Source organism: Streptomyces sp. NPDC059002 (genome assembly GCF_042740435.1).
Lineage (GTDB): Bacteria > Actinomycetota > Actinomycetes > Streptomycetales > Streptomycetaceae > Streptomyces.
Map to the genome: position 1 here is coordinate 55,289 of NZ_JBHYJI010000025.1, position 44,576 is coordinate 99,864.

Below are 44,576 nucleotides of genomic sequence, written 5' to 3' on the forward strand. Positions count from 1 at the left end.
GTGGCATGGCGGTCGATGGTGGCCATGCCTTCAGTTTCGTACAAGCGTTCGAAGAAGGGAAGGGGGCGCGTCAGGGGCGGGCTCCGCAGGTGCGGTCCCGCCGGGAAGCGGGGGGTGCTCTTCGAGGGGGTGCCGGAACGCTTCACCGCGTGCGGCGCTTGGGTCCGGCCCTGGCCCGACCGGGGCTGACCGGGGCGAACGGGTCCGAGCCGGTGCGTTGGGGGCGTGAAGCGGGTTTATCGACATGTCCTCACGCTTGCGGGGGAATCGGGGCTTCCGGGGTGGTTCGCCGGGGATTCGGTGGGCAACTCTGGACTCGCGACGTCGTGCAGCACTCCAAGGTCGTCGGCCAACTGCCTTGGAATAAGCCGTACTTCTGGGTACTCCCGGCTCCGCCGGTGCGTACCTCCTGTTCTGGAGGAATAGACATGGCAAGCATCCGTACCGCCCGCGTCATCGCCGCGGCAGCGGCCCTGCCCCTGGCCGCCGCGCTCTTCTCGGGCGTCGCGATGGCCGACAACGGCTCTTTCGCGGACAACGGATCGAACGCGGGTGTGGCGACCGTCTCCGGTGGCGGCGTCGGCGGCGACAACAACGGGAACTCGAACACCACGCAGCAGCAGGCGGTCGGCAACGGCGCCTCGAACCAGAACAACAACGCTCAGGTGAACGGTTCCGGCTTCACGGCGATCGACCAGTCGAACGAGAACATCGCCGTCAGCTTCACCGAGCTCTGGTGAGCCGACGGGGCCTCCGGGAGCTTGGGACGGCTCCCCGGGGCTGACTCTGTGGGGTGTGACGGCCTGCGCGGCGGTACTTCGGTGCCGCCGCGCAGGCTTGTCCGCGTGCCGGGGCGCCCCGGCCGTGGAGGCGTCGGGCGGTACGGGGTGATCTCTTGACACCGGGACGGTTTCTGACGGACAGTCAGAAAAACTTGTCGGTACGAGACGGAGAGGCCGCCACGTGCACCTCGCCCCCACCGAACGCCAGCATCAGCTCCGCGCCGAACTGCGCGCGTACTTCCGGGACGTGATGCCCGCGGGACCGCCCGACAGCACCGATGCGACCGGACAGCGCAGGCTCCTGCGGAGGATCGGCGCCGACGGCATGCTCGGGATCGGGTGGCCCGTCGAGTACGGCGGCCAAGGGCGGGGCGCCGACGAGCAGTTCGTCTTCTTCGACGAGGCGTACCGCGCGGGCGCGCCCGTGTCGATGGTCACCCTGAACACCGTCGGGCCGACCCTCATGAAGTACGGCACCGAGGAGCAGAAGGCCGCCTTCCTGCCGCGCATCCTCAGCGGCGACACCGTCTTCGCGATCGGCTACAGCGAGCCGTCGGCGGGCACGGACCTGGCCTCGCTGCGGACCAGGGCGGTGCGCGACGGCGACGACTGGCTGATCGACGGACAGAAGATCTTCACCTCGAACGCGCAGCACGCCGACTGGATCTGGCTGGCCTGCCGCACCGCCCCCGAGGCCCCCAAGCACCGGGGCATCTCGATCATCCTCGTCCCCACCGGCGCCCCCGGGTTCTCGTGGACGCCGATCGAGACGGTCGGCGGCCTGACGACGACGGCGACGTACTACGACGGGATCCGGGTGCCCGCGGGAAACCTCGTCGGCGAGGAGAACGACGGCTGGGGCCTCATCACCAACCAGCTCAACCACGAGCGGGTGGCGCTCGCCGCGATCGGCATGCAGGCGGAGGACTTCTACGCGGCGGCGCTGGACTCGGCCCGCACTCCCGACCCGGTGACGGGCGAGCGCCGGATCGACGCTCCGTGGGTGCGGTCGAGGCTGGCCGAGGCGCAGGCGCGGCTCGCGGCGAACCGGCTGCTCAACTGGCGTCTGGTGGACGACGTGGGGGCGGGGCGGCTGGCACCGGGCGATGCGAGCGGCGTGAAGTTCATGGGAACCGAATCGGCCGTCGAGGTCTACCGGATCTGCCAGGAGGTCATGGGCGAGCCGGGCCTCGTGCGGGGCGGTTCGCCGGGTGCCGCCGGGGGCGGTGAGCTGGAGCGGATGAACCGGGCCGCGCAGATCAACACGTTCGGGGGCGGGGTGAGCGAGGTGCAGCGCGAGATCGTCGCGACCATGCGGCTCGGCATGCGGAGGGGACGTCGGTGAAGGACATCGCGTACGAGGAGCTGAAGGCCTTCGAGGGCAGGGCCGCGGAGGAGACGGGGCGCGGCAAGGACCCGGTCAACCGGCCGATGATCAGGCACTGGTGCGAGGCGATGGGCGACACCAACCCCGCGTACGGCGGCGCGGATCCGGTGGCCCCGCCGACGATGCTGCAGGCGTGGACCATGGGCGGACTCTCTGCGAACGGCGGGCGGTTCCTCGCCCACGACGAGCTGTTCGCGCTGCTGAACGGCGCGGGATACACCTCGGTGGTCGCGACCGACTGCGAGCAGGAGTATCTGCGGGCCCTGCGGCCAGGCGACGAGATCACCTTCGACGCGGTGATCGAGTCGGTGTCCGAACGCAAGACGACCAAGCTCGGCACGGGGCACTTCATCACGACCCGGATGGACGTCAGGGCCGACGGCGAGCTCGCGGGGACCCACCGCTTCCGCATCCTCAAGTACGCCCCCGCGCAACGGAAACCGAAGGGCAAGCGCCCCCGGCCCGTCGTCAACAGGGACAACGCGGGCTTCTGGGACGGCGTCGCCGCCCACCGCCTCCTGATCCAGCGCTGCGGCGGCTGCGGCACCCTGCGCTTCCCCTGGCTGCCGGGGTGCAACGCCTGCGGCTCCGCCGAGTGGGACACGGTCGGGGCGAGCGGCGAGGGCACGGTCTATTCCTACGTCGTGATGCACCACCCGCCCTTCCCCGCCTTCGACCCGCCCTATGCCGTCGGTCTGATCGAGCTGGCGGAAGGCGTGCGGATCGTCAGCAATGTGATCGGGGTGCCGTACGACAAGGTGCGCATCGGGATGCCCGTGCGGCTCGAATTCCAGCGGGTCGACGCGGAGTTGGAGCTGCCCGTGTTCCGGGCCGTGGACGGTGCGGTGGGGGGCGAGGGCTGACATGGACTTCACGCCCACGGAGGAGCAGGCGGCCGCGCGCGACCTCGCGGGACAGATCTTCGGCGATCTGGCCACGCCCGAGCGGCTCGCGGCGGCGGGCACCGGGGCGGACGCCGAACTGTGGAAGGAGCTGTGCGCGGCGGGACTGCCCGGCGCGGTGGCGGACGTCGGACTGCTCGGGCTCGTGCTGCTCCTTGAGGAACAGGGGCGGGTGACGGCCCAGGTGCCCTTCGCGGCGAGCTGCGTCTACGGCCTGCTCGCGGTGGCCGCGCACGGCACGGACGAGCAGCGCGCCCGGCTGCTGCCCGCGCTGCGGGAGGGCGCGGCGGTCGCCACGGGGGCCTTCCCCGCGCGGAGTGGGGTGACGGCGGACGGGGACGGGGTGCTCGGCGGCGCGGTGCCCTGGGTGCCGTGGCTGCGGGACGCCACCCACGTCCTGGTGGCCACCGCCGACGAGAGCCTGTGGCTGGTGCGGGTGGCCGATGCGCGCGTGGAGCCGGTCGAGTTGACGGCGCCCTGGGCGGCCGGGCGGCTCGTCCTCGACGGGACGCCGGGCGAGCGGATCGGCGGCGCCGCTGCCTACGAGGACGTACGGGCGAGTGCGCGCACGGCCTTCGCGGGGCTGCAGGCCGGGGTGTGCGCGGGATCCCTCGCCAGGGCCGTGGACCACACGAACGAGCGCGAGCAGTTCGGGCGTCCCCTGGCCGCCAAGCAGGGCGTCCAACTCCGCGCCGCCGACGCGTACATGGACACCGAGGCGATCCGGGTCACCGCCTACGAAGCGGCCTGGCGGCGCGACGCGGGCCTGGCGTACGCCACTCACGCGCTGACCGCAGCCTGGTGGGCGTCGGAGGCGGGCAAGCGCGTCGTGCACGCGGGCCAGCATCTGCACGGCGGCATGGGCGCCGACCTCGACCACCCGGTGCATCGGCACTTCCTGTGGGGGCGGCAACTGGACGCGTATCTGGGCTGCGGGAGCGAAGTCCTGGAGGAACTGGGCGAGTTGCTGGCGCGGCCGGACGCTCAAGAGGGCGAGCCGACGCGCGGAGGACCGAAGGAGGGGACGGCATGAAGGCCGGTGACGCGCTGCCGCCGCTGGAGATTCCGATCACCCGCACCCTGATCGTCGCCGGGGCCGTGGCGTCCCGCGACTACCAGGACGTGCATCACGACGCGGAGCTGGCGAAGGCCAAGGGCTCCCCCGACATCTTCATGAACATCCTCACCACGAACGGCCTGGTGGGCCGGTACATCACCGACCACTTCGGCCCCGCGGCGGTCCTCCGGAAGGTGGCCATCAGGCTCGGGGCGCCCAACTATCCGGGGGACACGATGGTGTTGACGGGCGAGGTGGAGCGCGTCGACGCCGCACCCGAGGGGCGGACGGCCACGGTCAAGGTGGTGGGGGCCAATGGCATCGGCAAGCACGTGACCGGCACGGTGACCGTGTCCGTCCCCGGGGGAGGCGCCGCATGAGTGTCCGTACGCGCGACAGCCTCGGGGGGCGGGCCGCGATCGTCGGCATCGGGGCGACGGAGTTCTCCAAGGACTCGGGGCGCAGCGAACTCAAGCTCGCGGTGGAGGCCGTGCACGCCGCGCTCGACGACGCCGGGCTCGCCCCCGCCGACGTCGACGGCATGGTCACCTTCTCCATGGACACCAGCCCGGAGATCACGGTCGCGCAGGCGGCCGGCATCGGGGAGCTGTCCTTCTTCTCCCGCGTGCACTACGGCGGCGGCGCGGCCTGTGCCACCGTCCAGCAGGCGGCGCTCGCGGTGGCGTCCGGAGTGGCCGAAGTCGTGGTCTGCTACCGGGCGTTCAACGAGCGCTCGGGCCGCAGGTTCGGCTCGGGGGTGCAGCAGCGCGAGCCGTCGGCGGAGGGTGCCGCGCTCGGCTGGTCGCTGCCGTTCGGCCTGCTGACGCCCGCCTCCTGGGTGGCGATGGCGGCGCAGCGCTATCTCCATGCGTACGGACTCACTCCCGACGCCTTCGGTCATGTCGCCGTCACCGACCGGAAGTACGCGGCCACGAACCCCGCCGCGTACTTCCACGGCAAGCCGATCACGCTCGCGGACCACGCCGCCTCGCGCTGGATCGTCGAGCCCCTGCGGCTCCTGGACTGCTGCCAGGAGACGGACGGCGGTCAGGCGATCGTCGTCACCGGCGCGGAGCGGGCCAGTGATCTGCCGCAGCGGCCCGCCGTGATCGCGGCGGCGGCGCAGGGCGCGGGACGGGCGCAGGAGCAGATGACCAGCTTCTACCGCGACGACCTGAGCGGGCTGCCCGAAATGAGCGTGGTGGCACGGCAGTTGTGGCGCACGTCGGGGCTCGCCCCGGCCGACATCGACGTCGGCATCCTCTACGACCACTTCACGCCGTTCGTGCTGATGCAGCTGGAGGAGTTCGGCTTCTGCGGTCCCGGCGAGGCCGCGGACTTCGTCGCCGAGGAGCGGCTGCCGCTGAACACGCACGGCGGGCAGCTCGGAGAGGCGTATCTGCACGGGATGAACGGGATAGCGGAAGCGGTCAGGCAGCTGCGCGGCACGTCCGTGAACCAGCTGCCCGGTGCCTCGCGGGCCCTGGTCACCGCGGGCACGGGTGTCCCCACATCGGGGCTGATTCTGGGGTCGGACGGCTGAACGCGGCGCGTGTCCCGGGTCCGTGAAGGACCCGGGGACCGTTCACTCGCCCTATGTGTCTCCGAAAGATGATCATTGGACTTGCCCTGGCACTGGCGGCGCTGACCACCCTGACCCTGGAACCGGCCGTGTCCCCCTCGCGCGCCGCGACCGGGTCCGCCGGATCCGCCGGTGCCGAGTCCGGGGCGGCCACTCCCACGGCCGCCAAGGTGTCGACGTTCCGCGGCTGGGCCTTCGACACCTGTGTCGCCCAGTCCCTCGACACCATGAAGCGCTGGCGGCAGTCCCACTACCGCGCGGTCGGCATCTACTACGCGGGCCGCGGCCGGGCCTGCAAGAAGCAGCCGTACCTCGACCGCGGCTGGACGCGCGCGGTCAAGCGGATGGGCTGGCGGGTGCTTCCCGTGTACGTCGGCTCGCAGGCGCCGTGCGTGACCGCGAAGCACAAGAAGGACGTACGGATCGGACGGAACCCCCGCAGCCAGGGGCGGCGTGAGGGTCACGACGCGGTGCGCAAGGCGAAGCGGGTCGGCATCAAGCGGCGCAGCCCGCTCTACCTGGACATGGAGGCGTACACCTACCGCGAGAAGGCGTGCGCGCGCACCACGCTCTCCTTCGTCCGGGCCTGGGACCGCGAGGTGCGCAGGCACGGATACGTCCCCGGGTTCTACAGCAGCGCCGACTCGGGCGTACGGCACATGGAGGCGGCGCGGCAGGCGGGCGTGCGGGACCTGCCGACGGTGATGTGGTTCGCGCGCTGGCACACCCGGCCCCATCTGTACCGGGAGCCCGGGCTCGCACGGCACGCGTGGCACCCCGCTCGGCGCATCCACCAGTACGCGGGGAACGTGAAGGAACGGCACGGCGGGCGCACCCTGGTGATCGACCGCAATCTGGTGCACGCCCCGGTGGCCCGCATCCGCTGACGGGTCCGGGGGCAGGGGCGTGCGACGGGGGCGTGCGACGGGGGCGTGCGGCGGGGGTGTGCGACGGGGGTGTGCGACGGGGGTGTGCGGTGCCGGCGGGCGGTACGGGGGTACGGGTCTCGGGGGTGAACCCTCAGGGATGTGCTCCGCCCCCTCCACCTGAAGGAGGTGGAGCCAGCACCACTCGTACAACCTGAGGCGGACACGGCTTCGGGACCTGCGGCCGATCCGCCGAAGTAGGGGGCGCTTCTAGCGTGGAGCCATGACCGCATCCATGGTGTCCGTGTGCACCAGCGCATCGAAGGCCGCGACGCGGGGCACGGGCCCCGCGCGGGCCGCGGGGCCCTCGGCGTATCCGTCGTTCGCCTCCTACGTCCGGGCCCGCCAGCCCGTACTGCTGCGCACCGCCCGCTCGCTGACCGCGAATCCGAGCGATGCCGAGGACCTGCTGCAGACCGCGCTCACGAAGACGTACGTCGCGTGGGACCGGATCGAGGACCACCGTGCCCTCGACGGCTATGTGCGCCGCGCGCTGCTCAACACGCGTACGTCGCAGTGGCGCAAGCGCAAGGTCGACGAGTTCGCGTGCGACGAGCTGCCGGAGCCCGACGTGGTGCCGGCCGGGGACCCGGCCGAGCAGCAGGTGCTCCGCGACGCGATGTGGCGCGCGATCATGAAGCTGCCCGCGCGGCAGCGGGCGATGGTCGTCCTGAGGTATTACGAGGACCTCAGCGAGGTCCAGACCGCCGAGGTGCTCGGGGTCTCGGTCGGCACGGTCAAGAGCGCGGTGTCGCGGGCGCTCGGCAAGCTCCGCGAGGACCCGGAGCTCACCCCGGTCCGCTGAGCGGGACCCGACATGATCGATCATCCTCTGGAGTAGTGACATACCAAGCGGTATGCGCGCAGAATCAGCGCAACCCCTACCGCCGCGCAGGCGATGCTGCCCCAGGAGGACGCCGTGCTGAGCACGATGCAGGACGTACCGCTGACCGTCACCCGCATCCTCCGGCACGGGACGACCGTGCACGGGACGTCCCAGGTCATCACCTGGACCGGCGAAGCGGCCCCGCAGCGCCGCAGCTTCCACGAACTCGGCGAGCGCACGGCCCAACTGGCCCACGCGCTGCGCGACGACCTCGGGGTCACCGACGACGAGCGGGTGGCCACCTTCATGTGGAACAACGCCGAACACGTCGAGGCGTACTTCGCGGTGCCCTGCATGGGCGCCATCCTGCACACCCTCAATCTGCGGCTGCCCGCGGACCAGCTGACGTGGATCGTCAACCACGCCGCCGACCGCGTCATCATCGTCAACGGCTCCCTCATCGGCCTCCTCGCGCCGCTCCTGCCCCGGCTCACGACCGTCGAGCACATCGTGGTCACAGGACCCGGCGACCGCTCGCCCCTGGCGGGCGCCCACGCGCAGGTGCACGAGTACGAGGAACTGCTCGCCGGGAAGCCCACCGCCTACGACTGGCCCGAGCTCGACGAACGCGCCGCGGCCGCCATGTGCTACACCTCCGGCACCACCGGCGAACCCAAGGGCGTCGTCTACTCCCACCGCTCCATCTACCTGCACTCCATGCAGGTCAACATGACGCAGTCGATGGGCCTCACGGACGCGGACACGAGCCTGGTCGTCGTACCGCAGTTCCACGTCAACGCCTGGGGCCTGCCGCACGCCACGCTGATGACCGGCGTGAACATGCTGATGCCGGACCGATTCCTGCAGCCCGCGCCGCTCGCCGAGATGATCGAGGCGGAGCGGCCCACGCACGCGGCCGCGGTCCCCACCATCTGGCAGGGCCTGCTCGCCGAACTCACCGCGAGGCCCCGTGACGTCGCCTCGCTCGGCCAGGTCACGATCGGCGGCTCGGCCTGCCCGCCCTCCCTGATGGCGGCGTTCGACGACCTCGGCATGCGGGTCTGCCACGCCTGGGGCATGACGGAGACGTCCCCGCTCGGCACGGTCTCCCGCCCGCCGGCCCACGCGATCGGCACCGACGAGGAGTTCGCCTACCGGCTCACGCAGGGCCGTTTCCCCGCCGGGGTCGAGGGCCGCCTGGTCGGGCCCGGCGGCGAACACCTGCCCTGGGACGGCGAGTCCGCGGGTGAGCTGGAGGTGCGCGGCCCCTGGATCGCGGGCGCCTACTACGGCGGCGCGGGCGGCGAGACCATCAGGCCCGACGACAAGTTCAGCGAGGACGGCTGGCTGAAGACCGGCGACGTCGGCGTGATCTCCCCCGACGGCTTCCTGACCCTCACCGACCGGGCGAAGGACGTCATCAAGTCGGGCGGCGAGTGGATCTCCTCGGTCGAGCTTGAGAACGCCCTGATGTCCCACCCGGACGTGGCCGAGGCCGCGGTCGTCGCCGTGCCCGACGAGAAGTGGGGCGAACGCCCGCTCGCCACGGTCGTCCTGCACAAGGACGCGACCGCCGACTACGCGTCGCTGCGCGACTTCCTCGCGGGCAGCATCGCCAAGTGGCAGCTCCCCGAGCGCTGGGCGGTCATCGACGCCGTCCCGAAGACCAGCGTCGGCAAGTTCGACAAGAAGGTGCTGCGCAGGCAGTACGCGGCCGGTGAGCTGGAGGTCACCGAGCTCTGACGCACCGAAGCCGACCCCTGTCCCGGCGCACCACGCGCCCGGCCAGGGGCCTCGGCCCTGGCGTCAGTTCGTGCCGATCTTCGCGAGCAGGTCCACGATCCGGCTCTGCACCTCGGTGCTCGTGGAGCGCTCCGCCAGGAAGAGCACCGTCTCCCCGGCCGCGAGGCGCGGCAGCTCGGTCTCGTCGACGGCCGCGGTGTAGACGACCAGCGGGGTGCGGTTCAACTGCCCGTTCGCGCGCAGCCAGTCGATGATCCCCGCCCTGCGGCGGCGCACCTGGAGCAGGTCCATGACGACCAGGTTCGGCCGCATCTGCGCCGCCAGCGTCACCGCGTCCGCGTCGCTCTCGGCCCGCGCGACCTGCATGCCGCGCCGCTCCAGCGTCGCGGTGAGCGCGAGCGCGATCTCCTCGTGCTCCTCGATCAGCAGGACCCGCGGCGGGTGCTGCTCGCTGTCGCGCGGCGCGAGAGCCTTCAGGAGTACGGCGGGGTCGGCGCCGTACGCCGCCTCGCGCGTCGCCTGGCCGAGCCCCGCCGTCACCAGAACGGGCACCTCGGCGGCCACCGCGGCCTGCCGCAGCGACTGCAGCGCCGTCCGCGTGATCGGCCCGGTCAGCGGGTCCACGAAGAGCGCCGCGGGGAACGCCGCGATCTGCGCGTCGACCTCCTCGCGGGAGTGCACGATCACGGGCCGGTAGCCGCGGTCGCTCAGCGCCTGCTGCGTGGTCACGTCGGGCGCGGGCCACACCAGGAGCCGCCGCGGGTTGTCCAGCGGCTCCGGCGGCAGCTCGTCGTCCATCGGCTGCGGCTGGGGCCGGTTCGCGACCTCGACGGCGCCGCCGGGTCCGTCCAGCGGCTCGGGCCCCTCGTCGGCGTCCTCGTCGGGGGCGCCTATCGCGTACGACCGTCCGGTGCCCTCGGTGACGGACGCGAGGCGCGACTGCGGGTGTGCGGGGGCGCCCGGCTGCGGCTGCGGATGCGGGCGCGCCGACGTCTCGGGGCGCTCGTCGGCCGTGGGCTCCGGGGGCGTGGCCAGCCTGCGCCGCCGCCCGGAACCGCCGAGCGTCTGCGAGGAGGACTGCGCGGGACCCGCCGCCTGGGCCTGCTGCGGATCGGCGGACGGCTGCGGCGTGCCCTGCGGCGGCGTCTGCGGCATCGGGCCCGCGGCGGCCGCCCGCGGATCCGCCTGCTCGGGCCGCGGGGCCCTGGGCGGCAGCGGAGGCTGCGGCGACTGCGGGATACGGGCGGTGCGCGGCGTCTCCTTGCCCTGCTGCTGCGCGCCCGGCTGCGGCTGTCCGCCCTGCTGGCGGCGCTGTTCCTCGGAGATCTGCTGCCCGAACGGCACGCCCTGCCCGAGCGTCCGCACGCTGATGGCGCGCCCCTGCGTCGAGTTGGGGTCGCCGGGCGCGGCCTCGGCGGGCAGCGGCTGGGCGGCCCGCGCCTGGCCCTGCGGACCGCGCTCGGGCGGCAGCGCGGCACCCCTGCCGGGCACGGGGACGCCCTGGGCCGGAGTGCCCGCGGAGTGCGGGCTGCCCTGGGCGGGCACACCGCCGGCCGGGGTCGGGCTCTCGGGCCACGGCTGCGGCGCGGGCAGCGGGCCCGGCTCCGCGTCGCCCGGAGCGGTCCGCGCGCCGGGCACCGAGGGGCCCTGCGCCGCCGGGGCCTCGTCGGGCGCGGGGCGCGAGCGGCGGCGGCCCGTCGGGGCCTGCGCCGGGTGGGGCTGCGGAGGCGTGTGGTCGTCGCCCGTGTCGTGCGCGGCGGCGGCGTGCTGGCCGGTGTCGTCCTGGCCGGTGCCGTCCGGGGCGGCCGGGTACTCCTGGTCCGGGGTGCGGTCGGCCGCGGCGGGCGGCAGCGCGAAGACGCGTCCGTTGTTGGCCTCTTCCGCGGCGGCCCGCTCCTTGGCGGCGGCCAGCGCACGCCGCGCGCGACGCCCGGTGCCGTTCGGGGCCTCCGCAGGCGCGGGACCCGAGGCCAGCGCGGGCAGCGCGGGCTGCTCGCCGCCCCGCCGTGCGCGACGGCCCGTCCCGTCGGCCGGTACGGGCACGCCCTGCGGCGGCACCGTCTCGCCCAACGCGGCGGATCCCGCGGCATGTTCGGCCGCCGTCAGCACGGCACCCTCGGCCGGGCTCGGCCGCCCGCGCCGACGCCCCGTACCGCCGGAGGTACCGCCACCGGACGTGTCACCGGACGACGCCGCGTCGGCGGGAGCGCCCGCCGCGTCCCCGGTCACCGCGCCGCCGAGGGTCTCCGGAGAGGCCGCCTCGGCAGCGCGCCGGCCCCTGCGCCGCCCCGTACCGGTCGATGCGACGGGCGCCTGCTCGTCAGGACCACCGGCTTCGTGGCCGCCCGGCACCGCGCTCTCCAGGAAGGAGTCGACGGAGGGCCGCCGGGCCCGCCGACGTCCACCTCCCGAAGTCCCCGCGGCCTGCCCGGGCACCACAACGTTCTCGCTGGAACCAGAACCAGAACCAGAACCAGAACTGGCACCGGCACCGGAGCCCGACGTCGAAGAAACACCAGCCTCCGTAGAGGGCGCCTTCGTAGACCCACTCTCCGTAGAGCCCGCCCCGATCGGCACCTCAAGTACGTACGCACTGCCGCTCATCCCCGGCACCTCGTGCGTCTGCAGCACGCCGCCGTGCGCCCGCACGATGCCGCGGACGATCGGCTCGTGCACCGGGTCGCCGCCGGAGTAGGGGCCCCGCACCTCGATGCGGACGACCTCACCGCGCTGGGCCGCGGCCACGACGATGGTGGAGTCGACATAGCCGCCGCCGGCAGCGCCGACGCCGGGCCGGGTGTTGCCCGTGGCGTCGATGCCCGCCACGTCGGCGACGAGGTGCGCGACCGCCGTGGCGAACCGCTCCGCGTCCACCGCGAGCTCTATCGGCGGCGCGTGCACCGCGAACTGCGCGCGGCCCGGGCCGATCAGCTCGACCGCGCCCTCCACGCCCGCGGCGACGACCGCGTCGAGCATGACCGTCGTACGGGAAAGCTCTTCGTCTCCGGCGTCGAGGCGCTGGAAGCCGAGGACGTTGTCGACGAGGGTCGTCATGCGGGCGTACCCGGCGGACAGGTGGTGCAGGACCTGGTTGGCCTCGGGCCACAGCTGTCCCGCGTCGTCGGAGGCGAGCGCGGACAGCTCGCGGCGCAGCTCGTCGAGGGGCCCGCGCAGGGACGAGCCGAGGACGGCGAGCAGCTGCTCGTGCCGCGCGGCGAGCGCCTCGTACCGGGTCTTCTCGCGCTCGGCCAGTTCCTCGAAGCGGTCCTTCTCGCGCTCGGCGAGCGCCGCGTACCGCTCCTGCTCCGCGGCGAGTTCCTCGGCCCGCTGCTCTTCGGCGGCCTTGATCTCCTCGGCGCGCCGCTCGGCGGCGGCGGCCAGCTCCTCCGCGTGCCGCGCGACGGCCGCCTCGTGCTTCTCGGCCAGTTCGTCGTAGGGCCTGCGGTCGGTGAACGTCATCACCGCGCCGACCAGTTGGTCCCCGTCGCGCACCGGCGATGTCGTCAGGTCGACCGGCACCTTGGCGCCGCTCTTGGACCACAGGACCTGCCCGCGCACCCGGTGCTTGCGCCCGGAGCGCAGCGTGTCGGCGAGCGGGGACTCCTCGTAGGGGAAGGGCTCGCCGTCGGCGCGCGAGTGCAGGACCAGCGGGTGCAGTTCCTGCCCGCCGAGGTCGCTCGCCCGGAAGCCGAGTATCTGGGCGGCGGCCGGATTGACGAGGACGACCCGTCCTTCGGTGTCCGTGCCGACGACGCCCTCCGCCGCGGCGCGCAGGATCATCTCGGTCTGCCGCTGCGAACGGGCCAGTTCGGCCTCGGTGTCCAGGGTGCCCGAAAGATCCCGTACGACGAGCATCAGCAGCTCGTCGCCGGTGTAGCCGTGGCTGTCGTACGCGTCCCTGCCGTCCTCCAGCGGGGAGCTCGTGACCTCCACGGGGAACTCGAGGCCGTCCGTGCGCCGCGCGGTCATCCGCGTGGGCTTGGTGCGTCCGCGACCGTCGATGGAGTCCGGACGCCGCATGGATCCGGGGATGAGCCGGGAGTCGAACTCCGGAAGGAGATCGAGCAGTCCGCGCCCCACGAGCGCGGTGCCCGGTGCCTCGAACGCCTCGAGCGCGATCGCGTTGGCGTTCACGACGGTGCCGTTGGCGTTGACCAGGACCAGCGCGTCCGGGAGCGCGTCGAGTATCGCTGCGAGGCGAGCAGCGCCTCGGGATGGCCTGCTGCTCACGACGACGCTTCCTCCCTGATTACCGCTGCTTGCCGACCCGCTCAGGCCATCTTGCCCCTCGGCCCGTGGCGTGTCACGGGAGGGAGTCTACGGGGAGTGGTTGCGCGCGCGACGCCGGATGAGAGGGAGGTCGCACGCAGAAGATGTGAGTTTTCGGTACCGCCTGGTCACGCGGAGGTCGCGGGCAGCACCGGCTCCAGGGCGTGCCACCGCGCGATCTCACAGCCGTTGTGGAGGTCGTACGCGGCGTCCACGGGCCGTCCCTGCCAGGTTCCCGTGATGTGTGCGGTGGCGGGTCCGCCGTACACCATCGTGCACATGGTGTCGGGGGCGACGGGCGCGAACGGGTCGGTCCCGTAGACGGTGACTTCGTCGAGCCGCGCGCACGCGTCCGCGGCGTCCGGGTGCGTGCCGCCCGTCGGGTGGCATTCCAGTTCGTACGTTCCGTCGCCCTCGCTCCCCGCCTCGGTGAACGTGATCGTGAGCCGGTCGGTCGGGGCGACGATGTGCGCCCCGGCGTGCGCGGTGGTGGCGTGCGCGGTGGCGGGCACGGCGGACAGGGCGGCGGCGGAGGCGACGGCGGTGAGGGCGAGGCGGCGCAGCATTGCGGGCTCCATGGAGACGGGGGGCTGGAGAAGGGTGCTGGGGAAGGGGGCTGGGGAAGGGGAGGCCGGGACGGATGGCTCCGCCTCCACCGCGTCTAACGCCGTAAGCCGCGCGGCGTTGCGGGGCCGGGCGGTGCTTTGCCCTCGGGGCCGCGTGGCTAGTACCGTGGGGGCCGCGATTGGTGACACGCCGCCTGGCTGTGTCATCATCTGCACGCACCCCCGCGCTCGCGCAGGTGTGCAAGCTGGAGGCGTCGCCTAGTCCGGTCTATGGCGCCGCACTGCTAATGCGGTTTGGGACTTAAATCCCATCGAGGGTTCAAATCCCTCCGCCTCCGCTGCAAGATCCGAAGCCCCGGTCCCTCTGGACCGGGGCTTCGTTGCGTACGGCGTCGCACAGGGTGTTGCGCGGGGTGTTGCGCCCGGGGCCCCGGTGGCGCCCCGGGTGACGTTTCCGCAGGTCACAAGGGGTTCGACTAACGGATTTCACATGGCGGCGGCAGTCATGTAATGTTCTTCCTGTCGCCGCGAACGGGCCGAAGGGCCGGGGAGCGGAGACGGAAAACAAAATAAAACAAGCACTCGTAGCTTAACGGATAGAGCATCTGACTACGGATCAGAAGGTTGCAGGTTCGAATCCTGCCGAGTGCACAGCAGACCAGAGGCCCCGTGGAGAGATCCACGGGGCCTCTGGCTTTTGTTGTGACGGCAACGTCCGACGGCGTGCCTGGCGGCAACCACCCAGGCACATGCCGTCGGCTCTCGGCCTTCCTGAGGTTGTCTCAGGTCCGATGTTGCATGGGCGCGGTGATGGCGCCTCGCGAGCTGCCGCCCGGCAACCCTGGTTCCTTGAGAGATGTCCAAGGTGCATCAGCAACAAGGGAAACGTGTCTGTTCGGCCCCTGTCCGCCGTGGCCAATTACGACGCTAGGCACTGCGCGCCGCGTGTTGCGAGAGTGGGATGCCTGTAATCCGGCGGGAAAATCCGGCGGGAACATGAAATCCCGGAAGGGGGATTTATGCCGCGTCCTCTCAAGACGGCGACGTATTCCATCCAGGTGTTCAGCGACGACACCAATCTCGACGCCTACCAAGGCCAAGGGGTGTGGACTCGCGACCCGCAACTGGGCTACCAGGAGTGGCAGCTGGACCTGGTGAGCGAGACACCCGAAGGCACGGGGATCTACACGATCAAGACCACCGTGCCCCAGTACGAGGGCAAGTGCCTTGAGGCCACCGCTCAGGGTGGCGAAGTAGTGCTGCGCGACTACAACCCCGACAAGCTGTCCCAGCTCTGGGTTGTGGACCTGGGGCAGGAGCAGACCGCAATCGAGAGCCGCAAGTTCCGGGCGCTGGTCCTCACGGCCAATGGCGTGGACACCGCGGTGACGCTCAAGGAAAAGCAGGGCGAGTCGCCCGCTCAGACCTGGTCCTTCTACAACAAGGGATAGGTCAAGGGGAAAGCTGTTCGCTTCTCGCGCTTTCTTCTTTCGCCGCAGGCGGTTGATGAATAGTGCGTGCATTTCCCGCGGTTCCGCTGAAAAGGCGGAACCGTCGGGTGGACGACAGCGCGGGCGCACTCCTCGGGCCCGAGGAGGGCACGACAACTGGGCCGTGGTGCTGGCCGCCGCCGTGTGGCCGCGGCGGAGATGCGGCTCCTTCGGGGCCTCAGGTGCGGCCTGCCAGGCCTGATTCCCAGGCCCATGCTGCGATGCCTACGCGGTTGCGGGCCTTCAACTTGGCCTGGATGTTGGCGATGTGGGTCTTCGCCGTGCCGGGGGAGATGAAGAGGGCCGCGCCGATCTCGGTGTTGGTGAGGCCGTCGGCGACGAGGCGGGCGATCTCCTCCTCGCGGGCGGTGAGGGGGGAGGGGGCGCCCGGCACCGGTGGGGGGACGGGCGGCGTACGCAGGAGGCGCACCGTGATCTGCGGGCTGATCAGGAGGTCCCCGGCCATCGCGGCGCGCACGCCCTCGATGAGGAGGCCGGGGCCCGAGCGCTTGAGGAGGAAGCCGCAGGCGCCGTCGCGCAGGGCCGTGCGGACGTAGTCGTCGTGGTCGAAGGTCGTGACGACGAGGACGCGCGTCGGGTCCGTGACGTCGGGGCCCGCGAGGCGCCGGGTGACCTCGAGGCCGTCGAGGCCCGGCATGCGGATGTCCGCGATGACCAGGTCGGGGCGCAGCCGGTGCGCGAGGTCGACCGCGGCCAGGCCGTCGGGGGCCTCGCCGACGACCGTCATGTCCGGCTGGGAGTCGAGGATCAGGCGGAATCCGCTGCGGACGTCGTCCTGGTCGTCGGCGAGGACGATGCGGGTGTGCGGGGCGGTCACTTCGGCTCCTGGGAGGGTGCGCAGGCGGGTACGGGGTGCGGCCCGGCGGGGTCCGTGGCCGTTCTGGGCAGGACCGCCGTCAGGCGCCAGCCGTCCGTGCCGTGCGGGCCCGCGGTGAGCGTGCCGCCCAGGGCCTCGGCGTGTTCCGTGAGGGCGGGCAGGCCGAGGCCGCCGCGGGTGGCGCGGTTGCGGGGGGCCGGTGTGCGGCGGGCGGCCGGGGCGTCGTTGGACACGTGGAGCTCCACCGACGCGGGTGTGAGGGTCAGGGTGATCCGGGCCAGGGTGGCCGCGGGGGCGTGTCTGCGGATGTTCGTCAGGGCCTCGACGACGATGCGGTACGCGGCCGCGCCCGCCTCGCGGGAGAGGGCTCCGGCCGTCCCCGGCGGCATGCGGAGTTCTGCGCCGGTGGCTCCCGCCGCCGTGAACTCGTCGACGAGGGACGGGAGATGGTCGAGTCCCGGCAGGGCGGCCGTGGGGGAACGCTCGGGGCCGTGCAGCATCTCCACGGTGCGGTCCATCGACGCGAGGGCGCTCAGGCCCGCCTTCTCGATGCGCTCCAGGGCGAGTACCGCCTGCGCCGGGTCCGTGGCGGCGACGAAGCGGGCCGCCTGCGCCTGGACGACGATGCCGCTGATGTCGTGGGCCACGAAGTCGTGCAGATCGCGGGAGAGTTGGAGCCGCTGGGCGCGGCGTGCCTCGGTGACGGCGTCCCTGCGGCGCAGCTCCACGTGGCGCGGGTAGGCGCCTGCCGCGGCCGCGCCGACGGCGGGGAGCAGCCAGAACGCCGCGGCCCCCGTCCGTTCCAGGAACGATCCCTCGATCAGTGGATACGGCCATGCCGCGGCCGCCACCGCGGCGAGCGGGGCGGCGAACCAGGCCTCGGGCCACGGCGACCGGCGGACCACCGCGGCGAGCAGAAGCAGCAGGAGCGCGGCCTCCGACAGCTTCCAGCCGGAACCGACGTGCAGGCCGGCCGCCGGGTAGCCGAAGGTGGCCAGCAGGGAGAGGGCCGCGCAGACCGCGGTGGGCGTGGCGAGCCGGTCGCGGCGCCCGCGGACCAGGAGGAGGGCCGAGGCGCAGAGCGCGGCCGCGGTCGGCAGGCAGCCGAGTGCCAGTGCCTGGGCCGACGTCGTGCTCGCCGCGAGTGCCGTCGTCATGCTCTTCCCCCCGTCGCGCCCCTGGTGGGCCCGCTGGTCAGCGTACGAGAGGGGGGTCCGCGGGCGATCTCTGCCGAACGGCATAGGGGCCGGGGGCGCGGCGTGGATCTCTGTGCTGATCGGCGGATGGGCCGGGGCGGGGGGTGCGGGCGAGGCTGTTTCCCGTTCGGCAAAGCGCCGCAACGGGAGGGGAGTTCGTCATGGGATCCGGTTCTTCACGAGGCGTCCGCAGGGGTCGTGCCGTTGGTGTGGTGGGCGCTGCGGCGGCGCTCGCGGGAGTGGCGGCGGCGGGGCCCGCGCCCGCGGATTCCGCCGGTGGCGGCGCCCCGGACACGTCGTCCGCGGCCACCGCTTCGTACGACGTGAGGAGCACGGCGTACGACTCGAAGAGCACGTCGTACGACTCGAAGAGAGGCGCGTACGGCTCGAAGGGCAACGGCAAGGCCCGAGTTCAGGGTTCCGGGCGGATCTCGTACGCCTACTCGCCCGACGACACCATCAAGTTCAGCGTGGACGCGGAGGCCGTGCCGTTCACGCGGCCGATGCCCGGGCTCTCCCTGCCGGGGCTGCCCACGGACGCCCGCGGCACCGTGAAGTTCACGCACTACTCGCCGGGGGCCGAGAAGTTCGGCTGGTCAAAGGCGCGGGTGGACTGCATGGCCACCGGGGGCGGGACCGCGACGCTCACCGCGATCGTCACGAAGACGAATGTCGGCAAGGTGGGCAAGCGGATCGGGATCAGCATCCAGCAGGGGCGCGGCGGCGAGCCCGACCGGCTCGGGTTCGGATGGGACATCGTGAACTTCGAGCCGCGCAGGACCGACGGCAAGGGGGTGGCCGTGGAGTCGCCGGTCGGCACGTGCATGGCGCCCGCGCCGTTCGCGCCGGTCGTCAAGGGCGGGTTCGAGGTCGTGCACGCGGACCTGCCCGCGCTGCCCGGGGCGGTGCGCCGTGGCTGAGACACTCCTCGCACCCGTACCGGCATCCGTACCGGTACCCGTCCCGAGTGCGCCGCGCGTGCCCCGCTGGGTCCGCTGGGCCGCGCACGGTGCCGCGCTGAGCGTCGTCCCGTCGGGTCTGTGGCGGATCGCCATCGCCTTCGGGTGGGACTCCGGGTTCGGCGGGTTCCTCGATCCGTCGCACTTCCCGGGGAAGGGCTCCTTCTATCTGGTCGGCCTCAGCCTGTTCGCCGAGGCGCTCGGGCTGCTCACCCTGGGGCTCGTGCACCGCTGGGGCGAGGTGCTGCCCGACCGGGTGCCGCTGCTCGGCGGGCGGCGGATCCCGACGGCGGCGGCGGTGGTCCCGGCCGCGCTCGGGGCGGCCGTCGTCACCCTCGTCACGGTCACCGGTGCGTTCAGCTGGAACAACTCGGAGAACATGGGATCACCAGAGGCGCCCGACGGAGCCTTGTGGTGGGTCATGACGGGTTGCTACGCGCCGCTGCTCGCCTGGGGGCCGCTCCTCGCGGTCGTCACCGTGGCGTACTGGTGGCGGCGCAGGCACGGCGAAGCGGCGGGATGAGGGGAACAGCACGGTGGAGTGGCGTTGCGCGGGGCTCGGCTGGCCGGACGGGAGCCCCGTGCTGCGGTGGCAGGGCGGCAGACACAGCGCCCTCGCGTACGGGCAGGACATCGGTTTCCGGGCCGTCGGCGAGCGCCGCTGCGTGGGGGCGCGGGGAAACCCGTGCCCCCACCGGGCCGTGGTGCCGGGGCGGGCCACGCAGGCGCGCTGTCCGGAGTGCGCGCGGCTCGACCGGGCGTTCTCGGTCGCGGCGGACGGGGTGCCCGACGATCCGCGGCCGTACCGGGTGTATCTGGCGTGGTTCGGTCCCGGCCTGGTGAAGGTCGGCATCACGGCGGAGGAGCGGGGGGCCGTGCGGCTCCTGGAGCAGGGGGCGGTGGCGTTCTGCTGGCTGGGGCGGGGGCCGCTGATGGCGGCGCGGCGTACGGAGGAGCTGCTGCGGGCCGCGCTCGGGGTGCCGGACCGGGTGTCGTACGACAGGAAGCGGGCGGTGCGGGCGGCGCTGCCCGAACGGGCCGGGCGGGCCCGGGAGTTGGACGACCTGTACCGGCGGGCCGTGGGGCTCGACGGGTGGGCCGAGACGCTGGAGCCGCTGGGGTTCGAGGTCGGCGACCATGCGGAGGCGTTCGGTCTCGCGGGGCTGCGGGCGGCGACGGGGGTCGTGCGGGAGCTGGCCGACGGCGGGGCGGTCGCGGGGCGGCTCGTCGCGGCGGCCGGGCCGGATCTCCATCTGGCGGGCGACGGGGGCGTGTTCGTGGTGGACGTCCGGCTGCTCGTGGGGTGGGAGCTGGTGCGGGCCGACGCGGGGGCGGGGACGACGGTGCCGGTGCGGGCGGTGCAGGGCGGGGAGGGCGGGGGTTCGGCCGAGCAGGAAGGGCTGTTCTGAGGACTGCGGGGGGAAAGGCCCGGAGCCGGTAAGGGGTGGACAACATCGTTGCCGGGGACGGAGGGTGGGGCCCATGTGTGATCCGTCCGTGGTGACTGTCGACAGCGCGGGGGCCGAGGCCGAGGGCGTCCGGAGGTTCTGGGAGCGGCTCGGGGTTCCCGGACTCATCGATGTGCACACGCACTTCATGCCGGAACGCGTCCTGAACAAGGTGTGGGCGTACTTCGACGGGGTCGACTGGGCCATCACCTACCGGCACGAGGAGGAGCGCAGGGTCGCGCTGCTGCGGGAGTTCGGGGTGCGGGCCTTCACCTCGATGCTCTATCCGCACAAGGCGGGCATGGCGCAGTGGCTCAACGGCTGGTCGCGCGACTTCGCGGGGCGCACGCCCGACTGTCTGCACACCGCGACGTTCTTCCCCGAGCCGGGCGCGGAGGCGTATGTGCGGGAGGCCGTCGAGGCCGGGGCCCGCGTCTTCAAGTCGCACATACAGGTGGGTGGTTACGACCCGAACGACGCCCTCATCGACGGCGTGTGGGGCCTGCTCGCCGAGGCCGAGGTGCCCGTGGTCATCCACTGCGGCTCCGGACCCGACCCGGGCAAGCACACGGGCCCCGAGCCGATCGCCAGGCTGCTCGCGCGCCATCCCCGGCTGCGGCTGGTCGTGGCGCACATGGGCATGCCCGAGTACGCCGAGTTCTTCGCGCTCGCCGAGCGGTACGAGGAGGTGCGGCTCGACACGACGATGGCGTTCACGGACTTCAGCGAGCGGATCATGCCGTTCCCGCGCGGCGAGGCACGGCGGCTCGCGGACCTGGGCGACCGGGTGCTGCTCGGCTCCGACTTCCCCAACATCCCGTACACGTACGTCCATCAGCTGGAGTCGCTGGAGCGGCTGGGGCTGGGGGACGACTGGATGCGGCGGGTCCTGTACGGGAACGCGGCGGGAGTCTTCGGGCTGGGGTGAATCCCGCGGCCCTCCGCTTTCTCAGGGAATTCACAGGTTCAGAAAAGAGAGCTCTCAGAGCCGCCCAGCAGTCTTTCGGGCATGACCACGACCTCGCCCCAGGCGCGTACCGAACTGCTCAGGCCGGACGGGAGCCCCGTCCGTGTGCTCGTGGTGGACGACGAGGAGTCGCTCACCGAGCTCCTTTCGATGGCCCTGCGCTACGAGGGCCTGGAGATCCGCAGCGCCGGTGACGGCGCGGGCGCGGTGCGGGCCGCGCGCGCGTTCCGGCCCGACGCCGTGGTGCTCGACATGATGCTGCCCGACATGGACGGCCTCTCGCTGCTCGGCAGACTGCGCCGCGAGATGCCGGACGTGCCCGTGCTCTTCCTGACCGCGAAGGACGCGGTCGAGGACCGGATCGCCGGGCTCACGGCGGGCGGCGACGACTACGTCACCAAGCCCTTCAGCCTGGAGGAGGTCGTGGCACGGCTGCGCGGCCTGATCCGGCGCGCCGGGGCCGCCGCGGGCAAGCGCGGCGAGTCCACCCTGGCCGTCGGCGACCTGACCCTCGACGAGGACAGCCACGAGGTGACGCGGGGCGGCGACTCCATCCATCTGACCGCCACCGAGTTCGAGCTGCTTCGCTACCTCATGCGCAATCCGCGCCGGGTGCTGAGCAAGGCGCAGATCCTCGACCGGGTGTGGAACTACGACTTCGGGGGCCAGGCCAACGTCGTCGAGCTCTACATCTCGTACCTCCGCAGGAAGATCGACGCGGGGCGCGAGCCGATGATCCACACGCGTCGCGGGGCCGGATACCTGATCAAGCCCGCCGTGCCCGTGCCTTCGTGAGAGACGCCTCCGCGCGAAGTGCCTCCGCGCGAAGTGCCTCCGCGCGAAGTGCCTCCGCGCGAGGTGCCTCCGCGCGAGGTGCCTCCGCGCGAGGTGCCTCCGTGCGACGCGCCTCCGTGCGACGCCTCATCGGCGCCCGGCGGCGCGGCCCCCGCACGCTGCGCACACGGCTCGTCCTGTCCGCCGTCGCGCTGATCGCCGTGGTGTGCGCGGTGATCGGGACCGTCACCACCATCGCGCTCACGTCGCATCTGTACGAGCAGCTGGACAGCGCGCTCGACGGTGTGGCCAAGCGCGCATCGGGCCCGCCGGGACCCGGCGGGCAGCGCGATCCGCTGGAGTTCGTCTCGCGCGGCCCGCAGGAGATCGGCACCATCGGCGCCGAGGTGCACGACGGCTCGGTGGGCCGCGCCCTCATCAGCACCGAGGCCGAGAGCGGCAGCGCAAGCCCGCTGCCGGACGCCACACCGCTGGACGAGGACCAGGTCGCCGCGCTCTCCTCCGTGCCGAGGGACGCGCACCCGCACAACGTCGACATCCCGGGGCTCGGCGAGTACCGCGTGGCGTACACGCCCGGCATCACCGGCGACTTCCTCGTCGGCATCCCGACCACCAAGGTCCAGAACACCCTCAGCACGCTGGTCGTCGTCGAGATCAGCGTCACCGCGGCGGGCCTCGCCGCCGCCTCGCTGGCCGGTGCCGCGATGGTCGGCGTCGCGCTGCGCCCGCTGCGCAGGATCGCCACCACCGCGACCCGTGTCGCCGAACTCCCGCTGCACAGCGGCGAGGTGGCCCTGCACGAGCGCGCCCCCGACGCCGACCCGCGCACCGAGGCCGGCCAGGTGGGCGCCGCGCTCAACCGCATGCTCGACCACGTCCACTCCGCGCTCGACGCACGCCAGCGCAGCGAGACGCGGGTGCGCCAGTTCGTCGCGGACGCCAGCCACGAGCTGCGCACCCCGCTGGCCTCCATCCGCGGCTACGCCGAACTGACCCGCCGCGGCCACGAGTCCACGGGCCCCGACACGCGGCACGCGCTCGGCCGGATCGAGTCCGAGGCCGAGCGGATGACCGGTCTCGTCGGGGACCTGCTGCTGCTCGCGCGGCTCGACGCGGAGCAGCCGCTCGCGTACCAGGACAGCGATCTCGCGCCCCTGGTCGTCGACGCGGTCAGCGACGCCCGCGCCGCGGGCCCCGGCCACCACTGGCGCCTCGAACTGCCCGACGAACCGGCCTCGGTGCACGCCGACCGGGCCCGGCTGCACCAGGTCGTCGTCAACCTCCTCGCCAACGCCCGCACCCACACCCCGCCGGGCACGAAGGTCACGGCCCGGGTGTGCCGCGAGGGACCCCACGTACGTCTGGACGTCGAGGACGACGGCCCCGGCATCCCGCAGGAGCTGCTGCCCGCCGTCTTCGAACGTTTCGCCCGCGGCGACGCCTCGCGCTCGCGCCAGGCGGGCTCCACCGGGCTCGGGCTCGCGCTCGTGCGCGCCATCGTGACGGCGCACCACGGCACGGTGACCGTCGAGAGCGCGCCGGGCCGCACGGTCTTCACGGTCCTCCTCCCGGCCGTCGGCACTGCCCCGTCCCTCCCCTCACAGGCGGGCCACAGCCTCACCACACAGCCCTGACAGACCCCTTGGCGAGTGTCGTTTCCATGCGAACCGACACTTCCCCGGGCGTCCTCCCGCTGCGGGAACACCTTCCCGCCGCATGGCGCGAAGTGCCCGTCCTGGACGTCGTGATCCCGGTCCACGACGAGGAGAAGGACCTGCGGCCGTGCGTCCTGCGGCTGCACGACCACCTCGCCCGCACCTTCCCCTACCCCTTCCGCGTCACGGTCGCCGACAACGCGTCCACGGACCGCACCCCCGAGATCGCCGCCGAACTGGCCGCGTCCGTACGGGAGGTACGACATGTCAGGCTCGACCGGAAGGGCCGCGGCCGGGCGCTGCGCGCCGTCTGGTCCGCGTCCGACGCGCCGGTCCTCGCGTACATGGACGTCGACCTCTCCACCGACCTCAACGCGCTGCTTCCGCTGGTCGCCCCGCTGATCTCGGGCCACTCGGACCTGGCCATCGGTTCGCGCCTGACGCGCAGTTCACGGGTGGTGCGCGGCCCCAAGCGGGAGTTCATCTCGCGTACGTACAACCTCATCCTGCGCGGCTCGCTGCACGCCCGGTTCTCCGACGCCCAGTGCGGCTTCAAGGCGATCCGCGGCGATGTGGCACGCGTCCTGCTGCCGCTGGTCGAGGACACCGGATGGTTCTTCGACACCGAGATGCTGGTCCTCGCCGAGCGCGCCGGGCTGCGCATCCACGAAGTGCCGGTCGACTGGGTCGACGACCCCGACTCCACCGTCCACCTGGTCAGGACGGCCACGGACGACCTCAAGGGCGTATGGCGGGTGGGCCGCGCGCTCGCGGTCGGCGCGCTGCCGCTCGGCCGGCTCGCCCGCCCCTTCGGCGACGACCCGCGCGACAGGGAACTCACCGGCGTCCCCGGCGGCCTGGCCCGCCAGCTCGTCGGCTTCTGCGCGGTCGGCGCGCTCTCGACCCTCTGCTACCTCCTCCTCTACAGCGGATTCCGTACGTTCACGGGCTCGCAGGCGGCCAACGCGCTCGCCCTCCTGGTCTCCGCCGTCGCCAACACCGCAGCCAACCGGAGACTCACCTTCGGGGTACGCGGCCGTGACCGCGCGATGCGCCACCAGGCACAGGGACTCGTGGTCCTCGGCATCGGCCTCGTCCTCACCAGCGGCTCGCTCGCCGCACTCGGCGCGGCATCCGGCGACCCGGCGCACGCCACGGAACTCGCGGTCCTGATCGCGGCGAACCTCGCGGCGACGGTCCTGCGCTTCCTGCTCCTGCGGGCCTGGGTGTTCCCGGACCGCGCGGCGCGGACCACACCGCCCACCTCGTCGTACGGGTACGAGACGACCCCCCACGCCCCCGACCAGCCGGTGCCCCACGCCGCCGATCCGAGGAACGCCCGATGACGACAACTCCCGCCGCCCCCGCAGCACTTCACCCACCCCGGGCGGAAGGGGCGCACGGGCGCCCGGCGGCGCCGCTCGCCCGGCTGTGGCGCGGCCGCCCCGACGACCCGCGCCGGGCGCGCCCCGCGCTCCTCGGCCTGCTGCTCGCGACCGCGGTCCTCTACCTCTGGAACCTCGACGCGTCCGGCTACGCCAACTCCTTCTACTCCGCGGCCGTCCAGGCGGGCAGCCAGAGCTGGAAAGCCCTCTTCTTCGGCTCGCTCGACGCGGGCAACGCGATCACCGTCGACAAGCCCCCGGCGTCGCTCTGGCCGATGGCACTCTCCGTACGCCTCTTCGGCCTCACCTCGTGGGCGATCCTCGTGCCGCAGGTCCTGATGGGCGTGGCGACGGTCGGCGTGCTGTACGCCGCGGTGCGCCGCCGGTTCGGCGCGGCCGCGGGCCTGATCGCGGGCGCGGTCCTCGCGCTGACGCCCGTCGCCGCGCTGATGTTCCGCTTCAACAACCCCGACGCGCTGCTCGCCCTCCTGATGACCGTCACCGTCCACTGCGTCCTGCGCGCCCTGGAGCACGGCCGCACCAAGTGGCTGGTGTGGGCGGGCGTCGCGGTCGGCATCGCCTTCCTCGCCAAGACGCTGCAGGCGTTCCTGATCCTGCCGCCGCTCGCGGTCCTGTACGCGGTGTGCGCACCGGTGCGGCCGCGCAGGCGCCTCGGTCAACTCGCGCTTGCCGCGGGCGCGATGGTCGTCGCGGGCGGCTGGTGGGTCGCGATCGTGGAGCTGTGGCCCGCGTCCTCCCGCCCCTACATCGGCGGTTCGCAGAACAACTCCTTCCTTGAACTGACCTTCGGCTACAACGGCCTCGGCCGCATCAACGGCGAGGAGACCGGCAGCGTCGGCGGCGGTGGCGGCCCGGGCGGCGGCCCCGGCGGCGGACGGTGGGGCGAGACGGGCCTCGGCCGGATGTTCGGCTCCGAGGTCGGCGGCCAGATCTCCTGGCTGCTGCCCGCCGCGCTGATCCTCCTGCTGGCGGGTCTCGTCCTGACCCGCGGGGCACGCCGCACGGACATCGCGCGGGCCGCGTTCGTGGCGTGGGGCGGCGCGCTCCTGATGACCGCGGCGGTCTTCAGCTTCATGGCGGGGATCTTCCACCAGTACTACACGGTGGCCCTCGCCCCCTACATCGCGGCGCTCATCGGCATGGGCGCCACGGTCCTGTGGGAGGAACGCGCCAAGTGGTGGGCGTGCGCGGTGCTCGGCGCGACCGTCGCGGGCACAGCGGTCTGGGCGTACGTCCTGCTCGGCCGCACCCCCGACCACCTGCCGTGGCTGCGCTGGGCGGTACTCGTCGGCGGCCTCGCCGCGTCCCTCGGCCTGCTCCTCGCGGGCCGCGCCGGACGCCACCTCGCCCTGGCGGCGGTGGGCCTCGGCTGCGCGGCGTCCGTGGCGGGCCCGGTGGCGTACACCCTGTCGACGGTGGACAGCGCGCACACCGGCTCGATCGTGACGGCGGGCCCGGCGTCGGCGGGGCGGATGGGCGGTCCCGGCGGAGGCTTCGCCGGGATGCGCCCGCCGGGCCAGAACGGCAAGCCGGGCGGCATGGCCAAGCCCCCCACGGGCGGCGGCTTCCCCGGCACCGGGCCGGGTGCAGGCACCGGCACCCTCCGCGAAAGCGGCATACGCGGCGGCGGCATGGGCGGCCTGCTCGACGGCGCGCAGGTTTCCGCCAAGGCGAAGAAGCTCCTGGAGACGGACGCCGATGAGTACACCTGGGCGGCCGCGGCCATCGGCTCGCAGAACGCGGCGAGCTACCAACTGGCCACCGGCGACCCGGTGATGGCCATCGGCGGCTTCAACGGAAGCGACCCGTCCCCGACGCTCGCGCAGTTCAAGCAGTACGTGGCGGACGGCGAGATCCACTACTTCATCGCGGGTGGCATGGGCGGCGCGGGCGGCTCGTCCGCGATCACGTCGTGGGTCGAGAAGAGCTTCGAGAAGGTGACGGTGGGGAGCGCGACCCTCTACGACCTGACGCAGCCCAGGACGTAGCGGAGGACCCGGCAGCCATAAATCGTCTTGTACGCCGTACGAGACCTGTTCTACGGTGTACGTCGCACCAGCCTCGTACACCGTAGAAGCAGATCTCAGAAGTTGAAGGAGCGTGCATGACGGCGCCGACCGCCGAGACCCCGACCGCCTCACCGAGGCACCCGCAGCGCTGGCTGATCCTCGGCGTCATCTGCCTCGCCCAGCTCACCGTGCTGCTCGACAACACCGTCCTGAGCGTCGCGATCCCGTCCCTCACCAAGGAACTGGACGCGTCCACCTCCGACATCCAGTGGATGATCAACGCGTACTCGCTCGTGCAGTCGGGCCTGCTGCTCACCGCGGGCAGCGCCTCCGACCGCTACGGCCGCAAGAAGATGCTCGTGGCGGGCCTCGCCCTCTTCGGCATCGGCTCGCTCTCCGCGGGCCTCGCGGGGACCTCCGGACAGCTCATCGCCGCCCGCGCGGGCATGGGCATCGGCGGCGCCCTCCTGATGACCACGACGCTCGCCGTCGTCGTGCAGATCTTCGACGACACCGAGCGCGTGAAGGCCATCGGCCTCTGGGCGACCATCAACTCGCTCGGCTTCGCGGCCGGTCCGCTGCTCGGCGGCTTCATGCTGAACCACTTCTGGTGGGGATCGATCTTCCTGATCAACATCCCGGTGGCGCTGCTCGGCCTGGCCGCGGTCATCAAGCTGGTCCCCGAGTCCAAGAACCCGCAGGGAGACCGCCCCGACCTGCTCGGCGCGCTGCTCTCGACGATCGGCATGGCCTCGGTGGTCTACGCGATCATCGTCGGCCCCGAGCACGGCTGGACGTCGTCGCACGTCCTGGTCTCCGCGGCGGTCGGCGTGCTCGTCCTCGGCGTGTTCGCGTTCTGGGAGCTGCGCATCCCGTACCCGATGCTGGACATGCACTTCTTCCGCAACCAGCGCTTCATCGGGGCGGTCGCGGGCGCGATCCTCGTCGCCTTCGGCCTCTCGGGCTCGCTCTTCCTGCTGACCCAGCACCTCCAATTCGTGCTCGGGTACGAGCCGTTGGAGGCGGGCCTGCGGACGGCGCCGCTCGCGGTGACCATCGTCGCCCTGAACCTCGCGGGCGTCGGCGCGAAGCTGCACGCCAAGATGGGCACGCCCGTGACGATCGCGTCCGGCATGACCCTGCTCTCCCTGGGCCTCGGTGCCATCGCGGTGCTCGGCGGAGACAACTACAACGGCCTGCTGTTCGGCCTGATCGTCATGGGCGCGGGCATCGCCCTCGCCATGCCGGCCATGGCCAACGCCATCATGAGCGCGATACCGCCGGAGAAGGCGGGCGTGGGCGCGGGCATCAACGGCACGCTCGCGGAGTTCGGCAACGGCCTGGGCGTCGCCGTGCTCGGCGCGGTCCTCAACTCCCGCTTCGCCTCGCTCATCGCGGTCTCCGCGGCGTCGTTCCCCGCGGCGATCGCCGCGGCGAAGTCGACGGACGAGCGCGAGCGGATCGCCGACGCGTTCTCCTCGGGCCTCGAGACGAGCCAGCTGGTCGGTGCCGCGGCGGTGTTCGTCGGCGGCCTGCTGGCGGCCGCGTTGCTGCGCAGGGCGGAGAGGGCAGACTCCGTGCAGCAGAAGGCGGCATAGCATCGGAGGCGGGCGGACGAGCACATTCCACAACGCTCACCCGCCCGCCCCCTGCTCCCCCAGGACCTACGAGGAAGGTGCGCCATGGCGAAGGCGGCGGCCGAGCGCACGAAGCGCCCGGAGAGGACGAGTGTCTGGCTGCAGGAGAAGGCACCACGCGGCCGCGGCCGCAAGGGCGACCAGCCGAACGGCCTCGACCGCGACCGCATCACCGAGGCCACGATCCGGCTCCTGGACGCGGAGGGCCTCGCCAAGTTCTCCATGCGCAGGCTCGCCGGGGAGCTGAACGTCACGGCGATGTCCGTGTACTGGTACGTCGACACCAAGGACGACCTGCTCGAACTCGCCCTCGACTCGGCCTGCGGCGAGATGGACCTGCCCGACACGGAGACGTTCCCCGAGGCCTGGCGCAACCAACTCCGCGCCCTCGCCGACGAGTACCGCGCCCTGCTGATCCGCCACCCCTGGGTGTCGCCGCTGATCGGCCGGTTCCTCAACATCGGCCCGGACTGGCTCGCGTTCTCCCTCGCGGTGCAGCGCGCGGTACGCAACACCGGGCTCGCCACGCACACGCAGAACGGGGCGATCTCCGCGGTCTTCCAGTTCGTCTACGGCTTCGGCACCATCGAAGGCCACTTCATCGCGCGGAGCAACGAGGCGGGCCTCACCCAGGAGGAGTACTACCAGGCGGCCCTCGGCACCGTCCAGGAAGGCCTCGGCCGCCACGAGGTCCTGGAGAGCGCCAACGAGCTCATGAAGGCGAGGGGCGGGGACACCGTCGCAGAAATGTGGGAACGCGACTTCACGATCGCCCTGGACCTCTTGATCGCCGGCATCGAATCCCTCCTCCCCAAACCTTGACCCCCTGCCCCGGCCCTGCGCCTCCGTGAGCGGCACAGCGGAGCAACCCCCACCGGTCCGCAGGCGCAAACGCGCGCGAGGGGACGTGGGGGTATGTGCGCACGGAGCACGGTGCCCCACGCTGGCGGCAAACACTGACGGAGGCACAAGCCACGGGATAGCGAGTACGCACATACCCCCGCGGCCCCGCCCCACAGACAAAGCGAAGGCGAGACCGAGCCAAGGCCAAGCCCAAGCCCAAGCCCAAGCCCAAGCCCAAGCCCAAGCCCAAGCCCAAGCCCAAGGCCAAGCCCAAGGCCAAGGCCAAGCTCAGCCCTGCGGCACCCCCTCCCCCTGCACCGCCTGAATGTCCAGCTCCACCCGCAACGTCGTCCCGATGGCCGAAATCCCCGCCTGCACCACCTGGTTGTAGTTCATGGCGAAGTCCTCCCGCCGCAACTCGGCCGTGGCCCGGAACGCCGCCCGTGTCCCACCCCACGGATCCGCCCCGGTCCCGAGATAGCTGAGCTCGAGGTCCACGGGCCGCACCACCCCGTGCATCCCCAGCTCCCCCTGCACCACCCACCGATCGGCCCCCGCAGGCACAAGCCCGCTCGACCGATACGTGATCTCCGGGTACCGGTCGACATCCAGGAAGTCGGGCGACTTCAGATGCCCGTCCCGCATCCCGTTCCCCGTATCGATCGACCCCGACCGAATCACCGCCTCGACCCGCGACTTCTCCACGTCCTCGGCGATCTCCACCCGCCCCCCGAACTCCGTGAACCGCCCGTGCACGCTGGTGATCCCGAGGTGCTGCGCGACGGCGGCCACCGTGGAGTGCGCGGGGTCGATCGTCCACGGCCCGGGCGGCGGCAGCTCCGTACCGCCCTGCCGGGCGAGGACGACGTTGCCGACCTCCGCCCGCCCGCTCGCGGTGACCAGCGCGGTCGAGGCGACCGGCGCGTACCCGACGGCGGTGACGATCACCGTGTACGGCCCGGACGGGAGCGCCGTGGCGTCCCGCACGGCACCCTCCTCGTCCGCCGCCGCACGCAGCACCTGCGCCCCCGTCATGTCGGTCACGGTGACGACGGCGTGCGGCACGGCCCAGCCGTCACGCGTGCGGATCCGAGCGTTGAGTCCCATCCCGTTTACTCCTTGCAAGCTTCAAAAGACAAAACAGACGACCCCCGGGCGGCGATGACCGGCCGTCCCCTGCCGTGAACGCCACCGCCCGCCCGGGGGCCCTTTCCGCAACCGGCCCGTGGCCCCGCCTCCGCTCGGGGCGCGACCACGGACCGGGGCCGGTCACTCGCCCGGGTGGGCGAGCTGGATGTCGTGGTCGTCGACACCGCTTCCGGTGACCGTGAGACCGGTCGCCACCGGCGGGTACCCGGTCGCGATGACCGTGTACTCACCGCTGTCCAGGTCGGTGAAGGCATAGGCCCCGTCCGCCCCGGTGGTCGCGGTGGCGACGACGTTGCCCGCGGCGTCCACGAGCGTGACGCGGGCGTCGTTGAGCGCCGCACCGCCCGCCCGCACGGTGCCGAGCACCTGCGCACCGGAGTTGAGCTCGACCTCGACCCGGGTGACCCCGGCGCCGCCGACCTCGACGGGCAGGGCGATCGGCCGGTGACCGGCGGCGTTGACCGCGACGGTGACCGTGCCGGGGACCAGCTCGGCGAAGGTGAACTCGCCCTGCTCGCCGGAGAGTCCGGTGGCGAGGACGTCGCCGCGGACATCGGTCACGATGACCATGGCGGCGTGGACGGGCAGCTTGCTGTCGGCGTCGCGGACGACACCGCTGAGCCCGCTGGTGCCGCTCAGGAGGATGTCGTACGCGAGGGAGTCCTCACCCACGACGACGGTGGACGCCTGCGGCTGGAACCCGTCGGCGGAGGCGATGAGGACGTACGACCCGGCGCCGGGGGCGTCGACGGCGTAGGACCCGTCGCCCTGCGCGACGGCACGGCCCAACTGCCGTCCCCCGAGGGAGATCAGCGTGACGGCGGCCCGGGGAACCGGCACGCCCTCGGCACCACGGACGAAGCCGTGGACCGGGATGCCGCCCGTGACCTGCGCGGGGATGCCGTCGGCCGCGGACGCCGCACTCGCCACGGCGGCGAGCTGCTGCGTGCCGTCGGGCCCGGCCTCGGTGTGCGAGGCGACGGAGGCGAGGACGGGCTCGTCGGCGACGGCGGCCGGAGCGGCAGCAGCGGGAGCGGCAGCGGCCGGAGCCGCACTGTCGGCCGACTCCCCGGCGGCCTGGGCGAGGGCGCCCGACGTCCGCAGCGGAACTTCCTTGATGAAGATCGTGATCAGGAAGGCGAGGAACGCCATCGGCGCGGCGATCAGGAAGACATCGGCGATGCCGTGCCCGTACGCGCTCTCCATGACCGTGCGGAACGGCTCGGGGATCTTGTCGAGGTCCGGGATGCCGCCGCCGCCCGTGCCGCCGTGGCCGAACCCGGCCGCCTTGGGCCCGAGGTCGGTGAGGCCGTCCTTGACGTAGTCGGTGATGCGCGTGGCCATGATGGCGCCGAGCGCCGAGACGCCCATCGCACCGCCGAGGGAGCGGAAGAACGTGACGGTGGAGCTGGCGGAGCCGAGGTCCTCGGGGGCGACCTGGTTCTGCGTGCAGAGGACCAGGTTCTGCATCATCATGCCGATGCCGAGACCCATCAGGGCCATGAAGATCGCGATGTGCCAGTACTCGGTGTCGTAGCGGATGGTGCCGAGCAGACCGAGGCCCGCCGTCACCAGGAGACCGCCGCTGACCAGCCAGGCCTTCCACTTGCCCGTCTTGGTGATGACCTGGCCGGAGACCGTCGACGAGACGAACAGGCCGCCGATCATCGGGATCGTCATGACGCCGGACATCGTCGGGGACTCGCCCCGCGCCAGCTGGAAGTACTGGCTGAAGAAGACCGTGCCCGCGAACATCGCGACACCCACGAAGAGCGAGGCGAGCGAGGCGAGCGTGATGGTGCGGTTGCGGAAGAGCCGCAGCGGAATGATCGGCTCGCTCGCTCTGGACTCGACGAAGACGAAGATCAGCGCGAGCAGCACCGAGCCGCCGACCATGGCCCCGGTCTGCCAGGACAGCCAGTCGTACTTGTCACCGGCGAAGGTGACCCAGACGAGGAGCAGGCAGACGGCGGCGCTGATGAAGAAGGCACCGGCCCAGTCGACCTTGACGTCCCGCTTCACGACGGGGAGCTTCAGGGTCTTCTGCAGGACGATGAGCGCGATGATCGCGAAGGGCACACCGACGTAGAAGCACCAGCGCCAGCCGAGCCAGCTCGTGTCGGTGATGACACCGCCGAGCAGCGGACCGCCGACGGTCGCGACCGCGAACGTGGCGCCGAGGTAGCCGGAGTAACGCCCGCGCTCCCGCGGGGAGATCATCGCGGCCATCACGATCTGGGCGAGCGCCGAGAGCCCGCCGACGCCGATGCCCTGCACGACGCGGCAGGCGATCAGCATTCCGGCGCTCTGCGAGAGCCCGGCGACGACCGATCCGCCGACGTAGATGACCAGGGCTATCTGTACGAGCGCCTTCTTGCTGAAGAGGTCGGACAGCTTGCCCCACAGCGGGGTGGTCGCGGTCATCGCGAGCAGCGAGGCGGTGACGACCCAGGTGTAGGCGGACTGGCCGCCGCCGAGGTCGCCGATGATCTCGGGCAGGGCGTTGGAGACGATGGTCGACGACAGGATCGCGACGAACATGCCGAGCAGCAGCCCGGAGAGCGCTTCCATGATCTGCCGGTGCGTCATCGGGGCGTTCGCGTCGTGCTGCGCCCCGTGCTTGGCGTGGCTGCCCCGCACACCGGATGGTGTGGTTGTTGCCATGGGCTTCCTTTTCTTACGCGGGTGTACGGGTGGTCTCTGGGGTGGTCTGGGTGTCGTGGGGGGAGTGGGGCAGCCGGGCCGAAGCCGCGCGGCAGTCCCCGAAGCTGTCGCGCAGGCGCGCGAGCAGCGTGCTGAGCTGGACCACTTCGTCGTCGGTCCAGTCGTGCAAGTAGTGGGTGAGCGCCCGGATGGAGAGCTCGGAGAGCTCGTCCACCTTGGCCTTGCCGTCGGGCGTGAGACGCAGGATCCGGGAGCGCTTGTCCGCGGGGTCGGGATCCCGGTGGATCCACTGCCGCTCCGCGACATGGGCGACGTGCCTGCTGGTCACCGACATGTCGACGGCGAGCAGCTCCGCGAGCCTGCTCATCCGCATCGCGCCGTGCCGGTCGAGCAGGATGAGTACGGCGGCGGATCCGGCGGGGCAGTCGTGCGGCAGGGCCCGTCCCAGGCCACGCTTCACGGCGCCGATGGCGCTGAGCTGTCGGGCCAGCTCCTCGTACTGACGCTGCGCGGCCACGGCACCTCCTGTGAATTTAATTTGTTGCTTAGGGCAACGATAGAGACAGTTGGTTGCCGCAGGCAAACTAAAACGGGACCAAGGTCCTAAAGAGTCGGCAAAGGTCTGGGGCCGTGCTCGTAAAGTCCCTGGCCAGAGGGGGTTGGGCCCGGAGCGGTGGATTCGCTAGGGTCCTGCTCCATGGCACACAACCCCCAGGGTCCCCAGGGCAACCCCGACCCCGCCGGCAGCACGCAGATGTTCCGCGCCTTCGTGGACGAGGCCCCGCAGGGCCGACAGCAGGCCGCTGCCGCCAAGCCGGGGCCACGCATCGGTCTCGTCGTCGGCGTCGTTCTCGCGCTCGTGGTCGTCGCGGGTGTGGCCTGGCTGGCGTTGAAGTAAGGGCTCCGCTGCGCGTCCTGTGCGGGTGCTCCGTGGCGGGGCGCGCAGTTCCCCGCGCTCCTGAAGGGGCGCCTCTGTCCCCGACTCCCGCCCTACTTCCAGTCCACCGACACGTCCTGCGTCTCGATGTGCATGCCCAGCGGCACACGCCACGCGTCCACGGATACACCTTGCTATAGGTGCCGCGCCATCGGATCGTGGCGGCATGACTTCAGAGACCACGCTCCTGGGCCGTGAGTACCTGCGCGTTTCCAACGACCGGGACAAGCAACGCCGTTCGGTGACGGAGCAGCACGGCGAGAACGTTGCGGCGACCGCCGAGCATGGCATCACGCTGGGGGCGCCGTACGACGCCGACAACGACAAGTCCGCGTCCAAGTTCGCCACGAAGCGCCGCGCTGACTTCGAGCAGTTGATCAGCGACTTAAGAGACGGGTCGTTCGGGGCGCAAGTCCTGGTCCTGTGGGAGAACTCCCGGGGCAGCCGCAAGGTCAGCGAGTGGGCCGTCCTGATCGAGCTCCTTGAAGAGACGGGCGTCCTGGTGTTCATCACCACGGACGACCGGCTCTATGACCCGTCCCGGCCCGCAGACCGGAAGGTGTTGCAGTCCGGCGCCATCGACAGTGAGCAGGAAGCGCTGCGCACGTCGACCCGCACCCGCCGCACGGCCGCTGCAGAGGCCGCCAAGGGCCGCCCGCACGGACGCCCGCCCTACGGCTTCCAGCGTGAGTACGACGCCAAGACGGGCCGACTGATCACCTGGATACCGGACACGGCCACGGTGCCCGACAGCGACCACCCCGAGGGCATGATCCCGAAGTCAGAGGTTCCCGTGGAGCTGTTCAACCGGCTCAAGGGCGGGCACTCACTGACGGCCATCGCCCAGGACTGGAAGCGGCGCGGCATCGTCAACGGCTCCGGTGACCCCTTCGCCAGCCAGCACTTGCGGTCCATGGCGCTCAAGGTCGCGTACATCGGCAAACGCGTCCACCGAGGGACCGTCGTCAACGGGACGTGGAACGGCCTGCTCAAGGGGGCCAAGGGAGAGGCGACGTTCTACGCCGTCCAACGCATGCTGGCGGAGCCCGGCCGGGCGAAGTCCCGCAACGGCCGTGCCAAGCACGAGATCTCACGGATCATCAAGTGCTATGAGTGCGACGCCCCCATGAAGGCGATCATGCGCCCCGGCAAGGGCGGGGCGAAGCAGCCGCGCTATCAGTGCGCGGGGAAGGGCTGTACTCGGGTGGATAAGGCCGGAGTGGACGAGGTGGTCATCGGGGCGATGCTCGCCTATCTGGCCTCGGACAAGGTGTACGCCGACTTCACGGCGTCGCCGGACGACGCCGAACGGGCCGACTCGATCAGGGTTGAGGTCGCTGAACTGCGGCTGAAGCTGGATGAGATGGAGAACGCGACCCCTGAAGACCTCCACGAAGCGAAGGTGTTGGCTCGCTCCACCAGGGCCCTGACGGAGAAGATCCAAGGACTTGAGAGTGAGGAGCGGCAGTTGATGCTGCCCGACGCTCTACAGGACTTGATCGAGCCCGGCGCCGACGTCGCGAAGCGGTGGGACGCCGTGCCGATCACTGCGCGCCGCGCTGTGGCTCGACTGCTGCTCAGTCCAGGGGTGTTGGGTGAGGTGCGCATCCAGCGAGTGGGGAGCGGCGTGAAGGCGGACGCGGTTGATCGAATCGAGTGGAAGCGTGATCGCTGATCTGTGCTAACGGCCGTAGCAGGCGTACGCTGTTGGTATAGCTGAACATCGAGTTGCTAGTCCCCAGGTGTCTTGAGCGGCGCAATGCCGACAGGGCAAGCAAGGACGAACGGTGAATCGCACGGGCGCAACGCCCGTGGGGATGGCGCAACGCCGACCCGAGCGGAGACGGCCCATAGGACGGGTGTCTCTTCTTGGCTCGGCGTTCGTGTGTCTCAGGAGACTCACCGTGCCATCCCACCTCCATCACCGGGCCCGTGTCGCCGCGCTCAAGCGCCACCGGGGTGAAGACGCCCCCGAGGTTTCCGACGCGCGCCGCGACCTAAGGGCCGCCAAGCTCGAAGCGCACATTCGGCGCGTGGTCGATAGCGCGCCGCAGCTCACCGCAGACCAACTTGACCGCCTTCGCTCACTGTTGCCCCCGGCCGACGGCATGTCGGGAGGCGCCGCAGCATGAGTGCCAATGACAACGCCCCCGTTGAGGCGGGGGCGCGCGATGACCGGCTGGGCGGCGGGTCTGACTCCACGGTAGCGCGACAGATCGCGCTGGATGGGGCCTTGTGGCTCGTTGGGCGCAACTTTCCGGTGTTCCCTGCCGACCACCCCGGAACGGGCGCGTGCACTGGCATGCACCGGGTGTGCGACGGGAGCCGGGGCAAGCATCCGTGCGTTCCCTTCACCCGTGAGCACACCGTGGACGAGGCGCGGACGCGCCGTTGGTTCGGCGGGCAGCTGCGCAACGTCGCCGTTGCCCTGGGCGCGTGCTCCGGGCCCGACGAGGGCCGCCTTCTCGTCGTCGACTCCGACCGGCCGGGCGCCATCGAGGACACCGCCGCACTGCTCGGGCACCGGCACACGACGACCATGCGGGTACGCACCGCCAAGGGCCACCACGACTACTACTGGGCGCCCGCCAGCGCCCGCCTGGGCAACGGACTCGGGGCCCTGCGCGGGCACTTCGACGGGGATATCCGCAGCGGCAACGCTTACGTGATCGGCCCCGGCTCGCTGCACGTGACCGGAGTCCTCTACGCGCTGGAGGATCCCGGGCAGCCGCCCGTTCCGGCGCCCGCCTGGCTGCTGACGGCGCTCTTGCACAGCGCCGGGCGCCCGGCACCTGCCACAAGCCGCGTCGCGCCGCTCCAGGCCACGCAGAAGGGTCTGCGGAGCCTTGTGCGATTCGTGTTGCAGGCGGCTCCCGGGGAGCGGAACAACCGTCTGTTCTGGGCCGCGTGCCGGGCTGCCGAGGGCGGCGCGGCGAACGCCGACCGCGCCCTGGTGGAGGCGGCCGTGGCCGTCGGCCTGGACGAGGGCGCGGCGGCGGCCACGGTCCGCTCCGCCTACCACCGGGGCGGGGGCACCCAATGACCCACGACCAGGCGGACGAGATCCTGCGCAACGCGGGAGTGAAGACGGCCACGGTGCCTACCCCGGGCAATCCCATGGCGGTTGCCCGGGTGGTGCTGCCCACGTGGACCGATGAGGAGCAGCGGCCCACGCTGCTGCACTGGCGCGGCCAGTGGATGGAGTGGCAGTGCACGCACTGGACGGAGCTCGATGTGGCCGAGGTGCGTGCCGTGGCCTACGCGGAGTTGGAGCACGCCGAGTACGCGGTGACGGTGCAGCGGGGAGCCACCGAGGGCGAGGAACTGCGGCCGTGGGCGCCGAACAAGAAGAAGATCGCGGACCTGTTGGAGGCCATGGCAGCGATCCGGATTCTGTCCCCGTCCGTGGACGCGCCCGCGTGGACCGGCGGGCGTCCGGCCGGTGACGCGGAGCCCGTGGTCGCCTGCGCCAACGGCCTGCTGCATGTCCTGTCGCGCCGTCTGGACCCGCTCAACCCGCGCTACTTCAACCTGGTGTCGGTGCCGTTCGACTACGCCGCCAAGGCCCCCGCGCCCGCGCGGTGGCTGGACTTCCTGCGCCAGCTGTGGCCCGAGGACCCGGATCAGATAGACGTGTTGCAGGAGTTCTTCGGGTACGTCCTGTCCGGCCGCACGGACATGCACAAGATCCTGCTGATCGTCGGGCCGCCCCGGTCCGGCAAGGGCACCATCGCGCGCACCTTGGGGGCACTTGTCGGGCAGGGCAACATGGCCGGTCCCACCCTGGCCAGTCTCGCCACGAACTTCGGTCTGTCCCCGCTGCTGGGCAAGCCGCTGGCGATCATCTCGGACGCGCGCCTCGGGGGCCGGGACGGTCACCAGGTGGTGGAACGTCTGCTCACCGTCTCGGGTGAGGACACCATCGACGTGGACCGCAAGTACAAGGACCCGTGGACCGGCCGCCTGCCGACCCGCTTTCTGATCCTGTCCAATGAGCTGCCGAACTTCGGCGACGCGTCCGGCGCCATCGCGACCCGTTTCCTGGTGCTGAACATGACCGCCTCGTGGCTCGGGCGGGAGGACCGGGCCCTTGGTGCGGCCCTGCACGCGGAGCTGCCCGGCATCCTCAACTGGGCCCTGGACGGCCTGGCCCGGCTGCTGGCACAGGGCCGCTTCACCGAGCCTGAGTCCTCGCGTGAGGCGGTCACCGCCATGCAGGACCAAGCCTCGCCCATGTCGGCGTTCACCCGCGAGGTGTGCGAGGTGGGGCCGGGCCATGAGGTGCCCGTGGACGCGCTGTTCCAGGCCTGGAAGACGTGGTGCGAGGACAACGAACGCAAGCCCGGCCCCAAGCAGCTGTTCGGCCGCAATCTGCTGGCCGTCGTGCCGCAGGTCAAGACGTACCGGCCGCACGGCCAGCCGCGCCGCTACCAGGGCGTCGCCCTCAAGAGCTGTGCCCACAATGGCGCGGCGAGCGGTTCAAGCGGTTCAAGCGGCACGCACCCCCACGCTGAACCAGCGCGTGAACCGCTAGCCGGTATGCCCAGCGGTTCGTCCCCAAGGCCAGAGTCCGCAGGTCAGACGCCCAATCTGTCACCGGGCGCGGCGGCCGATCCGCTTGAACCGCTTCCCGGTGCATTGTCGGCACAACTCCCGCCCCTGAACCGCTCGGACACGGAGGCGAGCGGTTCAGGCCCCGCACCCCTGTGCGCCAAGTGCGGCCACCCCATGACCGTCCTGACCCAAGGACAGACCACCCACCCCACCTGCGGCACCGACGCCGCAGCATGACACCCAAAGGAGAAATCATGACCACCATCGACACCCGAGGCGACGCCGTGGCCCAGCTCCACACCGCCGCAGACAACTACCTCACCACCTGGCGGGCCGACATCGACGGCCCGCTCCCCGAGGCCAGCCGCAGCAGCATCGGCACCGCCACGGCCGCCATCGGCCGCACCACGGCCATCGCCCGGGAGGCCATCCGCCAGGCCCAGCGCACCGACGAGGACGACACGCTCTTCCCGGAGGGGCGCGACCGGCTCGTGAGGGAGACCCTCGACGCCGCGCGGGCAGCCGTGGCGGACGACATCGCCACCGCCGATGCCGCGACCACCGTCGCGGGCGCCGAACTGTACGAGGCGGCCAAGGTGCCCCTTGACCGCCGCGACGCGACCACCGCCCGCCAGGACGCGCTGATGATGCTCGGCAACGCCCAGAGCACCGGGAAGGAGTTCGAGGTTCTGCGCCGTCTGGCCGTGCGCCAGGATGCGATCGGCGCCCTGGTGAGCACCGGGTGGCTGCGCGACTACCTCACCGCCCAGGGGCGTGAGGAGGACACCATCGCCGCTGCCGAAGTCCTCGTCCGGGACGGGGTGCTCCGGGCCGCCACCGCACAGACCGCTGACCCGCAGCGGCGCGCGGCAGCACAGACCGCCCTGGCGCTGCCCAACCTCATCAAGGCCCGCATCACAGCCCAGCACTCCGCGCGGCTCACCCTCGACAGCTACACCACGAAGCAGCAGCGGCGAAGCGAGGCCATCATCAAGAGCCTGTCCGTCTGACCCATCGGGCCTGAACGCGCACGGGCCCCCGGGGGTGCACCCCTTCCCCTCGGGGGGCCCGAACGCCGGGGAGCGCTCCGGGAGGTCTGTCAGGTTCAAAAGGTCGCCCCCACGATCAGCACCGTGGCGTGGAGGGGGCGCCGGCCGTCGGCCCGCGGGCGCGGCCGGCGCCCGCACGCCACCGCGCGAACGGCCCCGGCCCTCTCGGGGAAAGGGCCGGGGCCGCACTGCGACGGGTGGAGCTGCCCGCCGCTTCCCCTGTCCAGGGAGCGCTACCCGGGGCGGCCGACCATGCCGCCGCGCTCACCGCACGGGCCAGGGGAGTTGAAAGGGGCGGGGGCCGCCGGGCTGTCCGTCACGGCAGCCCCTGCCCCAGTACTAGGCGGGCGGATACGTCCCCGTGCCGCCCGGCTGCTCGGGGCCTACGCGGACTGCGTGAGCGAAGCGCCGATCACGAAGTCGCACGAGGCGCTGATGGCGATGATCGGTAGGGGCCTGGCGCGGCTGGCGGCGAAGGCGGCCAACGTGCCTCATGCCGTCACCCGCTCCGCGTGAGCCGGTTCCAGTCCGGCGGGCAGGTTGTCCGGGGGCTGCATGACCGCGTAGTCGGCGAAGGTTCGCCGGTAGCGCAGGTGACCGGTCTCCTGGGTGTGCAGGCGCTGCCACTCCTCGACCGGCCCGGGATCGGCGTGGCGCCCGGAGGTGGCACCGCAGTCGGCGTCCTCCCCCACCACGCACAGGGCCTCGTACTCGGGGGCCGCGTAGGGGTCCTGTACCAGCGTGTAGGGCACGTAGCGAAAGAGTCGCTTCACCGTGAACCCCCAGGATTGCTACGGGCATTGGCCTGAGCGACGCGTTCGCCGAGCAGATCGGCCTGGGCGATGGGCTGGACGTACTCGGGCCTCGCGTCCCACTCACACCCGCCATGGACGGGGCGGAGCTGGAGGTAGGTGCCGAGGTGATCCATCACCACACCAACCCGGCCACGGACCGTGTCCCGGACCGTGTCGCCGATGGCGGGGGCAGGTTCGCTCATCACGCCATCACCTCCACGCCGTGAATCCAGCGAGGGCCGACATCGACGCCATGCAGCGCGAGCCACAACGCCCGCCGCCGCGCCCGCTGCTGACGCTCTTCCCGGCACCGCTCAAAGGCGACGAGATACGGGCGGACGAGACGGACGTCCTCACCTCGCAACACGGGGCACGGGGCGTGCAGCAGGCGGGAGGTCTGCGGCGCGACCGGGTACACATCGGCAGGAACGTCGTCGGGGTCTCTGTGACGCCCCGACGAGGGGAGCAAGAGTCGCAACAGCGGCTCGAAGATACGGGCGATACAGTGCGGCATGTCGACCTGCTTTCATCAGGTGGGCCACGCCCCCGGGCCACCCAACACGTGGTCGCGGGGGTCGGTCGTAGTCGTTTGACGACAGACCGTAGGACCCCTGAGTGCAGGCAACAGGTACGAGTTCTACCCCCTTGTGAAGGGGTACAAGTTGTACCCCTTCACGCCGCCGTGGGTACTCCGAGCTTGTTCTTGAGGTACCGCACGTCATCCCGGATCACGGCATTCTGTGCCTCGTCCAGCTCGGATACGGTCGAGCGCGCGAACAGGTTGAACCGTGCCGTCTCCGGCGAGATTTCGAGTGCCTTCTTCAGCAGGTGCACCACTGCGACTTGCTCGCCTTGCAGGCTGTACGCACGAGCGGACTCGATCATGTGGAAGGAGCGGCGCGTGGCCGATGGCATCGAGGTGAGGTCAACCCGGCTGGCCACGTCGACAGCTTCGCCGCCGCGCACGAGATCCGCATTCATGGTGATCGCGTAGGCGTCGACCATGCCCCGGCCGAAGATCAGATACGGGTGTGTGTAGTCCTCGCCGAGCCGCTTCGCGGCATCGTCGGCGTGGTCCCAGAACCGCTCTGCGTTCCCGCGCTGGCCGATCTTGGCGTACGACAGTGACGCGGCGAGGTGCAGCAGTCCCCACCGCGCGAGGTCTTCCGTGCTGTCATCGGGTCGCAGCAGGTGGGCCGCTTTCATCGCGAGGTCCACGCGCGCCTCGTGCCGCTCCCCGGCATCCCGGAAGACGTGGTTCATGTACCAGGCCGCCGCAGCGATGGCGTGTGGGCTGTCGGCATCCTGCGCCGCCGACATCGAGCGGTCGCCTGTGAGCATGACCAGTTCGGGCGCAGGCTGGAAGGACAGATACAGCTGTGCCAGGTGGTAGGTCTCGGCGAGGCCGACCAGGGCACGGCGGCGGTCTGTGCCGTCCAGTGTCCGAGCGGCGTGCTGCAAGTCGGAGAGCAAGTCGGGCAGCACTACCGCGATGCGCGTGCGATGCCCACCGTTGCCGTGCCACAACCGCCACGCCTCGCTGACGCGGGCAAGGAGGTCGGCGGCATCGTCTGGTTCCTCGTCCGAGTCATTGAGCCGGTACGTCGTGAGTGCTTCCCGTACCGCTGGCAGTGCTCCGTGTGCCGACTTGGTGTAGCTGGACGCCAACAAGCGTTCGTCACCGGTCAGTTCCGCGATGTCATCGACGCCGAGCACATCGGCGAGGCGGAGCAGCAAGGGCAGGCGGGGAGTCTGGAGGCGGCTGTTCTCGATTGCCTTGACCCACTCCGCAGAGCGGCCCACGAGTCCGCCGACGACGGCGCGTGTCTGGCCGTTGCGCTCACGGGCTCGGCGTACTCGTTGGCCGAAGGTCAGGGTGTGGTCATCTGTAGTGATGTCAGCGTGTGCAGGCATACTGAACTCCGTTCTGACTCGACACCAGAACGGTACCCCCGTGAAATTGCGGGGGAACGGTGAACGGCCCTCGCCGCTGGCGAGGGCCGTGGGCATGTCGGCGTGCTGTATCGCTGCCAACGGCCAGTGATGCGAGAAGTGGGCTGACCGCGACGAGGCACCCTCGGCCGGTCTCGGGTCGATAACGGGAGAGTCACGATCGAGGGATGAAAATGTCCTCGCCACCGGGGTACTTAACGGTCAAATCGTGCTCCATATGGCCTCCCATCAGGAGAACCCCTTTGTAAGGCGTGTCCACGCACACCGGCCAGGTCTTCTCCTTCTTCCGGCCGGGTGCGATCGGCGCCGGAAGGTCGACGGTGGATTCGATCGTGGCCCAGTCGACGCCGAGGGCGCCGATGATGTGGGTGCCGAAGGTGACCGTGCCCGAACGCACCGGTGAGTGACCGGTGTTGCGGAAGGCGACGGTCACCTTCTCGCACCAGCGCCGGTCGGCGGGCTCCCGCTCGGGTTCGCCGACGCTGAGCCTCGCGGGCCCGCTCGGCGGCGCGGGCTCATGCGTGCCCGGGGCCGACGGGGTGCCTGAATTCCCTTCCGTACGACCGGAGTCGCCGCGCTCTCCCGGAGATCCGCCCGCAGGGGACGCGCTGCCGGACGGACCGGCCGAGCCCGAACCGCCCCGGCCGCCGGGCGACTTCCCCTCCGTGTCGCCCGCGCCACCGCGCTTCCCCGCGCCGGACGGCGCCTTGGAGCCCGGGCCCCGCCTGCCGTCGCCCTTCGCCCCTTCGCCGCCTCCGTCGAGCGGCACCAGCTCCACGTCGCCGCTGGGCCCCACCGTCTTGCCCGGAGCCCGCTCAGGGGACGCTCCGGCGGCTCCTGTGGCCACATAGCCGTCGCCGCTGTCGCCGCCGCAGGAGGACAGCAGCCCGCCGAGGCAGAGCACAGCGGCACCGGCACCGAGTACGTTTCGCAGCGCACGTCGCATCGCGCCAGTGTGGCTGACGGTCCGTCAATGAGGAACCCCGTCAGCAACACCGGTCACGTACACAGAAGTTGACGCGGAAACCGCTCCGTACGAAGCCCCGGTTCAGTCCGCGATCAGACCCTCCCGCAGCTGCGCGAGCGTCCGCGTCAGAAGGCGCGAGACGTGCATCTGCGAGATGCCGACCTCCTCGCCGATCTGCGACTGCGTCATGTTCGCGAAGAAGCGCAGCATGATGATGCGGCGCTCGCGGGGCGGCAGCTTGGCGAGCAGCGGCTTGAGCGACTCGCGGTACTCCACGCCCTCCAGGGCCGAGTCCTCGTACCCGAGACGGTCCGCGAGGGAGCCCTCGCCGCCGTCGTCCTCGGGGGCGGGGGAGTCGAGCGAGGAGGCGGTGTAGGCGTTGCCGACGGCGAGGCCGTCGACGACGTCCTCCTCCGACACGCCGAGCGCGGCGGCGAGTTCGGGCACCGTCGGCGAGCGGTCGAGCCGCTGGGCGAGCTCGTCGCTGGTCTTCGTCAGCGCGAGGCGCAGCTCCTGGAGGCGGCGCGGGACGCGCACCGACCAACTGGTGTCGCGGAAGAAGCGCTTGATCTCACCGACGACCGTCGGCATCGCGAACGTCGGGAACTCCACGCCCCGTTCGCAGTCGAAACGGTCGATCGCCTTGATCAGGCCGATCGTGCCGACCTGGACGATGTCCTCCATCGGTTCGTTGCGGCTGCGGAAGCGGGCTGCCGCGTACCGCACGAGCGGGAGGTTGAGCTCGATGAGCGTGTCGCGTACGTACACGCGCTCCGGGCTGTCCTGGTCGAGTGCGGCGAGCCGCAGGAACAGGGAGCGGGACAGGGTCCTGGTGTCGATGGCTTCCGGGGCCGGTGAGCTGTGAAGCGCGTCGGGCGCGGATTCGCTCGGGCTCTTGGTGAGCGTGAGCGTGAGCACCTTCGAGCTGCCCTGGTCTGCGGACATGCCACCCCCTTGAGGTCGCGGACGGTCGCGGCGGGCGCTCCCGTCGGAGGAACGCAGCCTCCACCTGAATACCGGAGGTGGGGCTACGGCAAACGCGGTTCCAGCAGAATGTCACATGTCGGCAACACGCTGTAGTTACTTGTCGACAAACAAGGGTGACATCCGTGCAGGAAAGAGGGGGTCTGGGGGATTTCAACGGGGAGTGGCGGACGGGATTTGCCCGACCGCCCTCCACAGGTTAAGGTTAAGCCTCCCTACGGTTTTGGGTACGAAACCGCCCG

General features: G+C 71.6%; 39 protein-coding genes and 2 tRNA genes (1 of these 41 cut by a window edge). 27 read left to right on the forward strand and 14 right to left on the reverse strand.

Features of this window, described 5'->3' with window-relative positions; genetic code table 11:
• Positions 1-26, reverse strand: the 5' portion of a protein-coding gene (locus ACFWZ2_RS22790; RefSeq protein WP_384548394.1) for a bifunctional DNA primase/polymerase. 889 nt of this gene lie to the left of the window's left edge; the window shows 26 of its 915 coding nt (coding positions 1-26); its start codon is at positions 24-26; its stop codon lies off the left edge, out of view.
• A 402-nt stretch (positions 27-428) separates the two neighbouring features.
• On the opposite strand from ACFWZ2_RS22790, the gene ACFWZ2_RS22795 reads away from it, so the two are divergent.
• The 9 genes from ACFWZ2_RS22795 (at position 429) to ACFWZ2_RS22835 (ending at position 9,205) form a co-directional block, all read left to right on the forward strand.
• On the forward strand, positions 429-740 hold the full coding sequence (locus ACFWZ2_RS22795; protein WP_384548396.1) for a hypothetical protein: 312 nt from the start codon (positions 429-431) through the stop codon (positions 738-740).
• Between the two features lie 223 nt (positions 741-963).
• Complete coding sequence (locus ACFWZ2_RS22800; protein WP_384548398.1) at positions 964-2,127, forward strand: acyl-CoA dehydrogenase family protein; 1,164 nt, start codon at positions 964-966, stop codon at positions 2,125-2,127.
• Positions 2,124-3,032, forward strand: a complete 909-nt coding sequence (locus tag ACFWZ2_RS22805; RefSeq protein WP_384548400.1) for a bifunctional MaoC family dehydratase N-terminal/OB-fold nucleic acid binding domain-containing protein — start codon at positions 2,124-2,126, stop codon at positions 3,030-3,032. The genes ACFWZ2_RS22800 and ACFWZ2_RS22805 overlap by 4 nt, the downstream gene beginning before the upstream one ends.
• A gap of 1 nt (position 3,033) precedes the next feature.
• Complete coding sequence (locus tag ACFWZ2_RS22810; RefSeq protein WP_384548402.1) at positions 3,034-4,104, forward strand: acyl-CoA dehydrogenase family protein; 1,071 nt, start codon at positions 3,034-3,036, stop codon at positions 4,102-4,104.
• Complete coding sequence (locus ACFWZ2_RS22815; RefSeq protein WP_384548404.1) at positions 4,101-4,508, forward strand: MaoC family dehydratase; 408 nt, start codon at positions 4,101-4,103, stop codon at positions 4,506-4,508. The genes ACFWZ2_RS22810 and ACFWZ2_RS22815 overlap by 4 nt, the downstream gene beginning before the upstream one ends.
• Complete coding sequence (locus ACFWZ2_RS22820) at positions 4,505-5,671, forward strand: lipid-transfer protein (protein ID WP_384548406.1); 1,167 nt, start codon at positions 4,505-4,507, stop codon at positions 5,669-5,671. Before ACFWZ2_RS22815 ends, ACFWZ2_RS22820 begins: the two co-directional genes overlap by 4 nt.
• A gap of 68 nt (positions 5,672-5,739) precedes the next feature.
• Complete coding sequence (locus tag ACFWZ2_RS22825; RefSeq protein ID WP_384548408.1) at positions 5,740-6,597, forward strand: DUF1906 domain-containing protein; 858 nt, start codon at positions 5,740-5,742, stop codon at positions 6,595-6,597.
• Positions 6,598-6,859: 262 nt separating this feature from the next.
• Entirely contained in the window at positions 6,860-7,441 is a 582-nt protein-coding gene (locus tag ACFWZ2_RS22830) for a SigE family RNA polymerase sigma factor (protein ID WP_384548410.1), read from the forward strand.
• Positions 7,442-7,555: 114 nt separating this feature from the next.
• Positions 7,556-9,205, forward strand: coding sequence for a long-chain fatty acid--CoA ligase (locus ACFWZ2_RS22835; protein ID WP_384548412.1), 1,650 nt, complete (start codon positions 7,556-7,558; stop codon positions 9,203-9,205).
• Positions 9,206-9,268: 63 nt separating this feature from the next.
• On the opposite strand, the gene ACFWZ2_RS22840 is transcribed toward ACFWZ2_RS22835, so the two are convergent.
• Together ACFWZ2_RS22840 and ACFWZ2_RS22845 are read right to left on the reverse strand one after the other, a co-directional pair.
• The gene (locus tag ACFWZ2_RS22840; RefSeq protein ID WP_384548413.1) at positions 9,269-13,435 is read right to left on the reverse strand and encodes a PAS domain-containing protein; all 4,167 of its coding nucleotides are present in this window, start codon (positions 13,433-13,435) and stop codon (positions 9,269-9,271) included.
• A gap of 167 nt (positions 13,436-13,602) precedes the next feature.
• A complete protein-coding gene (locus ACFWZ2_RS22845) occupies positions 13,603-14,040 on the reverse strand; it encodes an SSI family serine proteinase inhibitor (protein ID WP_384548415.1) in 438 nt (145 codons plus the stop codon).
• Positions 14,041-14,287: 247 nt separating this feature from the next.
• Here ACFWZ2_RS22845 and ACFWZ2_RS22850 point away from each other — a divergent pair.
• The 3 genes from ACFWZ2_RS22850 to ACFWZ2_RS22860 all read left to right on the forward strand — a co-directional run bounded on the left by ACFWZ2_RS22850 (position 14,288) and on the right by ACFWZ2_RS22860 (position 15,491).
• A tRNA-Ser gene (locus ACFWZ2_RS22850) sits at positions 14,288-14,378 on the forward strand.
• A gap of 240 nt (positions 14,379-14,618) precedes the next feature.
• A tRNA-Arg gene (locus ACFWZ2_RS22855) sits at positions 14,619-14,691 on the forward strand.
• Positions 14,692-15,059: 368 nt separating this feature from the next.
• Entirely contained in the window at positions 15,060-15,491 is a 432-nt protein-coding gene (locus tag ACFWZ2_RS22860) for a ricin-type beta-trefoil lectin domain protein (RefSeq protein ID WP_384548417.1), read from the forward strand.
• A 217-nt stretch (positions 15,492-15,708) separates the two neighbouring features.
• On the opposite strand, the gene ACFWZ2_RS22865 is transcribed toward ACFWZ2_RS22860, so the two are convergent.
• Positions 15,709-16,368, reverse strand: coding sequence for a response regulator (locus tag ACFWZ2_RS22865; protein ID WP_384548419.1), 660 nt, complete (start codon positions 16,366-16,368; stop codon positions 15,709-15,711).
• Positions 16,365-17,525 (reverse strand): sensor histidine kinase, encoded by a 1,161-nt coding sequence (locus ACFWZ2_RS22870; protein WP_384548421.1) that lies wholly within the window; start codon positions 17,523-17,525, stop codon positions 16,365-16,367. Before ACFWZ2_RS22870 ends, ACFWZ2_RS22865 begins: the two co-directional genes overlap by 4 nt.
• A gap of 251 nt (positions 17,526-17,776) precedes the next feature.
• Here ACFWZ2_RS22870 and ACFWZ2_RS22875 point away from each other — a divergent pair, with 251 nt between their 5' ends.
• The 10 genes from ACFWZ2_RS22875 (at position 17,777) to ACFWZ2_RS22920 (ending at position 29,262) form a co-directional block, all read left to right on the forward strand.
• On the forward strand, positions 17,777-18,484 hold the full coding sequence (locus tag ACFWZ2_RS22875) for a hypothetical protein (protein WP_384548423.1): 708 nt from the start codon (positions 17,777-17,779) through the stop codon (positions 18,482-18,484).
• Positions 18,477-19,046, forward strand: coding sequence for a hypothetical protein (locus ACFWZ2_RS22880; RefSeq protein WP_384548425.1), 570 nt, complete (start codon positions 18,477-18,479; stop codon positions 19,044-19,046). Before ACFWZ2_RS22875 ends, ACFWZ2_RS22880 begins: the two co-directional genes overlap by 8 nt.
• Positions 19,047-19,059: 13 nt before the next feature.
• Entirely contained in the window at positions 19,060-19,932 is an 873-nt protein-coding gene (locus tag ACFWZ2_RS22885; RefSeq protein ID WP_384548427.1) for a DUF2797 domain-containing protein, read from the forward strand.
• Between the two features lie 73 nt (positions 19,933-20,005).
• Positions 20,006-20,899, forward strand: coding sequence for an amidohydrolase family protein (locus ACFWZ2_RS22890; RefSeq protein ID WP_384548429.1), 894 nt, complete (start codon positions 20,006-20,008; stop codon positions 20,897-20,899).
• A gap of 81 nt (positions 20,900-20,980) precedes the next feature.
• A complete protein-coding gene (locus ACFWZ2_RS22895; protein WP_384548431.1) occupies positions 20,981-21,733 on the forward strand; it encodes a response regulator transcription factor in 753 nt (250 codons plus the stop codon).
• A gap of 101 nt (positions 21,734-21,834) precedes the next feature.
• Entirely contained in the window at positions 21,835-23,367 is a 1,533-nt protein-coding gene (locus ACFWZ2_RS22900; RefSeq protein ID WP_384548433.1) for a sensor histidine kinase, read from the forward strand.
• Positions 23,368-23,393: 26 nt separating this feature from the next.
• Positions 23,394-24,734: a glycosyltransferase gene (locus tag ACFWZ2_RS22905; protein WP_384548435.1), complete on the forward strand. Its 1,341-nt coding sequence runs from the start codon at positions 23,394-23,396 to the stop codon at positions 24,732-24,734.
• A complete protein-coding gene (locus tag ACFWZ2_RS22910) occupies positions 24,731-26,782 on the forward strand; it encodes an ArnT family glycosyltransferase (protein WP_384548437.1) in 2,052 nt (683 codons plus the stop codon). Before ACFWZ2_RS22905 ends, ACFWZ2_RS22910 begins: the two co-directional genes overlap by 4 nt.
• A gap of 116 nt (positions 26,783-26,898) precedes the next feature.
• On the forward strand, positions 26,899-28,401 hold the full coding sequence (locus ACFWZ2_RS22915) for an MFS transporter (RefSeq protein WP_384548439.1): 1,503 nt from the start codon (positions 26,899-26,901) through the stop codon (positions 28,399-28,401).
• A gap of 84 nt (positions 28,402-28,485) precedes the next feature.
• Positions 28,486-29,262 carry a TetR/AcrR family transcriptional regulator gene (locus tag ACFWZ2_RS22920; RefSeq protein WP_384548441.1) on the forward strand — a complete coding sequence of 259 codons (777 nt, stop codon included), beginning with the start codon at positions 28,486-28,488 and terminating at the stop codon, positions 29,260-29,262.
• 309 nt (positions 29,263-29,571) lie between these two features.
• On the opposite strand, the gene ACFWZ2_RS22925 is transcribed toward ACFWZ2_RS22920, so the two are convergent.
• From ACFWZ2_RS22925 to ACFWZ2_RS22935, 3 genes are all read right to left on the reverse strand, one after another.
• On the reverse strand, positions 29,572-30,390 hold the full coding sequence (locus tag ACFWZ2_RS22925) for a YceI family protein (protein WP_384548443.1): 819 nt from the start codon (positions 30,388-30,390) through the stop codon (positions 29,572-29,574).
• Positions 30,391-30,552: 162 nt separating this feature from the next.
• Positions 30,553-33,096, reverse strand: a complete 2,544-nt coding sequence (locus ACFWZ2_RS22930) for an MFS transporter (protein ID WP_384548444.1) — start codon at positions 33,094-33,096, stop codon at positions 30,553-30,555.
• Positions 33,097-33,109: 13 nt separating this feature from the next.
• Positions 33,110-33,613: a MarR family winged helix-turn-helix transcriptional regulator gene (locus ACFWZ2_RS22935; RefSeq protein ID WP_384548446.1), complete on the reverse strand. Its 504-nt coding sequence runs from the start codon at positions 33,611-33,613 to the stop codon at positions 33,110-33,112.
• A 180-nt stretch (positions 33,614-33,793) separates the two neighbouring features.
• Here ACFWZ2_RS22935 and ACFWZ2_RS22940 point away from each other — a divergent pair, with 180 nt between their 5' ends.
• From ACFWZ2_RS22940 to ACFWZ2_RS22960, 5 genes are all read left to right on the forward strand, one after another.
• A complete protein-coding gene (locus ACFWZ2_RS22940; protein ID WP_384548448.1) occupies positions 33,794-33,994 on the forward strand; it encodes a hypothetical protein in 201 nt (66 codons plus the stop codon).
• Between the two features lie 205 nt (positions 33,995-34,199).
• Positions 34,200-35,708 carry a recombinase family protein gene (locus ACFWZ2_RS22945; protein WP_384548450.1) on the forward strand — a complete coding sequence of 503 codons (1,509 nt, stop codon included), beginning with the start codon at positions 34,200-34,202 and terminating at the stop codon, positions 35,706-35,708.
• Positions 35,709-36,161: 453 nt separating this feature from the next.
• Complete coding sequence (locus ACFWZ2_RS22950) at positions 36,162-37,076, forward strand: bifunctional DNA primase/polymerase (protein WP_384548452.1); 915 nt, start codon at positions 36,162-36,164, stop codon at positions 37,074-37,076.
• A complete protein-coding gene (locus tag ACFWZ2_RS22955) occupies positions 37,073-38,824 on the forward strand; it encodes a phage/plasmid primase, P4 family (RefSeq protein ID WP_384548454.1) in 1,752 nt (583 codons plus the stop codon). Before ACFWZ2_RS22950 ends, ACFWZ2_RS22955 begins: the two co-directional genes overlap by 4 nt.
• A 17-nt stretch (positions 38,825-38,841) precedes the next feature.
• Entirely contained in the window at positions 38,842-39,597 is a 756-nt protein-coding gene (locus ACFWZ2_RS22960; RefSeq protein ID WP_384548456.1) for a hypothetical protein, read from the forward strand.
• A 530-nt stretch (positions 39,598-40,127) separates the two neighbouring features.
• On the opposite strand, the gene ACFWZ2_RS22965 is transcribed toward ACFWZ2_RS22960, so the two are convergent.
• The 6 genes from ACFWZ2_RS22965 to ACFWZ2_RS22990 form a co-directional block, all read right to left on the reverse strand.
• Positions 40,128-40,388 carry a hypothetical protein gene (locus ACFWZ2_RS22965; RefSeq protein WP_384548458.1) on the reverse strand — a complete coding sequence of 87 codons (261 nt, stop codon included), beginning with the start codon at positions 40,386-40,388 and terminating at the stop codon, positions 40,128-40,130.
• Positions 40,389-40,405: 17 nt separating this feature from the next.
• Positions 40,406-40,633, reverse strand: a complete 228-nt coding sequence (locus ACFWZ2_RS22970) for a hypothetical protein (RefSeq protein WP_384548460.1) — start codon at positions 40,631-40,633, stop codon at positions 40,406-40,408.
• On the reverse strand, positions 40,633-40,944 hold the full coding sequence (locus ACFWZ2_RS22975) for a hypothetical protein (protein ID WP_384548461.1): 312 nt from the start codon (positions 40,942-40,944) through the stop codon (positions 40,633-40,635). Before ACFWZ2_RS22975 ends, ACFWZ2_RS22970 begins: the two co-directional genes overlap by 1 nt.
• 158 nt (positions 40,945-41,102) lie before the next feature.
• Complete coding sequence (locus ACFWZ2_RS22980) at positions 41,103-42,344, reverse strand: helix-turn-helix domain-containing protein (RefSeq protein WP_384548463.1); 1,242 nt, start codon at positions 42,342-42,344, stop codon at positions 41,103-41,105.
• A gap of 193 nt (positions 42,345-42,537) precedes the next feature.
• Positions 42,538-43,329, reverse strand: a complete 792-nt coding sequence (locus ACFWZ2_RS22985; RefSeq protein ID WP_384548465.1) for a hypothetical protein — start codon at positions 43,327-43,329, stop codon at positions 42,538-42,540.
• A 102-nt stretch (positions 43,330-43,431) separates the two neighbouring features.
• The gene (locus tag ACFWZ2_RS22990) at positions 43,432-44,295 is read right to left on the reverse strand and encodes an RNA polymerase sigma factor SigF (protein WP_384548467.1); all 864 of its coding nucleotides are present in this window, start codon (positions 44,293-44,295) and stop codon (positions 43,432-43,434) included.
• Between the last annotated feature and the right edge of the window lie 281 nt (positions 44,296-44,576).

Excerpts from the sequence above, each read along its gene's own strand:
- ACFWZ2_RS22795 (WP_384548396.1), top strand. The coding sequence starts at position 429 with ATGGCAAGCATCCGTACCGCCCGCGTCATCGCCGCGGCAGCGGCCCTG.
- ACFWZ2_RS22810 (WP_384548402.1), top strand. The coding sequence starts at position 3,034 with ATGGACTTCACGCCCACGGAGGAGCAGGCGGCCGCGCGCGACCTCGCG.
- ACFWZ2_RS22815 (WP_384548404.1), top strand. The coding sequence starts at position 4,101 with ATGAAGGCCGGTGACGCGCTGCCGCCGCTGGAGATTCCGATCACCCGC.
- ACFWZ2_RS22820 (WP_384548406.1), top strand. The coding sequence starts at position 4,505 with ATGAGTGTCCGTACGCGCGACAGCCTCGGGGGGCGGGCCGCGATCGTC.
- ACFWZ2_RS22825 (WP_384548408.1), top strand. The coding sequence starts at position 5,740 with ATGATCATTGGACTTGCCCTGGCACTGGCGGCGCTGACCACCCTGACC.
- ACFWZ2_RS22830 (WP_384548410.1), top strand. The coding sequence starts at position 6,860 with ATGACCGCATCCATGGTGTCCGTGTGCACCAGCGCATCGAAGGCCGCG.
- ACFWZ2_RS22845 (WP_384548415.1), bottom strand. The coding sequence starts at position 14,040 with ATGCTGCGCCGCCTCGCCCTCACCGCCGTCGCCTCCGCCGCCGCCCTG.
- ACFWZ2_RS22860 (WP_384548417.1), top strand. The coding sequence starts at position 15,060 with ATGCCGCGTCCTCTCAAGACGGCGACGTATTCCATCCAGGTGTTCAGC.
- ACFWZ2_RS22870 (WP_384548421.1), bottom strand. The coding sequence starts at position 17,525 with ATGACGACGGCACTCGCGGCGAGCACGACGTCGGCCCAGGCACTGGCA.
- ACFWZ2_RS22890 (WP_384548429.1), top strand. The coding sequence starts at position 20,006 with ATGTGTGATCCGTCCGTGGTGACTGTCGACAGCGCGGGGGCCGAGGCC.
- ACFWZ2_RS22895 (WP_384548431.1), top strand. The coding sequence starts at position 20,981 with ATGACCACGACCTCGCCCCAGGCGCGTACCGAACTGCTCAGGCCGGAC.
- ACFWZ2_RS22905 (WP_384548435.1), top strand. The coding sequence starts at position 23,394 with ATGCGAACCGACACTTCCCCGGGCGTCCTCCCGCTGCGGGAACACCTT.
- ACFWZ2_RS22910 (WP_384548437.1), top strand. The coding sequence starts at position 24,731 with ATGACGACAACTCCCGCCGCCCCCGCAGCACTTCACCCACCCCGGGCG.
- ACFWZ2_RS22915 (WP_384548439.1), top strand. The coding sequence starts at position 26,899 with ATGACGGCGCCGACCGCCGAGACCCCGACCGCCTCACCGAGGCACCCG.
- ACFWZ2_RS22920 (WP_384548441.1), top strand. The coding sequence starts at position 28,486 with ATGGCGAAGGCGGCGGCCGAGCGCACGAAGCGCCCGGAGAGGACGAGT.
- ACFWZ2_RS22925 (WP_384548443.1), bottom strand. The coding sequence starts at position 30,390 with ATGGGACTCAACGCTCGGATCCGCACGCGTGACGGCTGGGCCGTGCCG.
- ACFWZ2_RS22930 (WP_384548444.1), bottom strand. The coding sequence starts at position 33,096 with ATGGCAACAACCACACCATCCGGTGTGCGGGGCAGCCACGCCAAGCAC.
- ACFWZ2_RS22940 (WP_384548448.1), top strand. The coding sequence starts at position 33,794 with ATGGCACACAACCCCCAGGGTCCCCAGGGCAACCCCGACCCCGCCGGC.
- ACFWZ2_RS22945 (WP_384548450.1), top strand. The coding sequence starts at position 34,200 with ATGACTTCAGAGACCACGCTCCTGGGCCGTGAGTACCTGCGCGTTTCC.
- ACFWZ2_RS22950 (WP_384548452.1), top strand. The coding sequence starts at position 36,162 with ATGAGTGCCAATGACAACGCCCCCGTTGAGGCGGGGGCGCGCGATGAC.
- ACFWZ2_RS22955 (WP_384548454.1), top strand. The coding sequence starts at position 37,073 with ATGACCCACGACCAGGCGGACGAGATCCTGCGCAACGCGGGAGTGAAG.
- ACFWZ2_RS22960 (WP_384548456.1), top strand. The coding sequence starts at position 38,842 with ATGACCACCATCGACACCCGAGGCGACGCCGTGGCCCAGCTCCACACC.
- ACFWZ2_RS22970 (WP_384548460.1), bottom strand. The coding sequence starts at position 40,633 with ATGAGCGAACCTGCCCCCGCCATCGGCGACACGGTCCGGGACACGGTC.
- ACFWZ2_RS22975 (WP_384548461.1), bottom strand. The coding sequence starts at position 40,944 with ATGCCGCACTGTATCGCCCGTATCTTCGAGCCGCTGTTGCGACTCTTG.
- ACFWZ2_RS22980 (WP_384548463.1), bottom strand. The coding sequence starts at position 42,344 with ATGCCTGCACACGCTGACATCACTACAGATGACCACACCCTGACCTTC.
- ACFWZ2_RS22985 (WP_384548465.1), bottom strand. The coding sequence starts at position 43,329 with ATGCGACGTGCGCTGCGAAACGTACTCGGTGCCGGTGCCGCTGTGCTC.
- ACFWZ2_RS22990 (WP_384548467.1), bottom strand. The coding sequence starts at position 44,295 with ATGTCCGCAGACCAGGGCAGCTCGAAGGTGCTCACGCTCACGCTCACC.